The following is a 50,071-nucleotide window of genomic DNA, read 5'->3' as shown; positions in this document are numbered from 1 at the left end:
CTCAAGGAACGGTCGCTTCCTTTGTACTCACCCTCTCGGGCTTTCCTCCGGGCGCTTCCCTTCGGTCTTGCGTTTCCGACTCTATCAGATCTTTTCTCGATCCGATTTTCTCGGTGCTTTCCAGGTTCCCGCTTCCGCGTTTCCCTTTCCGGCGGTTCTGACTCTATCAGACCCTTTCGGCTCCGATTCCCTGTCAGCAGGGTTTGCCTTCGCGGCTGTTGGGCCGTTCCGACGAGTGAGACTTTAGCGGATTCCCTGGCTCCCGAGCCAATCGGGGGCCGCGTCCTTTCGGACGGGGATTCCTCATTCCGCAAATACGCATGCCAATGAAACGACAACAGAGCTACTGCGTCGAGTAGTGGTTGGTACCTGCGGAGTGGCTGTCCGGGGACCGACCGGAGTCGGCGCTCACGTCGGACAACTCGGAGAACACTACGGATCGGGTCTGGGCGTGTCAACTCAAGGGCGGACGGCACTCCGGGGGCGTAGTCTGAGGTGCATGACGACGCGTACGTGTACCCAGCTGTGGTGGGCCGCCTGACGGCGGCCGTCTTCACGTATGCACTCAACGGCCGCCGCTTCGGCGGCCGTTCTTGTTTCTCCCTCCAGACCACCGAGGGGCGGCCGCCGGGGCGATGGTCCCGGCCAGGAGGTGGAGGAGAGATGACACGGGTCTTCAGCGGGGTCAAGCCGACGGGACATCTGACGCTGGGGAACTACCTGGGAGCCATGCGGCGGTGGGCTGCCGTCGACCAGTACGAGGCCGACGCCTTGTTCTGCGTCGTCGATCTGCACGCGCTGACGGTGGACCACGATCCCGCGCGGGTGCGCAGGCTGAGCCGGCAGGCGGCGACCTTGTTGCTGGCGTCCGGGCTGGATCCGGAGCTCTGCACGCTGTTCGTGCAGAGTCATGTGGACGAGCACGCCCGGCTGTCGTACGTGCTGGAGTGCGTGGCCACCGACGGTGAGATGCGGCGGATGATCCAGTACAAGGAGAAGGCCGCGCGGGAGCAGCGTCGGGGCGGGAGCGTGCGGCTGTCGCTGTTGACGTATCCCGTGCTGATGGCGGCGGACATCCTGGCGTACGGGGCCGACGAGGTGCCGGTCGGGGACGACCAGGTGCAGCATGTGGAGCTCACGCGGGATCTGGCGGTGCGGTTCAACCAGCGGTACGGGCATACGTTCGTGGTGCCACGGGCCACGCGTCCCGGGGTCGCGGCGCGGGTGATGAACTTGCAGGATCCGACGTCGAAGATGGGCAAGAGCGACGACGTCGGGCCGGGGATCGTCTATCTGCTGGACGAGCCGGACGTGGTGCGGAAGAAGGTCATGCGGGCCGTGACCGACAGCGGGCGGGAGGTCGTGTACGACCGGGAGGCCCGGCCGGGGCTCGCGAATCTGCTGGAGATCCTCGCCGCGTGCTCGGGTGGGAGTCCTGAGGAGCTGAGCGGGGCGTATACGTCGTACGGGGCCTTGAAGAAGGACACCGCGGAGGCCGTGGTGGAGGTGCTCAGGCCGGTGCAGGAGCGGCACAAGGAGTTGTGTGCGGATCCCGGTCAGGTGGAGCGGGTGCTGCGTGACGGTGCGGAGCGGGCTCGGGGGATGGCTCGGCCGACCGTGGATGCCGCTTATCGTGCGATCGGGTTGCTGCCGGCCGTGCCGGAGGCGGCGGACGCGGGTGGGGCCGCGCTGAGGGTGTGAGGTGGTGCGGGCGTCGGGGGGGGCGCCCCCGACGCCCGCGGCGCTCAGCTGTTGTTGCCGGAGGCCAGGGCGCGGCTGCGGTCGCGGGCGGCTTCGAGGGCGGCGATGAGGGCGGCTCGTACGCCGTGGTTCTCGAGTTCGCGGATTGCGTTGATCGTCGTGCCGGCGGGGGACGTGACGTTCTCGCGGAGCTTGACGGGGTGTTCGCCACTGTCGCGGAGCATCGTCGCGGCGCCGATCGCGGACTGGACGATCAGGTCGTGGGCCTTGTCGCGGGGCAGGCCGAGGAGGATGCCGGCGTCGGTCATGGCTTCGACCAGGTAGAAGAAGTAGGCCGGGCCGGAGCCGGAGAGGGCCGTGCAGGCGTCCTGCTGGGACTCGGGGACGCGGAGCGTCTTGCCGACGGCGCCGAAGATCTCCTCGGTGTGGGCGAGGTGGTCGGCGGTGGCGTGGGTGCCGGCGGAGATGACGGACATCGCCTCGTCGACCAGGGCGGGGGTGTTCGTCATGACGCGGACGACCGGGGTGCCGGGGGCGAGGCGTTCCTCGAAGTACGCGGTGGGGATGCCGGCGGCGCCGCTGACGACCAGGCGGTCGGCGGGGACGTGGGGGGCGAGTTCGTCGAGGAGGGTGCCCATGTCCTGCGGTTTGACCGTGAGGATCAGGGTGTCGGCGATCTTCGCGGCTTCCGGGTTGGTGACCGGGGTGACGCCGTAGCGGGTGCGGAGTTCTTCGGCTCGTTCCTGGCGGCGGGCGGTGACCAGGAGGTCGGCCGGGGTCCAGCCGGCTCGGATCATTCCGCTGAGCAGGGCTTCGCCGATCTTGCCGGTGCCGAGGACTGCGACTTTCTGGGTCATGGCGCGGGGTGCCTCCGGGGGTGCGTCGTCCGGAGTACATCCTCGCACCGGGGAGGACTCGGGTGTTCGGGTGTCCGCTGGGCGGGATGTCGGGGGCCGTGACCGGCGGTTCCGGGGCTATGCCGTCCTGCGTCGCAGTGTCGCCGCGCCCAGGGCGAGGACCAGCAGGGCGCAGCCGGCGACGATCAGGGTGTCGCGTACGAACGTGGTGGTCATGTCCGTGTGGCGGAGGACCTCGTTCATGCCGTCCACCGCGTAGGACATGGGGAGGACGTCGGAGATGGTCTCCAGGACCGGGTGCATGTCGTCGCGGGGTGTGAACAGGCCGCAGAGGAGAAGCTGGGGGAAGATCACCGCCGGCATGAACTGGACCGCCTGGAATTCCGAGGCCGCGAAGGCCGAGACGAAGAGGCCGAGGGCCGTGCCGAGGAGCGCGTCGAGGAGGGCCACCAGGAGGAGGAGCCAGGGGCTGCCGGTGACGTCGAGGCCGAGGAACCAGACGGCGAGGCCCGTGGCCAGGGCGGACTGGATGATCGCGAGGGTGCCGAAGGCGAGGGCGTAGCCGGCGATGAGGTCGCCTTTGCCGAGGGGCATGGCGAGGAGGCGTTCGAGGGTGCCCGAGGTGCGTTCGCGCAGGGTGGCGATGGAGGTCACCAGGAACATCGTGATCAGCGGGAAGATCCCGAGCAGGGACGCGCCGATGCTGTCGAAGGTGCGCGGGCTGCCGTCGAAGACGTAGCGCAGCAGGAGCAGCATCACGCAGGGGATGAGGATCAGCAGCGCGATGGTGCGGGGGTCGTGGGCGAGCTGGCGCAGGACGCGGGTTGCTGTGGCGGTGGTTCGGGAGATGTTCAGGGCCTGCGGTGGGGTGGGGGTGGTCGTGGGCGTGGGGGTCATCGCGTCGTCTCCTTTGTGCGGGTTGCCGCCTTTGCCTCGTCCACCAGGTGCAGGAAGGCCTCCTCGACCGTCTCCGCGCCGGTGCGGGTGCGCAGGGCCTCCGGGGTGTCGTCGGCGAGGAGTTCGCCTTCGCGCATGAGGAGGAGGCGGTGGCAGCGTTCTGCCTCGTCCATGACGTGGGAGGAGACGAGGAGTGTCGCGCCGCGGCTCGCCGCGATGTCGTGGAAGAGGGTCCACAGGTCGCGGCGCAGGACCGGATCGAGGCCGACGGTCGGTTCGTCGAGGACCAGGAGTTCGGGGGTGCCGAGGAGGGCTACGGCCAGGGAGACGCGGCTGCGCTGGCCGCCGGAGAGGTTGCCGGCCAGGGAGTCGGCGTGGGTGGTGAGGTCGACGTCGGCTATCGCGCGGGTGACGTTGTCGTGGCGGCGTTCGGCGGCGGGTCGGCCGGGGTCGAGTATCGCGGCGAAGTAGTCGAGGTTCTGGCGGACCGTCAGGTCGTCGTAGACGGACGGGGCCTGGGTGACGTAGCCGATGCGGGTGCGGAGGGTGGGGTGGCCGGCGGGCCTGCCGAGGACGTCCAGGGTGCCGGTGGCCTTGGCCTGGGTGCCGACGATGGCGCGCATCAGGGTGGACTTGCCGCAGCCGGAGGGGCCCAGCAGGCCGGTGATCTGGCCGCGCGGGACCGTGAAGCGGAGGTTGCGCAGGACCGTGCGGGGGCCGCGGGCGACGGTGAGGTTCTCGGCGTGGATGGCTGTGGGCTGAGTGGTGTCGGGGCGTGGTGGGTCGGGAGCATTATTCATCATGTGATGAATAATGCTCCTGGGGGTGGGGTGCGTCAAGCGGGGGTCTTCGCGAGGAGGAGGACCACCTCGTAGACCTCCTCGACGATGCCGTCCGGGAAGGCCTTGCGGAGGTGCTCGCGTTCCTCGGCCAGGAAGGCCGCGGTGTGTTCCTCGCCGTGTACCAGGAAGACCGAGTGGCTGCCGATGTTGGCGAGGTGGGTGTCGACGGGGACGCGGCGGCTCCAGCGGACCGTGCGGCGGGTGAAGTCGAGGCAGCCGGTGGGGTCGGCGGCGCGGGCGTCGACGTTCCGCTTCTCGGCCGCGACGTCGATGCCGAAGTGGCGCTCTGTGCGGGCGGCGGCCGCGGCGATCCACGGCACGTCGAGGGCGTCGGTGTTCCACCAGAGGGCGAGGGCGCCGCCGGGGCGCAGGACGCGGAGGGCCTCCGGGACGGATCGGGCGGGCTCGGTCCAGTGCCAGGCCTGGGCGTAGGTGACGAGGTCGACGGAGGCGTCGGCGAGGGGGAGGTCGTCGCCGGTGCCGCGGATGATCGGGATGCCGGGGAGGGTGCTGCGGAACTGGGCCGCCATGCCGTCGCCGGGTTCCACGGCGATGACGTTCGCGCCTCTTGCGTGGAGGAGGGCGGTCGCTATGCCGGTGCCGGCGCCGATGTCTGCGACGCGGGAGCCGGGGAGGGGGTGGTCGGCCAGGGCTTCTATCGCGTCGAAGAGGGCTGGGGGGTAGGAGGGGCGGTTGGCCGCGTATTGGGCTGCGGCGGTGTTGAAGGAGTGGGCGCGGGCGGTGTGGGTGGGGGGTGTTGGGGTGGGCTGCGTTGGGGTGGGGGGTTCGGTGGTTGGGGATTCGGGGGTGGTTTCGGCTCCGGTGGGGTGGGGGGTGGAGGGGTGTGTGGTCATACGGCCATGGTGGCCGGGGGTGGGGGCGGGGGTGGTGAGATCTCGGTGAGAGGCCGGCGGGTTATGTGCGGCGGCGCTTTTTCGACGGGTTGCCGGAGCGGCGGGTCGTGCGCTGCTCGTGGTGCTTGCGGGCTGCCTCGTACTCCTCGCGGTGCAGCTTTTCGCCGGGGGCCTCGGTGAGGGAGCGGAAGAAGTACGCGAGGAGGGAGCCGACGAAACCGATGGTCAGGAGGCCGCGGAGGGATGCCTGGCGGTCGGGGTCGGGGCGGCGGGTGAAGCCGCCCCAGGTGTGGCGGAAGGCCATCGCGCTGCAGATCGCGAACATCACGACCATGAGGAGCGTGACGAAGCTGCCGATCGCGGCGATCTGGAGGCCCTGGTAGGCGAGGCGGAGGACGAGGCAGGAGACGACTGCGGTGGCGAGTGAGCCGATGGCGACGCCGATGCGGCGGGCTGTGTAGCCGTTGTCGTGGTTCAGCCAGGTCGTGCCGAAGAAGCGGATTGGCTCGGGGTGGGGGCCGAGGGGGCCGTTCTCTGCGCTCACCGGTCGATTATGGCTCGGGGGGTGGAGTGGTGGGGTGTGCCTGCGGCGGCCTGTGCGGGTGTGGTGGGGGTGCGCGCCTTCGACTGCGCTGTGGTGGTGAGTCGGGGCCGCGCCGGGGAGTGTCCGTCCTCGGAACGGCCGATGGGGTTGCGAACCGACTGACTGTCCGTTGACGCGCCAACCGCTGCGGGCAGTCGTGCCGCTGGGGCGGCACGGGTGGGCGATGGGGGTATCCCCTGCTCGAGCGAAGCCGAGAGCTTGGGGGAGGCACCCCGCCACGCCGGGCTGCGCACCCACCCCGCCCCAGCGGCAACTCCGAGCAACGGCGAGAAGCCCAGCCCGGCTACCGCAGGTCAGCCGCAGCGAGGGCGGATGTAGCCGTCGCTGCCCGTGTTCACGTAGGCGTCCGAGACGTACTGGCCGCTCGCGATGTTGTCCCAGATGTTCGTCGTGCCGTACGGGCCCGTGACCCAGGTGCCGGGTGTCTGGCAGTGGATCGGGACTCGGGAGCCCTCGGGCAGGATCTTGACGATCGGGTAGCCGGTGCCGGGACCGCTGCGGACGTTGAGGCGGACGCCTGGTGCGATCGAGAAGTACGTGGCCGCCGCGGCCAGTGTGGTGACCAGCGGCATGCCGGGCTTGTGGGTGCCGCGCTCGGTCTCTTCGACAGGCTCGACTGACATGAAAAACCTCCCCCGTTGCACCCCATGGTTTCCATGGGATCCCGTTGATTCCCCTGAATCACGCCATCAAACACCTGTGCGCAACTCGCCGGCGGAGGCTAGCAAGCCGCCTCTGCCTCGCACGAGTCATCGACTAGGCTCCGTGCGTCGCGCGCGCGGACGAACAGCACGGGGGTGGTCCCATGGCGCCACAGCGAAACGTCGGAGCGGGCCCGGAAGCGGAACTTCCTGAGTACGCCGGTCACTACCGGCTGGAGTCCTGTCTGGGCTCGGGCGGCATGGGGGTCGTTCATCTGGCCCGGAGCACTTCCGGGATGAAGCTCGCCGTGAAGGTCGTGCACGCGGAGTTCGCCGAGGACCCCGAGTTCAGGGGGCGTTTCCGGCAGGAGGTCGGGGCCGCGCGGCGGGTCAGCGGGGCCTTCACCGCGCCCGTCGTGGATGCCGATCCCGAGGCCGGACGGCCCTGGATGGCCACGCTGTTCATTCCGGGCCCGACGCTGGCCCAGGAGGTGAAGCGGAACGGGCCCTTGGCCCCGGCGCAGTTGCGTCGGTTGATGGCCGGGCTCGCGGAGGCGCTGCGTGACATCCACCGGGTCGGGGTGGTGCACCGAGACCTGAAACCGAGCAATGTCCTGCTCGCCGAGGACGGACCGAAGGTCATCGACTTCGGCATTTCCCGGCCAAAGGACAGCGAACTGCGGACCGAGACCGGGAAGCTGATCGGTACGCCGCCGTTCATGGCGCCCGAGCAGTTCCGGCGGCCCAGGGAAGTGGGGCCCGCCGCCGATGTGTTCGCCCTCGGGTCCGTGATGGTGCATGCGGCGACCGGGCGCGGGCCGTTCGACTCCGACAGTCCGTACGTCGTCGCCTATCAGGTCGTGCACGACGAGCCCGAGCTGGCCGGTGTACCCCAAGAGCTGGCGCCGCTCGTGCTGCGGTGTCTCGCCAAGGAGCCCGAGGACCGGCCCTCCCCCGACGAGTTGATGCGGGAACTGCGGTCGGTGGCGGCCTCGTACGACACGCAGGCGTTCATACCGGCGCAGCGGGTGGACGAGGCTCCGGCGGAGGAAGAGGAAGAAGCACCGGCCGCGGAGCAGGAGGGCGGGGGGCCTGCGCCCGGTGTGTCCGAGGGCGAGAAGCCGTCGCGCCGGTCCAGGGTGCGGCTCGGTAAGCGGGCGGCTCTCGGTGCGGGGGCCATCGGGCTGACCGTCGTCGGTGCGCTGGTGTCGGTCGGCTTGCTGGGGGGTGGTGGGCCGGCGCCCGAGGTCGCTCCGCGGACCACGTCGGCCGCGTTCACCGGGTGGGAGGCGCCGCCGTTGTCCGGGAAGGGCACGCCTCAGTGTTCGTACGCGGCGGGGAAGCTGCTGTGTGCGCAGACCGGGCTGGTGTTCGCTCTCGATCCTGTCGACGGGCGGCTGCTGTGGCGGCATCCTCTGGACGGGGTCGCCGCGAGCGGGCCGCCGAGTGGGGCTCCGGTCGTGTCGGGTGGGCTGGTGCCAGCCGGGCTGGGCCAGGGGCCGCGGGTGACGATGCTCGACCCCGGCTCGGGTGACGTTGAGCGGCGGCAGAAGCTGCCCGGGTACGGAGGGCTGCGGGCCGTCGGCGGGATGCTGCTGCTCACCGCGGCCGACGGCACGGTCACCGGCGTGGAAAGCGCCTCGGGTGACGTGAAGTGGCGTCATCGGATTCCGGGACAGGACGCGCCGTACTTCGTCTCGTTCCCCGGTGATCCGCTGGCGTACGCGGCGAGCGTGTCGGGCGACGGGTCGGGCACGAAGGTCACGGCGGTGGATCCGGGCACGGGCGACGTGCGCTGGGACGCGCGGCTGGAGGGGGCGTTGCAGCCTCTCGGGGCTGTGGACGGGGCCGTCGTGTTCGTGGCGGTCGACGCCGTGCGCGGGGAGGCGCGGGCCGTGGTCCGCTACGACCCGGAGAGTCGGGCGAGTGTGCGGGTGCCGTTGCGTATTCCGTTGCAGCAGGTGGAGGGGAGTGTGCGCGGGGGCGTCGTTCATCTGATGGCGACGGGTGGGTCGCTGGTCGCCGTCGATCTGGAGGCGCGGAGGCAGCGGTGGAGTCTGGAGACGGGTGTCGTGCGGGGGTCGACGCCGGTCGCGGGCGACCGGTACGTGTACGTGACCGTGCCGGACGGGCGGCTGCTCGCCGTCGACGCGCGGCGCGGGACGCTCGTCGGCGAGACGTCTGTGCGACTGGGCGACAGGTCGGACCGGGTTCCGGCCGCGCTCCCCGAGCCCCTGCTCGTGGACGACCGCGTCTACGCCGGTGCGCCGGACGGGACCGTCTTCGCCGTGAACGGGCGTGATCCGTCCGGCTGGTAGGGCGTGGGAAGCGCACGCGGCAGGGCCGCCTCCGGGAGACCGGGGGCGGCCCTGCCGCGTGGAGCGCTCAGCCCAGCATCGTCACGTCGCGCACGGCGCCCTTGTCCGCGCTGGTCGCCATCGCCGCGTAGGCCCGCAGCGCCGCCGAGACCTTGCGGTCGCGGTTCTTCGGGGCGTACACGCCGTTCAGCGCCTGCTCGCGGCGGGCCAGCTCGGCGTCGCCGACGAGGAGCTCGATGGAGCGGTTCGGGATGTCGATGCGGATGCGGTCGCCGTCCTCGACGAGGGCGATGGTGCCGCCGCCGGCCGCCTCGGGCGAGGCGTGCCCGATGGAGAGGCCGGACGTGCCGCCGGAGAAGCGGCCGTCGGTGATCAGGGCGCAGGTCTTGCCGAGGCCGCGGCCCTTCAGGTACGAGGTCGGGTAGAGCATCTCCTGCATGCCGGGGCCGCCCTTGGGGCCCTCGTAGCGGATGACGACGACGTCGCCCTCCTTGATCTGCTTCAGCAGGATCTTCTCGACGGCCTCCTCCTGCGACTCGCAGACGACCGCCGGGCCCTCGAAGGTCCAGATCGACTCGTCGACGCCGGCCGTCTTCACCACGCAGCCGTCGACCGCGAGGTTGCCCTTGAGGACCGCGAGGCCGCCGTCCTTGGAGTACGCGTGCTCGACGGAGCGGATGCAGCCGCCCTCGGCGTCCTCGTCGAGGGCCTCCCAGCGCTCGGACTGGGAGAAGGCCTCGGCGGAGCGGACGCAGCCGGGGGCCGCGTGCCACAGCTCGATCGCCTCGGGGGAGGGGGAGCCGCCGCGCACGTCCCAGGTCTTCAGCCAGTCGTCCAGGGACGGGCTGTGGACCGAATGCACGTCCTCGTTGAGCAGGCCCCCGCGGTGCAGCTCGCCGAGGAGGGCGGGGATGCCGCCGGCGCGGTGCACGTCCTCCATGTAGTACGTGCGGTCCTTGGCGACGTTCGGCGCCACCTTGGCCAGGCAGGGGACCCGGCGGGAGACCGCGTCGATCTCCTCCAGGCCGAAGGGGACGCCGGCCTCCTGGGCCGCTGCCAGCAGGTGCAGGATCGTGTTGGTCGAGCCGCCCATCGCGATGTCGAGGGCCATCGCGTTCTCGAAGGCCGCGAAGGTGGCGATGTTGCGCGGCAGGACCGTCTCGTCGTCCTGCTCGTAGTAGCGGCGGGTGATGTCCATGACCGTGTTGGCCGCGTCGACGTACAGCTGTTTGCGGGCCGTGTGGGTGGCCAGCACCGAGCCGTTGCCGGGGAGGGAGAGGCCGATGGCCTCGGTGAGGCAGTTCATCGAGTTGGCGGTGAACATGCCGGAACACGAGCCGCAGGTCGGACAGGCGTTCTCCTCGATACGGAGGATGTCCTCGTCCGAGATCTTGTCGTTCACGGCGTCGGAGATCGCGTCGACCAGGTCGAGCGTGCGGACCGTGCCGTCGACCAGGGTGGCCCGGCCGGACTCCATCGGGCCGCCGGAGACGAAGACCGTCGGGATGTTCAGGCGCAGGGCCGCGTTGAGCATGCCCGGGGTGATCTTGTCGCAGTTGGAGATGCAGATCAGGGCGTCGGCGCAGTGGGCCTCGACCATGTACTCCACGCTGTCCGCGATCAGGTCGCGGGAGGGGAGGCTGTAGAGCATGCCGCCGTGGCCCATGGCGATGCCGTCGTCGACGGCGATCGTGTTGAACTCGCGCGGGATGCCGCCGGCCTCGACGATCGCCTCGCTGACGATCCGGCCGACCGGCTGGAGGTGGGTGTGGCCGGGCACGAACTCCGTGAAGCTGTTGGCGACCGCGATGATCGGCTTGCGGCCGATGTCCGCACCCGGTACACCGGAGGCGCGCATAAGGGCGCGGGCGCCCGCCATGTTGCGGCCGTGAGTGACTGTGCGGGACCTCAGCTCGGGCATCGTCGCTCGCTCCTTCAGAGACTGCGTCAGATGATTCGGAGATTTCTGACTGCTACCGAGCGTACGCCGGTCATCCAGAGGGCGGGACGGAGTGTCCGGAATGCGGGATGCCCATCTCGGCCGACGGCGGTTCAGGGCCCGGTGAGGTGGCCCTGTACGACCGGTGCCAGCCGCGCGATGATCTGCTCGGGATCCGCCGAGGCCAGCGGCTCGACCTTGATGACGTACCGCAGCATCGCGGTGCCCACGAGCTGGGCGGCGGCGAGCTCGGCCCGCAGTTCGGCGTCCGGCAGGTCCAGTCGTACGGCGATGCGGCGCAGGACCTGGGTCGCGATGATGCGGCGGAAGACGGCCGCCGCGGTCTCGTTGGTGACGGCGGAGCGGACGACGGCGAGCAGGGGCGTGCGGGTGGCCGGGTTCTCCCAGATGCCGAAGAAGAAGCGCGCCAGGCGCTCCCCCACGCCGTCGAGCGGGCCCTCCTCGATGGCCTTCGGTGCCTGCAGGGCGGGTCCGAAGGACTGGGTGATCGCCGCCTCGAAGACCTGCTCCTTCTTCCCGAAGTAGTGGTGCACGAGCGCCGAGTCGACCCCGGCCGCCTTGGCGATGCCGCGCACGGACGTCTTCTCGTAGCCGCGTTCGGAGAACTCGTCGCGGGCGGCGGTCAGGATGCGGTCACGGGTGTCGGCCGACTCCGTGCGCGGGGGGCGGCCACGGCGACGGGCGGTGATCCCCGTGCCGGCCGGGGGCCCGCCCGGGGGCAGGTCGCTCATCGTCTCGCCGTTTCGGTCGTCGGCTCGGCGCCCTCGTTCATCGCCTCGGCACCTTCACCGCCGAGGCCAGGTGCAGGCGCGTGAAGGCCAGCGCCTCCGCCAGGTCGGCCTCGCGCTCCGCGCTCGACATGGCGCGGCGGGTGTTGACCTCGATCACGACGTGCCCGTCGAAGCCGGTCAGGGCGAGCCGCTCCAGCACCTCGGCGCAGGGCTGGGTGCCGCGCCCGGGCACGAGGTGCTCGTCCTTGGCCGAGCCCCTGCCGTCGGCGAGGTGGACGTGGCCCAGGCGGTCGCCCATCCGGTCGACCATGTCCAGCGCGTCGGCGCGGGCCGTCGCGGTGTGGCTGAGGTCGATCGTGAAGTGGCGGTAGTCGTCCTTCGTCACGTCCCAGTCGGGGGCGTACGCGAGCATCTCGCGGTCGCGGTAGCGCCAGGGGTACATGTTCTCGACGGCGAACCGTACGTCCGTCTCGTTCGCCATGCGCCAGATGCCCGCGACGAAGTCCCTGGCGTACTGGCGCTGCCAGCGGAAGGGCGGGTGGACGACGACGGTGCTCGCGTCGAGCTTCTCGGCCGCCGCGCGGGCCCGCTGGAGCTTGGTCCAGGGGTCCGTGGACCAGACGCGCTGCGTGATGAGCAGGCAGGGGGCGTGCACGGCCAGGACCGGGATCTGGTGGTAGTCGCTGAGTCTGCGCAGGGCCTCGATGTCCTGGCTGACGGGGTCGGTCCAGACCATGACCTCGACTCCGTCGTAGCCGAGGCGCGCGGCGATCTCGAAGGCCGTGGCCGTCGACTCCGGGTAGACCGAGGCCGTCGACAGGGCGACCTTCGCGTCCGGGATCTTTACGGCTGGCTCTGCCATGCAGGACAGATTACGGGGTGTGGTCGGGGTGGAGCGGGGTGCCTGTTCGCCGTTGTGGTGTTTGCCACGGGCGGGCATGGTGCAAGGACCCCTAAACGGACTCCATGTGATCCAGGCGACGCAGGATCACGCCCTCCCTGAGCGCCCACGGGCAGATTTCCAGGCGCTCCACGCCGAAGAGGTCCATCGCGGCCTCGGCCACCAGCGCCCCCGCCAGCAGCTGGCCCGCCCTGCCCTCCGAGACGCCCGGGAGCTCGGCTCGTTCCGCCTCCGTCATGCCGGCCAGCCTCGGGACCCAGCCCTCCAGGGACTCCCGCTTGAGTTCGCGCTGGACGTAGAGGCCCTCGGCGGAGCGGGCGGCTCCGGCGATGCGGGCGAGCTGCTTGAAGGTCTTGGACGTGGCGACGACGTGGTCGCGCCCGCCGAAGCGGCTGAACTCGCCGACCGTGCGGGCGATCTCGGTCCGGACGTGCCGGCGCAGGGCCCGGACGTCGTCGGGGGCGGGCGGGTCGCCGGGCAGCCAGCCGGCGGTGAGGCGGCCGGCGCCCAGCGGCAGGGAGGCGGCCGCGTCGGGTTCCTCGTCGATGCCGTAGGCGATCTCCAGGGAGCCGCCGCCGATGTCCAGGACCAGTAGTTTCCCTGCCGACCAGCCGAACCAGCGGCGGGCGGCGAGGAAGGTGAGGCGGGCCTCCTCCTCGCCGGTGAGGACCTGGAGCTCGACGCCGGTCTCGGTGCGCACGCGCGCGAGGACGTCGTCGGCGTTGCGGGCCTCGCGCACGGCGGAGGTGGCGAACGTCAGGAGGTCCTCGACGCCCTTGTCCTCGGCGGCCTGGAGCGACTCCTGGACGACCGAGATCAGCCGGTCGACGCCCTGGGGGCCGATCGCGCCGTCGTCGTCGAGGAGCTGGGCGAGGCGTAGTTCCGCCTTGTGCGAGTGCGCGGGCAACGGGCACGCGCCGGGGTGCGCATCCACCACGAGCAGATGCACCGTGTTCGATCCCACGTCGAGGACACCGAGTCTCATGTACGGAACGCTACTGCCAGCCGTGCCGTCCTCCGTCCTCGGTGCGGGCACAAGGCCCGTACTCTGGACCCGTGCCAAAGACGAAAAAGGCGAAGCGCGACAAATCACCGAGCGTCCCGCGGTCCGACGAGAAGGGCCTCGACTTCGCCCGTGCCTGGGTGGAGTTTCCTGATCCGGCGGACGACGAGCAGGTCTTCCGCTGCGATCTGACATGGCTGACCTCTCGCTGGAACTGCATCTTCGGCAGCGGCTGCCAGGGCATCCAGGCCGGCCGCGCGGACGACGGGTGCTGCACGTTGGGTGCCCACTTCTCCGACGAGGACGACGAGAAGCGGGTCGCCGAGCATGTGGCGAGGCTCACGCCGGACATCTGGCAGCACCACGCCGAGGGCACGCGGGGCGGCTGGATCTCCGAGGACGAGGACGGCGACCGGCAGACACGTCCCTTCCAGGGCTCGTGCATCTTCCAGAACCGGCCCGGCTTCGCGGGCGGCGCGGGCTGCTCGCTGCACATCCTCGCCCTGAAGGAGGGCCGCGAGCCGCTGGAGACCAAGCCGGACGTGTGCTGGCAGCTGCCGGTGCGGCGGACCTACGAGTGGATCGACCGGCCCGACGACACGCGTGTGCTCCAGGTGTCGATCGGTGAGTACGACCGCCGCGGCTGGGGGCCGGGCGGCCACGACCTGCACTGGTGGTGCACCTCGGCGACCTCGGCGCACGGCGCGGGCGAGCCGGTGTACGTCTCCTACCGGCCGGAGCTGATCGAGCTGATGGGCAAGGCCGGCTACGACCGGCTGGTGGAGCTGTGCGAGGAGCGGCTGGCCTCGCAGCTGCCGTTGCTGGCGCCGCATCCGGCGGATCCGGTCGACTGAGGTCCGCGACCACTTCGGATTTCAGGACTTTCGGGGCTGCTAGGGCCGTCTAGGACGTGGACGGGCTCGGGTCGCCGCCGTCCGAGGGCGGGGGCGTCGAGCCCGTCGGTTCCGTCGGGTCCGGGTCCGGGTCCGGGTCCGTTGGTGTGGGTGTGGGGTCCGGGTCGGGTGACGGGGGCGGGGTGGTCGGCGCCGGGTCCGGTGGGGCCGAGGTCGTGGGCGTCGGGTCGGGCTGGGTCTCAGGCGGGTCGCCCGGGCCGCCGGGGCGGGGGTCCGGACGCGGGCCGGGGTCGGAGGGGCTGGGCGCGGTGCCGAAGCCCTCGATGTGGACGACGGCGCCCACCGGTGCGACCGCCACCTGCGCGTGCCAGGGGCCGGAGGGCTCCCGCAGCTGGTCGACGTACACCTTGATCGTCAACGACTCGCCGGGCCGGAGCGTTCCCGACGACTGGCTCAGGTAGAGCCAGTCCGCTCCCGTGGACGCGGACCAGCGGACCGGGGCCGGGCCCGTGACGCTCAGGGTGACGAGGGTGGTGTCGCCGCTGTTGCCGGCCGTGACCTCCAGGCCGGCCGCGCTCTTGCCGGCGCCGGCGACGCCGATGACCTCCACGGAGACGTCGGCCTTGCCGTTCTTGCCGAAGCGGGGACCGGGGCTGGTGCTCGCGTTGCCGGTGTTCTCGTAGCCGCCGCCGGCCATCTCGCCGTCCAGGCCGAACGGGTCGTCCGCCTCGCGTGCGGAGGCGGAGCGGACGTCGTGGCCCTCGCCGACGGGGGTGCCCCGGTAGGTGGTCCACAGGGCGAGCACGGGGGCGGCCACGACGGTGGCGACGACGGTCGTGGTGACGGCACGCGCGCGCAGGCGGTCCCTTCGGGCGGCACGGTCCTTGGGATCCATCGGGAAGCCGCGCCGGTCGAAGCGGGGTCCGGCGCCACGCGCGCGTGGGTGGTGGGCCATGGCGACGTGCAGGGCCGCGCGCGGGGCCGGCAGGACGGGCAGTTCGGCGGGTGTGACGCTCGTGCCGGGCCAGCGGCCGGGGATGGCGCGCTCGGCGGTGCGGCGGCAGCGCGGGCAGTCGTCGACGTGCCGGACGAGTTCGCGGCGCAGGGCCGTGCCGAGCACGGGCCGGTCGTCGCCGACGAGGTGCGCGACGCTCGGACACGCCCCGGTCTCGACCACGGCCAGGGCCGCACGCGTGCGTTCCACCTCGCAGGCAGCGGAGGCGAGCAGGTCGCGGGCGGCGGCCGGGTCCATGCCCAGGACGGCGGCGACCTCCTGGGCGGCGAGGTGGTGGCGCACGGCCAGTTCGAGCGCCTCGCGCTGCTCCGGGGTGGTGCCGGCGGCCTCCGGCCAGGCCAGCAGGGCCAGTTCGCGCCGCCGCCGCTCCCGGACCTCCTCGGAGACGGCCGGGCCGGCCGGCCGGTCGGCGCGCTGCGGGCGGCCCACCGCGTGGCTGCTCTGACGTTTCTGCTTGGCCTCGGCCAGCTTGCGCAGGCACGCCCAGCGGGCCAGCGCGTACAGCCACGCCCTGCGGTCGGCGGGGGCGTCGGGTACGTGCTTGCCGCGGCGTTCGGCGAGGGCGAGGGCGTCGCCCAGGGCGGCGGTGGCGGCGTCGTGGTCGCAGAGCACGGACAGGCAGTACGTGAACAGGCCGTCCAGGTAGGGCTCGTAGCGCGCGGGCGGCCGCTGCGCCAGCGTGCGCGCCGCCCCGCGGTCACGCGCTTCCCGGTGCGCCCGGTGCGGGCCGGCCGTGCGGGTCGAGCGGGTCGAGATCTCCGGAGTACTGCTCATCATTCGGCGACCGTAGGGGGCCGGGAGTGACACCTTCCGGCGGCTTGAGCACATTTAATCCGTACGGGTGAAACGATCCCTCAAATGGGGACATGAACCAGTGGTTCCGCCGCTGGCGCGGGGTGGCGGAGCCCTGGCGCGCAGGTGGCCGACCCGGTCGGTCCCCGCGTTGTCAGCGCCTGCGGCTACGGTTTCGTCCATGGCTGCCCGTACGAAGACCACCAAGGACCGCCCGTCCTACCGCTGCACGGAGTGCGGCTGGCAGACGGCGAAGTGGCTCGGCCGCTGCCCCGAGTGCCAGGCCTGGGGGACGGTCGAGGAGTACGGCACGCCCGCGGTCCGTACGACGACACCGGGGCGGGTCACCACCTCCGCCGTGCCCATCGGCCAGGTGGACGGCCGCCAGGCCACCGCCCGCTCCACCGGCGTGCCCGAGCTGGACCGCGTGCTCGGTGGCGGACTGGTGCCCGGCGCGGTGGTGCTGGTCGCGGGCGAGCCCGGCGTCGGCAAGTCGACGCTCCTGCTCGACGTGGCGGCCAAGTCGGCGAGCGACGAGCACCGCACGCTGTATGTCACGGGCGAGGAGTCGGCGAGCCAGGTCCGGCTGCGCGCCGACCGCATCGGCGCCATCGACGACCACCTCTACCTGGCCGCCGAGACGGATCTGGCGGCGGTGCTGGGCCACTTGGACGCGGTGAAACCGTCGCTGCTGATCATGGACTCGGTGCAGACGGTGGCCTCCCCGGAGATCGACGGCGCACCCGGCGGCATGGCCCAGGTGCGGGAGGTCGCCGGGGCCCTGATCCGGGCCTCCAAGGAGCGCGGCATGTCCACGCTGCTCGTGGGCCATGTCACCAAGGACGGCGCCATCGCGGGCCCGCGCCTGCTGGAACACCTGGTGGACGTCGTCCTGCACTTCGAGGGCGACCGGCACGCCCGCCTCCGGCTCGTCCGGGGCGTCAAGAACCGCTACGGCACCACCGACGAGGTCGGCTGCTTCGAGCTGCACGACGAGGGCATCACGGGCCTGACCGACCCGAGCGGACTCTTCCTGACCCGTCGGGCCGAACCGGTCCCGGGCACCTGCCTGACCGTCACTCTGGAGGGCCGCCGCCCGCTGGTCGCCGAGGTCCAGGCGCTCACGGTCGACTCGCAGATCCCCTCCCCGCGCCGCACCACCTCGGGCCTGGAGACCTCCCGGGTCTCGATGATGCTGGCGGTGCTGGAACAGCGTGGACGGATCAGCGCCTTGGGCAAAAGGGACATCTACTCCGCGACGGTCGGTGGTGTGAAGCTCTCGGAACCGGCCGCGGACCTGGCCGTCGCCCTCGCGCTGGCCAGCGCTGCGAGTGACACACCTCTCCCCAAGAACCTCGTCGCGATCGGGGAAGTCGGCCTCGCGGGCGAGGTGAGAAGGGTCACGGGCGTGCAGCGCAGACTGGCCGAAGCCCACCGTCTGGGCTTCACACACGCCCTCGTACCAGGCGACCCGGGCAAGATCCCCTCGGGTATGAAGGTTCTGGAAGTCGCGGACATAGGGGACGCCCTGCGGGTCCTCCCCCGGTCCCGTCGCAGAGAGGCCCCACGGGACGAGGAGGGTCGCCGGTAGACTTTGCCCTGGTCTCGCCCGTCCGTGCGAACCAGGTGTGCGACACGGGGGCGCCCCAGAACCTGCGACCGGAGGAGTGCAGTGGCAGCCAACGACCGGGCATCAGCTCCCGGAAAGTCCGGCGGGAGTGCCGGTACCGATGGCCTGATGCGCGCCTCGCTGAGCGCCGTGGCGCCCGGAACCGCCCTGCGTGACGGCCTGGAGCGCGTGCTCCGCGGCAACACCGGCGGACTCATCGTCCTCGGCTCCGACAAGACGGTCGAGGCGCTGTGCACCGGCGGTTTCGTGCTGGACGTCGAGTTCACCGCGACCCGTCTGCGCGAGCTGTGCAAGCTGGACGGCGGCATCGTGCTGTCCTCGGACCTGTCGAAGATCCTGCGCGCGGGCGTGCAGCTGGTCCCCGACCCGACGATCCCCACGGAGGAGACGGGCACCCGGCACCGCACGGCGGACCGCGTCAGCAAGCAGGTCGGCTTCCCGGTCGTCTCGGTCTCCCAGTCGATGCGGCTGATCGCGCTGTACGTGGACGGCCAGCGCCGCGTCCTGGAGGACTCGGCGGCGATCCTGTCCCGCGCCAACCAGGCCCTGGCCACCCTGGAGCGCTACAAGCTCCGCCTCGACGAGGTCGCGGGCACGCTGTCGGCGCTGGAGATCGAGGACCTGGTGACCGTCCGGGACGTCTCGGCGGTCGCCCAGCGGCTGGAGATGGTGCGCCGCATCGCCACGGAGATCGCCGAGTACGTGGTGGAGCTGGGCACGGACGGCCGACTGCTGGCCCTCCAGCTCGACGAGCTGATCGCCGGTGTGGAGCCCGAGCGCGAGCTGGTCGTCCGGGACTACGTCCCCGAGCCCACCGCCAAGCGCTCCCGCACGGTCGACGAGGCGCTGGCCGAGCTGGACGCCCTCACCCACGCCGAGCTTCTCGAACTGCCCACGGTGGCACGGGCGTTGGGCTACACCGGTTCGCCCGAGACGCTGGACTCGGCGGTGTCGCCGCGCGGCTTCCGCCTGCTCGCCAAGGTGCCCCGGCTCCCCGGCGCGATCATCGACCGCCTGGTCGAGCACTTCGGCGGTCTGCAGAAGCTGCTCGCCGCGAGCGTCGACGACCTCCAGACGGTGGACGGCGTCGGCGAGGCCCGGGCGCGCAGCGTCCGGGAGGGGCTGTCGCGACTGGCGGAGTCGTCGATCCTGGAGCGGTACGTCTAGCCGCACGTTTTGAGACACACGGCTGTCACGCCTGAGGGCGGTACCCGGCAAGGGGTACCGCCCTCGGGTGTCTGAGCCACCGGGTTCTAGTCGGCCGACAGCACGAACGACGTCTGTACCTTCGCAAAGCCCGGAGCCTTCGCTTCCACCAGGTACGTGCCCGTCCCGGCCGAGCCCGCCGGAGGCGTGGCGCACTCGGGGACGCTCGGCTTGCGGTCCCAGCTCACGGTGTAGGTGATGCCGCTGCCCGCGGGCACCCGGTACAGCTGGTGCGCGGCGGCCTTGGGGCAGTCCTTGGAGGACCAGTAGGCGTCGTCGGAGCTCGCCGGGGTGATCGTGAACACCGCGTTCTTCGGCCCGAGATCGATCTTGCAGTCGCTGCCGGAGATGTTCCGCGCGGTCAGCAGGAACGTGGGCGTCTGCTCGGGGTCGTAGGTGTTGTGCCGGCTGCGCAGGCTGAACTTGACCACGCTGGCGGTGCAGTTGGGCAGCGTGGAACCGGCCGGCAGCGTGTCGCCCACGCCGACGCCGCCCACCGTGGTACCACCGCCGGAACCACCGGCGCCGCCCGATCCGCCGGCCCCACCGGATCCGCCCGAGCCGGAACCGCCGCCGGAACCCGTGCCGGAACCGCCCTCGGAGCCGTCGCCGGAACCGTCCCCCGACCCGGACGACGAACCGCCGGAGCCCGTGCCGCCCGACTCGTCGCGTCCGCCGGGCGCTTGGCTGATGGCCGGACCCGAACTCGACGGGCCGGGCGTGATGGAGGACGCGGGATTCTTGCCGTTGGCCTCGTTGTCGCGGTCCTTGCCGCCCCCGCCGCCCATGGTCACGATCCAGGTGGTCAGCAGCGCCAACAGGGCGACCACAGACACCAGTACGACCCTCCGACGCCAGTAGATGGAGGAGGGAAGCGGCCCGACCGGATTGCGCAGAGATCCCACGGCGCAAACCTTACGAGAGATCGGCGCGTTCGCTTGTCCCACCCGCCGCTCGGGACCACAACTTTTCCGGATCATCATCCCGGAAACCACCGCCCCACCCCTGTCTTTCGACAGGTACGGCACGCGACGATCGCTGGGTGTGACGGTATCGACCCGCCGCCTACCGTCCGTGACCATGAACTTCGAGGACAGCGCGCTCTACCGCGACATCACCGACTTCGCCCACGGCACCCCGATGTGGGTACAGCACGGGGCCGGTATATGGACGGAGGCCGGACTGCTGGTCTTCGTCGCGTTGTTCGCCACCGCCTGGTGGCGTGCCCGCCGCGACACTGCCCACGCGTTCGCGATCGCGGCCCTCGCACCTCTGGCCACGGCCGTGGCGTACGTGTGCAGTGAGGTGCTCAAGTCCGTGGTCGCACAGGAGCGTCCGTGCCGGGCGGTCGCCGGTGCGGCCGCGTCCCTCGCCGAATGCCCACCGCACGGCGACTGGTCCTTCCCGTCCAACCACGCCACGATCGCGGGCGCAGCGGCGGTCGCCCTCGCCCTGGTCCGGCGCGCGCTCCTGTGGCTGACGGCCCCGCTCGCCCTGCTCATGGCCTTGTCCCGGGTCTTCGTCGGCGTGCACTATCCGCACGACGTCGTCGCGGGGCTGGGGCTGGGCACGCTCGTCGTTCTCGTCGCCGTACGGCTGGGCACGGGCCCGGCTACGCGGCTGGCCGAGGCGATGCGCACCTCGTCGGCGCCGGCCGTGCGGTGGTTCACCGGGCCGGGCGCGGCGCCCGTCGCGTCGTACGGCTCGCACGCGCGGCGCTGAGCCGACCGGTGTGCGCATCACCGAGCCGGGACGCGCCCCCACCGCTGCGCCGCCCGGGCCGTCACGACTCCACCAGCCCCGACTCGTACGCCACGATCGCCGCCTGCACCCGGTTGCGCACGCCCAGCCGGTCCAGCACCGCGCTCACGTACGCCTTCACCGTGCCCTCGACGAGGTGCAGCCGGGCGGCGATCTCCGGGTTGGACAGGCCGGCGCCGACCAGGCCGAGCACCTCGCGTTCGCGGGGGCTCAGCACGGCCACGCGTGCGCGTGCCTGTGCCTCACGGGTGAGCCGGCCGCCACCGAGGCCCTCGTCGATGACGTACCGGGCCACCTTGGGCGAGAGGAACGCGGCGCCGGCGGCCACCGCCCGTACGCCGGCTATGAGTTCGTACGGGTCCCCGGACTTCAGCAGGAAGCCGGTGGCGCCGCCGCCGAGGGCACGGGTCACGTAGGCGCCCTCGGAGAAGGTGGTGAGCATCGCGACGGCCGTGCCGGGCACGGTTCGTACGATCTCCTCCGCCGCGGTGAGGCCGTCCAGGCGGGGCATGCGGATGTCGAGCAGGGCCACGTCCGGGCGGTGGGCACGGGCCAGCTCGACCGCCTCGCGGCCGTCGCCCGCCTCGGCGACGACCTCCGTGGCGCCGCTGCTGCCCAGGATGGCGCGTACTCCGGCCCGGACCATGGCCTCGTCGTCGGCCAGCAGCACGCGAATCGCCGTGCTTACCTCGCTCATCGTGCGAACTCCTAGTGTTCTTCCCGGCCTTCGCCGGACCGGCTGATGGCCGGCACCACGTCCTTGGCGACCAGCCGCCCGGCGTCGAAGCACAGTCTGAAGTGGTCGACGGAGACGAAGAGTTCGCCGCTCGCGCGGTAGTAGCGGCAGTCGGCTCCCTCGGGTGGGGCGGGAGCCCGGTCGTCGGGCGGGTCGTTCACGTCACGCTCGGGCAGCACGCGCTCGACGTCGGCCGCCGGGGCGCCGAGGCGCAGTTTCGCGTACGCGGCGGGTTCGAGCACCGAGTGCGTCTCAGCGTACGCGTACCAGCCGAAGGCGGCACCGACGAGGACGACACCCACACCGGCCGCGGTGCCGAGGCCGACGGCGAAACGACGCCGGGCGTGCGTGAACGGCGCGCGGGCGGGGCCTGCCGGTCTGACCGCGGTCCGCTGCTCGAGGACGTACGCCCGGACCCGGAAGCCCTCCTTGTACGGGCCCGCCTCGAAGGTGCCGCCGACGGCGGTCACGGCGGCCCGCAGCCCGAGCAGGCCCGTGCCGCCCCGGGAGGGCCGGGAGCAGTCCTGGGTGGCCCGGCCGTTGGTGATGGTGACGGACGCCCCCGCGGCCCGCCCCGTCACCGCCACGGTCACGGGAGCGCCCGGTGCGTGCCGTGCCGCGTTGGTCAGTGCCTCCCGGACCACGCGGTGCAGCAGCCGTTCGGCGACCCCGCCGGGCGCCGCGGCCGGGCCCTGCCCGGCGGGCTCCCAGCGCACCGGGAGGCCCGATTCCGCGGCCCGGGCGACGAGTTGCTCCAGGGTCTCGCCCGCCGGGGCCAGCGGTACGGGCTCGTCGTCGTCCTCGCGCAGGACGCCGATGATGCGGTGCAGCCGGTCCGTGGCGTCGGCGGCCGCCGCGCGCAGGTCGGCCGCCGCGGCCCGGTGCTCGCCGACGAGTCCGGGGGCGACCTGGAGGGCGCCCGCGCGCAGGGCGATCAGGCTCAGCTCGTGGCCGAGGGAGTCGTGCATGTCCTGGGCGATCCGGGCCCGTTCGCGCAGCCGGGCGCGTTCCTCGGCGAGGCGGGCCTCGTCCTCCAGCCGGGCGGCGCGCAGCCACCCCGCCTCGGCCAGCTCGCGGCTCTGCCGCCAGTAGCGCCCGCCGAGCCAGGGGAAGACGCAGCCGAAGAGCAGCGTGCCCGTCATGACGAGCCACTCGGGGACCGGGTCTACGCCGACGAGCACGATCCGGGCGGTGCCGACGCAGCCGACGGCCGCGAAGCACAGCGCCGCGGGGCGTGCCCGGCCCGCCCGCAGCCCGAGCAGCAGCGCGAACACGCCGAGGGCCGGGCCGTAGGAGACGGTGAACAGGGACGGGGTGGCGGCGAGGCTCAGGGCCGCCGCCAGCCCGAAGGCCGCGAGCGGCAGCCGCCGGGACAGGCCGGCCGCGACCGCCAGGACCGTCACACCGGCCAGTTGCTGCCAGAGGGGACGCGGCTCGTTCAGCCCGATCCGGTCCGCCGTGAGCGCGGGCAGGGCGAGGGCCGCCCAGAGCAGGGCGCAGCCGCCGAGCCGGGCGGGACGAGGACGTTCCATTCGCCCGACGCTATAGGCGGACGGCGGGGCGGCACCGCTGCCGATCGTCAGGTACGCCTGTCCCTCCTGGGTGGTGGTGTGCCCGGATCGCGGCCCCCGCGTGGCAGGATCGAATGGCCATGACTGCTCCCACGAAGCCCCCGCACACCAGCCCCACCGACCCCGCGCCCGGCCCGCCCCCCGGCGGGAGCCTGCACTCCCCCGTCATCGACTGGTTCGACGAGAACGCCCGTGACCTGCCGTGGCGGCGCCCCGAGGCCGGGGCGTGGGGTGTGATGGTCAGTGAGTTCATGCTCCAGCAGACGCCGGTGAACCGCGTCCTGCCCGTCTACGAGCAGTGGCTGGCCCGCTGGCCGCGCCCCGCCGACCTGGCCAAGGAGGCGCCGGGCGAGGCGGTCCGCGCCTGGGGCCGGCTCGGCTACCCGCGCCGCGCCCTCCGGTTGCACGGCACCGCCGTCGCGATAACGGAACGGCACGGCGGTGACGTACCGGCCGACCACGCCCAGCTGCTGGCGCTGCCCGGCATCGGCGAGTACACGGCCGCCGCCGTCGCCTCCTTCGCCTACGGGCAGCGCCATCCGGTGCTGGACACCAATGTGCGCCGGGTCTTCGCCCGCGCGGTCACCGGCGTGCAGTACCCGCCGAACGCCACCACCGCCGCCGAGCGCAAGCTCGCCCGCGCGCTGCTGCCCGAGGACGAGCCGACCGCCGCGCGCTGGGCCGCCGCCTCCATGGAGCTGGGCGCCCTGGTGTGCACGGCCAAGAGCGAGTCGTGCCACCGCTGCCCGATCGCCGCGCAGTGCGCGTGGCGGCTGGCGGGCAAGCCGGAGCACGACGGGCCGCCGCGTCGCGGCCAGACGTACGCGGGCACCGACCGGCAGGTCCGCGGGCGGCTGCTCGCCGTGCTGCGGGAGGCGCACGGTCCGGTTCCGCAGTCGGCCCTGGACCGCGTGTGGCACGAGCCGGTGCAGCGGGCCCGCGCCCTGGACGGCCTCGTCGCCGACGGTCTGGTGGAGCCGCTCGAGGACGGGCTGTACCGGCTGCCGCTGACCTGACGTACAGGCAGGTCACAGGCGCGGGTCGTCGCCCGTCACAGTGATCGGGGTGGACAGATCACCCTTAATCCACCCCAACACGCCCACCGCTCTACCCCGTTCCGACGTCCGTTACACAACCGACGGACAGCCGAGTGCTAGCCGAAGGCTGCTTCGGACAGTGCCGTGACAACGCCTCCGTACCTTCAATTCCGTTCCCGGAAGACACGGGACAAGCACGGAACACAGGCAGTACACGGGCGGCGCGGAGCCGGCCCGTAACGGGGAAGCGGGAGGCGGTTCACCATGGCGCAGGGCGAGGTGCTCGAGTTCGAGGAGTACGTCCGCACGCGGCAGGACGCGCTGCTGCGCAGTGCCCGCCGTCTGGTCCCGGACCCGACGGACGCGCAGGACCTGCTGCAGACCGCGCTGGTACGGACGTACGGCCGCTGGGAGACCATAGAGGACAAGCGGCTGGCGGACGCCTACCTGCGCCGGGTGATGATCAACACGCGGACGGAGTGGTGGCGGGCCCGCAAGCTGGAGGAGGTGCCGACCGAGCAGCTCCCGGACGCCTCGGTCGACGACTCCACCGAGCAGCACGCGGACCGCGCCCTGCTGATGGACGTCATGAAGGTGCTCGCCCCGAAGCAGCGCAGTGTCGTCGTACTGCGACACTGGGAGCAGATGTCCACAGAAGAGACGGCCGCCGCCCTCGGCATGTCGGCCGGAACGGTCAAGAGCACGCTGCACCGGGCGCTCGCCCGGCTCCGCGAGGAGCTGGAGTCCCGCGATCTGGACGCACGCGCGCTGGAGCGTGAGGAGCGGGAGCGGTGCGCGGCCTGACCGGCGAGGGGTCTGCACGGACCCGGGGCAGCATCCAGGCGGTGAGTACGGCCCTGGCCGTGCTCACCGCCCTCGCCCTTTTCGTGTCCGCATGCGGCGCGGGCGGCACCGGCGCCCGAGACGAGGGCCCGGCGCACTCCGACTCGGTGGCGGGCGCCGCCGTCACACCGTCCGCCGCGCCGTCGAAGACGCCCGACACGGTCGACGCGGTCCGGCTCGTCAAGGACGACCCGAAGGTCTCCCCCGAGGTGAAGCGCGAGCTGAAGCCGTGCGTCGCCGACGAGTACCCCGTCGACGTGTCCTACGGCGACCTGACCGGCGGGGCGGCCGACGACGTCGTCGTCAACGTGCTGACCTGCGGTGACGCTGTGGGTGTCGGCAGTTACGTGTATCGCGAGCAGGACGGCTCGTACGAGAATGTGTTCAAGGCCGAGGAAACCCCGGTCTACGCGGAGATCGACCGCGGCGACCTGGTCGTGACCAAGCAGGTGTACGAGAAGGGCGACCCGGTGTCGAGTCCCTCCGGGGAGAACGTGATCACGTACAGATGGGTCTCCGGCCGGTTCGACGAGAAGTACCGCACGCACAACGACTACGGGAAGGTCGTCGGCGACACCCCCACGCCGGAGCCCGCGAGCTGACGCGGGCCGAGGGCGCGTGAACCGATCGGGCCGCTCGGAGCGATCCACCGGTGAACGCATCACACGGACCGTGCGTCCCCCAGAGGGAACGCGACAGAACGCACCCACGAACCACACGAGGACTGAGAGCACCGGGATGGCAGACCAGACCCACGTCCTGTTCGTCGAGGACGACGACGTCATCCGTGAGGCCACGCAGCTCGCCCTGGAACGGGACGGCTTCGTGGTCACCGCCAGGCCCGACGGGCTGTCGGGCCTGGAGGCGTTCCGGGCGGACCGCCCCGACATCGCGCTGCTGGACGTCATGGTTCCCGGCCTCGACGGGGTCAGCCTGTGCCGCCGTATCCGGGACGATTCGACCGTGCCGGTCATCATGCTGTCGGCGCGGGCCGACTCTATCGACGTCGTGCTGGGCCTGGAGGCGGGTGCCGACGACTATGTGACCAAGCCGTTCGACGGCGCCGTCCTGGTCGCCCGGATCCGCGCGGTGCTGCGCCGGTTCGGGCACGCGGGCGGCGGCCGGACCGAGGAGCCGGCCTCCCCGGCGAACGGTGGCGTGCTGACCTTCGGGGACCTGGAGGTCGACACCGAGGGCATGGAGGTCCGCAGGGCCGGGCAGCCGGTGGCGCTGACGCCGACCGAGATGCGGCTGCTGCTGGAGTTCTCCACGGCGCCGGGCACGGTGCTCTCCCGCGACAAGCTGCTGGAGCGGGTGTGGGACTACGGCTGGGGCGGGGACACCCGCGTCGTCGACGTGCACGTGCAGCGGCTGCGGCAGAAGATCGGCCAGGACCGGATCGAGACGGTCCGCGGCTTCGGCTACAAGTTGAAGGCCTGAGCAGGGGTTATGAGGGGGCACTTCCGGCGCCTGGTCGCCACGGGCTTTGAGCGCGCGGGCATTCGCACGGGCCTCAGATGGAAGCTGAGCGCGGCCATCGCGCTGGTCGGGGCGCTGGTGGCAATCGCGCTGAGCCTGGTCGTGCACAACGCCGCCCGGGTGTCGATGCTGGACAACGCGCGTGACCTCGCCGACGAGCGCATCCTGATCGCCCAGCGCAACTTCGAGCTGTCCGGGCGGATGAACTTCCCCAACGCCAAGATCGACGACCCGGACCTGCCGTCGGCGCTGCGGGACCGGGTGGAGGCGGGCCAGCGGGCGACGTACGTGGCGGACCGGCCCGGTGGCGTGCCGGACATATGGGCCGCCGTGCCGCTGAAGAACGGGCAGGTGATGTCCCTGCACTCGGGCTTCACCGACCGCAGCTCGGACATCCTCCAGGACCTCGACCAGGCCCTGATCATCGGCTCCATCGCGGTCGTCCTCGGCGGCAGCGCGCTCGGTGTGCTCATCGGCGGGCATCTCTCGCGGCGGCTGCGCAAGGCGGCCGTCGCGGCCAGCCAGCTGGCGGGCGGCGAGACGGACGTGCGCGTACGGGACGCCATGGGCGGGGTCGTCCGGGACGAGACCGACGACCTGGCGAGCGCGGTGGACGCCATGGCGGACACGCTGCGGCAGCGGATCGAGGCCGAGCGGCGGGTCACCGCCGACATCGCGCACGAGCTGCGCACACCGGTGACCGGGCTGCTGACCGCCGCCGAACTGCTGCCGCCCGGCCGCCCGACCGAGCTGGTGCTGGACCGGGCGAAGGCCATGCGCACGCTCGTGGAGGACGTGCTGGAGGTGGCCCGGCTGGACGGGGCCTCGGAGCGGGCGGAGCTCCAGGACATCATGCTGGGCGAGTTCGTCGCCCGGCGGGTGGCGGCCAAGGACCCGGACGCCGAGGTGCGGATCGTGCACGAGTCGGAGGTCACCACCGACCCGCGGCGCCTGGAGCGGGTGCTGTTCAACCTGCTCGCCAACGCGGCCCGGCACGGCAAGCCGCCCATCGAGGTCATCGTCGAGGGCCGGGTCATCCGGGTCCGCGACCACGGGCCCGGCTTCCCCGAGGACCTGCTCGCCGAGGGGCCGAGCCGCTTCCGCACCGGCAGCACGGACCGGGCCGGGCACGGCCACGGCCTCGGCCTGACCATCGCGGCCGGTCAGGCCCGGGTGCTGGGCGCCCGGCTGACCTTCCGGAACGTGCGCACGCCCGGGACACCGGAGGAGCTGCCCGCCGAGGGCGCGGTCGCCGTGCTGTGGCTGCCGGAGCACGCGCCGACGAACACGGGCAGTTATCCGATGCTGCCGGGGTCGGGGACGTAGTCCCTCGGGGTGGTCAGCAGGTCCAGTCCTGGTCCAGGTCGAGTCCGCCTTCGCGGGGCTGGGTGAACGAGAACCAGTTGCCGGAGTCGTCACGGAACAGCGCCTCCGTGCCGTACGGGCGCTCCTGCGGCTCCTGGAGGAACTCCACGCCCCGGTCCTTGAGCTTCTCGTAGTCGCCGTGGATGTCGTCGGTGGTCAGCACGCCGGCGCCGAGCGCGCCCTTCGTCACCAGCTTCCGGAGCATCTCGGCGGACTCGGGGTCCATCGCGGGACCGCCGGGCACCATCAGCGTGAGCTCGACGTCGGGCTGGTTCGGCGAGCCGACGGTGAGCCAGCGCATGCCACCCTCGCCCATGGTCATGTCCCTACGGACCTCCAGGCCCAGTTTCTCGGTGTAGAACTCCTTGGCCCGGTCCTGGTCGAGGACCCAGACGGTCGAGATGGCGAGACCCTTGATCATGGCGTGCTCCTGCTGCTCGGCGGCCGGTCGATGCTTGCCCTGCCACCGTAGGCAGCGGGGGTGTCAGCCCGCTTCTCCGGAATTGCGCTGCTTGCCGGAGCCGGGGCCCGTGCCGGAGCCAGGTGGCGGTCGGAAGCCGCCGGCCCACAGCATGGCGTAGCAGCCCGGTATGAGGGCCGCTCCGCGCCCCACGTGCTTCGTCCGGTACTCGCTGGGCGTCAGGCCGGTCCACGCCTTGAAGCGGGTCGAGAACGTGCCGACGCTGCTGAAGCCGACCAGGTGGCAGATCTCCGTCACCGACAGGTTCGCGGTGCGCAGCAGGTCCTCGGCGCGTTCTATGCGGCGGTGCGTGAGGTACTGCCCGGGGGTCTCGCCGTACGCCTCCTTGAAGGCGCGGATGAAGTGATACCGCGAGTACCCGGCGTGCGCGGCGACGGCGCCCAGGTCGAGATCCGGATCGGCCCAGTCCCGGTCCATGGCGTCCTTGGCGAGGCGCACCTGGCGCATCTTGTCCATGCGATCGATGGTGGCACGGGGGTCTGACAATGGGACGTGTGCGGCCGGGCATGACAAAACCCCCGGGGCTGACACACCCCGGGGGCCTCGTACGGTCCTGTCAGACGGCCTCCACCACGGGCGGCTGCGCCGCCGGAGTGTCCGGCTCGTCCTTCGCCTTCGGCCCCGCACCCTTGAGCGGGACCTCCTTGACGAACACGGCCGCTGCCAGGGCGACCACCGCCACCACGGCTCCCAGCAGGAACGCCGAGTGCGTGCCGGCGGAGACCGCGTGCTGGTAGGCCTCGCGGACCGCCTCCGGCAGCTTGGCCAGGCTCGCCTGGTCGAGCTGGGCGGACTGCTCGGTCACCTTGGAGCCCAGCGCCCCGGCCCGCTCGGCCATGACGTCCTGGACGCGGTTGTTGAACAGCGCGCCCATGATCGCGACGCCGAAGGAGGAGCCGAGGGTGCGGAAGAGGGTGGTGGACGAGGACGCGACACCCATGTCCTTCATCTCCACGCTGTTCTGCGCGACCAGCATGGTGATCTGCATCAGGCAGCCCATGCCGAGGCCGACCACGGCCATGGAGACGCCGGACGTGAACCGCGAGGTCCCCGTGTCCATCGTGGACAGCAGGTACAGGCCGACGATCATCAGCGCGCTGCCGAGAACCGGGAAGACCTTGTACCTGCCGGTGTTCGTGGTCACCCGCCCGGCGACCATCGACGTGACGAGCATCGCGCCGAGCATCGGCAGGAGCAGCAGCCCGGAGTTGGTCGCGGAGGCGCCCTGCACGGCCTGCTGGTAGAAGGGCAGGAACAGCGTGGCGCCGAACATCACGAAGCCCGTGATGAAGCCGATGACCGACATCAGCGTGAAGTTCCGGCTGCGGAAGATGTGCAGCGGCAGGACCGGCTCCGCGGCCCGCGTCTGCCAGAACACGAACCCGACGAGTGCGGCGACCCCGATGCCGATCAGCTCCATGATCCGTGCGGAGCTCCAGGCGTACTCCGTGCCGCCCCAGGTGGTCACGAGCACGATCGCGGTGATGCCGACGGTCAGCAGGGCGGCGCCCAGGTAGTCGATCCGTGCCTCGGACCGCTTCTTCGGCAGGTGCAGCACCGCACTGACGGCGACCAGCGCGACCACGCCGAGCGGCAGGTTGATGTAGAACGCCCAGCGCCAGCCCCAGTTGTCGGTGATCGTGCCGCCGACCAGCGGGCCGCCGATCATCGCCAGCGCCATGACGCCGGCCATCATGCCCTGGTACTTGCCGCGCTCCCGGGGCGGGATCAGGTCACCGATGATCGCCATGACGCCGACCATCAGACCGCCGGCACCGAGCCCCTGGACGGCCCGGAAGCCGATCAGCTCGCCCATGTTCTGGGCCATGCCGCTGAGCGCCGAGCCGATCAGGAAGAGGACGATGGACGACATGAACGTGCCCTTGCGGCCGTACATGTCGCCGAGCTTGCCCCACAACGGGGTGGAGGCCGCGGTCGCGAGCGTGTAGGCGGTGACCACCCACGCGAGGTGTTCGAGGCCGCCCAGTTCACCGACGATCGTCGGCATCGCCGTACCGATGATCATGTTGTCGAGCATCGCGAGCATCATCGCGATCATTAGCGCGAGCAGCACGACCCGCACGCTCTTCGGCTGTTTCCCCCCGGTGTCGGCGCCGACCGCCGGTGTCTCCGTCGTGTCCGCCATCGCTTTCCCACTCCCCAGCTACCGCTACTTACTTGCCGACCGGCTAGTGACTACACTCGGAAGCTAGCCGCGGAACTAGCCGGGCGTCAAGTAAGTTTTATGGAAAGGGAGCGGCGTAGGAGGATGGGCGGCACCATGGACGGCACCAGGCAGCGACGCCGCGGAGACACCCGCCGGCGCATCCAGGACGTGGCCCTCGAACTCTTCGCGGAGCAGGGCTACGAGAAGACCTCCCTGCGCGAGATCGCCGAGCACCTGGACGTCACCAAGGCGGCGCTCTACTACCACTTCAAGACGAAGGAAGAGATCCTCGTCAGCATCTTCGAGGACCTCACGCAGCCGATCGAGGACCTGATCGACTGGGGCCGGCAGCAGCCGCCCACCCTCGCCACCAAGCAGGAGATCGTCCGCCGGTACGCCGACACGCTCACCCAGGCGGCACCGCTGTTCCGCTTCATGCACGAGAACCAGGCGACGGTGCGGGACCTGCGGATCGGCGATTCCTTCAAGGCGCGCATCCACAATCTGCGCGACATCATCGTCGACCCGGAAGCGGACCTGGTCGACCAGGTCCGCTGCGCCAGCGCGATCTTCACGCTGCACGCCGGCATGTTCCTGCTCCAGGACATGGGAGACGACCCCGAGGAGAAGAACAAAGCCGTCCTCGAGGTCGCCACGGACCTGGTGGCCCAGGCCCACCGGGGAGCGCAGGGCTCCTAGCGGGCTCGGGGGCCGTCCGGAATCCGTCCGGATCGTCAGACCTTGACGCCCTTGGCGCGCAGGAACTTCACCGGGTCGACCGCCGAGCCGTAGTTCGGGGTCGTACGGATCTCGAAGTGCAGGTGCGGACCGCTCGAGTTGCCGGTGTTGCCGGACCGGGCGATCTCCTGGCCGGTCTTGACGACCTGGCCGATCCTCACCTTGACCTTCGACAGGTGGGCGTACTGCGAGTACGTGCCGTTGCCGTGCTTGATCACGACGGCGTTGCCGTACGCGGGGCCGTCACCGGCGCCGTTGCCGCCGGCCTTGACGACGGTGCCGCCGTGGGCGGCGACGACCTGGGTGCCGCTCGGCACGGCGAAGTCCTGCCCGCTGTGGGTGGACTGCCACATGCCGCCGTTCTGGGCGAAGCTCGCGGAGAGCTTGTACTTCTTCACCGGGTCGACCCAGGACGGCTTGGCCTTCTTGGCGGCCTTCTGCACGGCGGCCTTCTTGGCGGCAGCCGCCTTCTTCGCGGCGGCGGCCTTGGCGGCCTTCTCAACCTTCGCGGCCTCGGCCTGGGCGGCCTTGGCCTGGACGGCGGCCTGCGCCTGGACGGCACTGGCGGCACCGGACGCGGCCGTGGTGTCGGCGGCGGACGCGACCCCGGCTCCCAGTGCGACCGAGACACCGAGGCCGGCGGCCAGCACGGTCGCACGGGTGCGGAGCTGGGACGTACGGGAAGAACGGGGCGTGACGCGCTGGGACATCGAAACCTCATGGGGAAGGGGACGGAGAAAACCACCCGACGCACAGTCGCTCGCCGAATGGCCATCCCTTGGTAACCCGAAGTCCGACAAACCCCCAAAAGCGTGATCTACGACAGAAGTTAGTAATTTGGTTCAGTGTTCTACGTCTCTTGACATGGCACTCATTAGGGGCGAATCAGGGCACTGCACCGCACTTCAGCCCGCTCCACAGGGCAAGAGCCCCTTTCCTTCCGACCCGTTCAGCACTATTCCGCCTAGTAACGGACATATCGCCTGTGCGGCATGTCACCGGAGGCCCTCTTCGGCCATTCCGGAAATGTGGCGCACGCCTCTATGCGCCTACCGTTCGGTAACCCTACGGTTCCCCTCGCGCCACCCTCGCCCACGAACATGCACACGACATGTTGGAAGCGTCACGGACGTGAGAGGAACCCCCACGACATGCAGACCCGACGCCCCTGGTTGCGCCGCGCATCAGTGACCGCCGTCTCGGCGGCCGCCCTCGTGGCGATGGCCGCACCGGCCGACGCCGCGGCCCCCGCAGGTGCCGCCGCGGTCACCCCGGCCGCCGCCGCAGACGTCGACTACGCGACCTGGCAGAAGGACTGCCAGGCGGTGATGGACCAGGCGCTGCCCTATCTGAAGCAGCGGATCGCGGCCGCCAAGCCGGGCGAGAAGCAGGCGATCGTCTTCGACATCGACAACACCACGCTGGAGACCGACTTCGGCTTCAGCTACCCGCAGCCGGCCAACAAGCCGGTCCTGGAGGCCGCCAGATACGCCCAGGAGCGCGGCGTCGCCCTGTTCTTCGTGACCGCCCGCCCGGACATCATCCACTCGTTCACCGAGTACAACCTCAAGCAGGCCGGCTACCAGGTCTCCGGCCTCTACGTCCGGAACTTCATCGACCTCTTCAAGAACGTCGCCGAGTACAAGACGGCCCAGCGCGTCGACGTCGAGAAGAAGGGCTACACGATCATCGCGAACATCGGCAACAGCGCCACCGACCTCTCCGGCGGCCATGCCGAGAAGACGTACAAGCTGCCGGACTACGACGGGCAGCTGTCCTAACGCCGCAGGGCATGCGCGCCCGGGGCGTCCGCCTCAGGGCCCGTCCTCAGGGCATGGATGAGGGGCCGGTGCTTTTCAGCACCGGCCCCTCTCACTCGGTCGTGACGCTTACACGTCCTTGCTCAGGTTCGGTCCCGTGCCACCGGCCGCCTGCTCGATCGGCGGGACGTCCGGCAGGGCCGACTTCTCCTCACCCCGGAAGGTGAAGGTCTTCGTCTCGCCCTCGCCCTCGGTGTCCACGACCACGATGTGACCGGGGCGCAGCTCGCCGAAGAGGATCTTCTCCGACAGGCTGTCCTCGATCTCGCGCTGGATCGTCCGGCGCAGCGGCCGGGCGCCCATGACGGGGTCGTAGCCCTTCTTGGCGAGCAGTTCCTTGGCGGACTGGGCGAGCTCGATGCCCATGTCCCGGTCCTTCAGGCGCTCGTCCACCTTGCTGATCATCAGGTCGACGATCCGCAGGATGTCGTCCTGGGTCAGCTGCGGGAAGACGACCACGTCGTCGACGCGGTTGAGGAACTCGGGCCGGAAGTGCTGCTTGAGCTCGTCCGAGACCTTGTTCTTCATGCGCTCGTAGTTGGTCTTCGTGTCACCCGAGGCCGCGAAGCCCAGGTTGAAGCCCTTGGAGATGTCCCGGGTGCCGAGGTTGGTCGTCATGATGATGACCGTGTTCTTGAAGTCCACGACCCGGCCCTGGGAGTCGGTCAGGCGACCGTCCTCCAGGATCTGCAGCAGCGAGTTGAAGATGTCCGGGTGGGCCTTCTCGACCTCGTCGAAGAGGACGACCGAGAACGGCTTGCGGCGGACCTTCTCCGTCAGCTGGCCGCCCTCCTCGTAGCCCACGTAACCGGGGGGCGAACCGAAGAGACGCGACACCGTGTGCTTCTCGCTGAACTCCGACATGTCGAGGGAGATCAGCGCGTCCTCGTCACCGAAGAGGAACTCGGCGAGCGCCTTGGACAGCTCGGTCTTACCGACACCGGACGGGCCGGCGAAGATGAACGAACCACCGGGACGCTTCGGGTCCTTCAGACCGGCACGCGTACGACGGATCGCCTTCGACAGCGCCTTGACGGCGTCGTTCTGGCCGATGACCCGCTTGTGGAGCTCGTCCTCCATGCGCAGCAGGCGGGAGGACTCCTCCTCGGTCAGCTTGAAGACCGGGATGCCCGTGGCCGTGGCGAGGACCTCGGCGATCAGCTCGCCGTCGACCTCGGCGACGACGTCCATGTCGCCGGCCTTCCACTCCTTCTCCCGCTTGGCCTTGGCGGCCAGGAGCTGCTTCTCCTTGTCGCGCAGAGAGGCGGCCTTCTCGAAGTCCTGCGAGTCGATCGCGGACTCCTTGTCGCGGCGGACACCGGCGATCTTCTCGTCGAACTCGCGCAGGTCCGGCGGCGCGGTCATCCGGCGGATGCGCATCCGGGAGCCGGCCTCGTCGATCAGGTCGATCGCCTTGTCCGGCAGGAAGCGGTCCGAGATGTACCGGTCGGCCAGGGTGGCGGCCTGGACCAGCGCCTCGTCCGTGATGGAGACGCGGTGGTGCGCCTCGTACCGGTCGCGCAGACCCTTGAGGATCTCGATGGTGTGCGGCAGGGACGGCTCCGCGACCTGGATGGGCTGGAAGCGGCGCTCGAGGGCCGCGTCCTTCTCCAGGTGCTTGCGGTACTCGTCCAGCGTCGTCGCACCGATGGTCTGCAGCTCACCGCGGGCCAGCATCGGCTTCAGGATGGAAGCCGCGTCGATGGCGCCCTCGGCGGCACCCGCACCGACCAGCGTGTGCAGCTCGTCGATGAACAGGATGATGTCGCCGCGGGTGCGGATCTCCTTGAGCACCTTCTTCAGGCGCTCCTCGAAGTCACCGCGGTAGCGGGAGCCGGCGACCAGCGCGCCGAGGTCCAGGGTGTAGAGGTGCTTGTCCTTGAGGGTCTCGGGCACCTCGCCCTTGACGATGGCCTGGGCGAGGCCCTCCACGACGGCGGTCTTGCCGACGCCGGGCTCACCGATCAGGACCGGGTTGTTCTTCGTACGGCGGGACAGCACCTGCATGACCCGCTCGATCTCCTTCTCGCGCCCGATGACCGGGTCGAGCTTGGACTCACGAGCGGCCTGGGTGAGGTTCCGGCCGAACTGGTCGAGGACCAGGGACGTGGAGGGCGTGCCCTCGGCAGGACCGCCGGCCGTGGCGGTCTCCTTGCCCTGGTAACCGGAGAGCAGCTGGATCACCTGCTGCCGCACGCGGTTCAGATCTGCGCCCAGCTTGACCAGGACCTGGGCGGCGACGCCCTCGCCCTCGCGGATCAGGCCGAGCAGGATGTGCTCCGTGCCGATGTAGTTGTGGCCCAGCTGAAGGGCCTCGCGGAGCGACAGCTCCAGGACCTTCTTGGCACGGGGGGTGAAGGGGATGTGACCCGACGGGGCCTGCTGGCCCTGGCCGATGATCTCCTCCACCTGCTGGCGGACCGCCTCGAGCGAAATCCCGAGGCTCTCAAGGGCCTTGGCGGCGACACCTTCACCCTCGTGGATCAGGCCCAGGAGGATGTGCTCAGTGCCGATGTAGTTGTGGTTGAGCATCCGGGCTTCTTCCTGAGCCAGGACGACAACCCGCCGCGCGCGGTCGGTGAACCTCTCGAACATCGTTAATCGCTCCTCAGAGCGGTCAGGCAGTGGGGGGAACTTCCCCTCCCTGTCCTTCCGCAGCTTAGTCCCGCAAGCGGGGACCGCTCATTCCAACTGCCGACACCGTCCTTGGCCTCCTGACCCCGAACGCCGACATCTGCTCCAACCCGATGGTGCGAGACGATGTTCCCGCAGGCCAGGCAGTTACCCCCTTCGCCAGTACGCCCATGGCGAACGTGAGACTGCCGTTTCTGCGTGTCGCCCCCTCCCACTAGGGATGTCTTACCCGTACGGACCGGAAGTCCATGCCGAGCACCCCTCTTCCCTCCGCTACGGGCGAACAACCTTGCGCCTCCCCGCACCCCTCACGCGCCCCCATTTCGACACTCTGTGCGCTCGCCGCGAAACCCAGCGTAACCCGCATGCCCTTCCGGCTGTTGCACTTGGCATGTTCGGCGCCCCTCGACCCGTCCCGCTGCCCCGCCGGCCGCTCGACGCGAGCTGTCCGGTCCGTCGGTGGTACGAGAACGAACTGGGCTGGCCGACGGTGCCCGGCGATCCTCTGCGGCTGATGGTAGGGGTGCGCTACGACGTCCTGGACGTGCCGGCCGAGGCAGGACACGCGGCCCTGCTGCGCCTGGCACCGGGCTCTCCGGTCGCGGTACTCGGCGACCGCATGCGGCTCCTGGTGGCCCCGGGCACCGCGGAGGAACTGCCCGGCCTGCTGGAGTGGCTGGAGTGGGGGACGCTGCCGCTCGACCTGACGGCGATCGGGGCGGGGGGTGCGATGGAGCCGCCCCGGCCGCCCGGGATGGATGTGCCGTCGGCACGCGGGAGGAGTGGGCTGCTGCGCTGCGAGGCGGACGGGCTGATGCTCCGCGAGGCGGGCGGCTCGGTGTCGCGCGAGAGGGGCGGGCAGCTGCCCTGCGAGACGAACTCGCCGCTGTTCCGCGAGACGGACGGCCTGATGCCGCGCCGGAGGGGTGGGCTGCTGCGCTGCGAGGCAGAGGGCTCGGTGCCGCTGATCCGCGAGGCAGAGGGCTCGGTGCCGCGCGAGAGGTATGGGCTGCTGTCCTGCGAGACGGACAGGTCGCTGCCCTGCGAGGCCAGCGCGTCGATCTTGCGCGAGGCGGAGGGCTCGGTATCGGGTGAGAGCGGCGGGTCGCTGCCCTGCGTGGGGTTCGCGCCGTCGGCCGCCGAGTGGGGCGGGCTGCTGTCTCGCCAGGCGGTCGCGCAGTCGGTCCGCGAGACGGACGGTGAATCATCCCCCGCGCCCGGCTCATCCCCTGGCCGGCCGCTTCCCCTGGTCCGGTTCGGTTCCCAGGGGGCCGCTGTGTGGTTGCGGCCCCCCGAGCCGGGATGCGAGGTCGAGGCCTCGCTGCCGACGTTGTCGGCCTTGGGGGGCGGTGGAGACGCCCCCGATCTCGTGCGGCTGGTGAACACGGTGGCCACGCAGTGCCACCGGCTCCGGCTGCGGCGCGCGAGCGCACAGCCGCCGGCCTTGCGTGCGCAGGGTCGGTAGTGCCGCTGTTCAGCCGTTGGCCTTCTCGTAGGCCTCGCGGATGGTCGCGGGAACACGGCCGCGGTCGTTGACCTCGTAGCCGTTCTCCTTCGCCCAGGCGCGGATGGCCGCGGTGTCCTGGCTGCCGCTCGAAGCCGCGCGCGCCTTTCCGCGCCCGCCCGAAGCACGGCCTCCGGTACGACGACCGCCCTTCACGTAAGGCTCGAGAAGGCCGCGGAGCTTGTCCGCATTGGCGGTGGTGAGATCGATCTCGTACGTCTTGCCGTCCAGCGCGAACGTCACGGTCTCGTCCGCCTCGCCGCCGTCGAGGTCGTCGACAAGAAGGACCTGAACCTTCTGTGCCACCGGATTTCCTTTCATCGATATCTTCAGGGCCGGGGTGTGCCGGCGTCCGCCGTATCGCCGTCCCCTGTTATATGCAGTACTGCAGTACCTCGGAAAGCAAACCGCTTTTGCCGGAAAAACACAAACCCTCGGCAGAGACCGACAGCCCCGCCTCCGTCCGGAAACATGCGCGTTTCGGACATAGGGCACCTGGGCAGGGCGGCGGAGCGGAATAAGTCTTGACGAACCGGCCGGGCGGTCTTGCGACCGGCTTGCAACTGGCTTGTGTGTCCGCCCGGCGATCACAGATGCAGAAGCATCCGGCTGTTGCCCAAGGTGTTCGGTTTCACTCGTTCGAGACCGAGGAACTCCGCGACACCCTCGTCATAGGAACGCAGCAGCTCCGCGTAGACATCCGTGTCGACAGGCGTCTCGCCGATCTCCACGAAGCCGTGCTTGCTGAAGAAGTCCACTTCGAAGGTCAGGCAGAAAACGCGGCGAACGCCGAGCCAGCGGGCGGTGTGCAGCAACTTCTCCAGCAACTGGTGTCCGACGCCCGCGCCCTTCAGGCCGGGCTTCACGGCGAGAGTGCGCACTTCCGCGAGGTCTTCCCACATCACGTGCAGGGCGCCGCAGCCGACGACCTCGGCGTTGTCGTCCCGTTCCGCGACCCAGAACTCCTGGATGTCCTCGTAAAGCGTCACCGTTGCTTTGTCGAGCAGGATGCCGCTGCGGACGTAGGCGTCAAGGAGGCGGCGCACGGCCGGGACATCGCTGGTACGGGCCCGTCGGACGGTGATGGCTTTTGCGGGGGCTTCGGGGCGCTTCGCGGACATGCCGGGACGCTATCGTCCGCCGGGGTCCTGAGCAGAGGCGGGGTTCTCCGGTGGTTCAGCCGGTTCGGTTCGTTCCGCCGGTTCGGTTCGTTCCCCAGGTTCGGTTCGTTCCGGCGGTTCCGTTCGTTCCGGCGGGCCGGTCAGTTCCGACGGCTCGGTCGGTTTCTGGGTTTCCGGGACCTGGACGATGCGTACGGCATCGCGGAGAGCCTCTCGCTGTTCCTCGCTCATCATGCCGAAGAAGGCGACGAGAGCCGCGGCGGGGTTGTCGCTCTGCGACCAGGCCTCGTTCATCAGGGCGGCGGCGTAGGCGGCGCGTGTGGAGACCGCCTCATATCGATAGGCGCGACCTTCCGCCTCACGGCGCACCCAGCCCTTCTGATGGAGATTGTCCAAAACGGTCATCACGGTGGTGTACGCGATGGACCGCTCCTTCTGAAGATCTTCCAGGACTTCTCGAACGGTCACCGGGCGGTTCCACTTCCACACCCGCGACATGACCGCGTCTTCGAGTTCTCCCAATGGGCGAGGCACAGCTCAGAACAATAGTGGGAGATCTCGGTAATCGCGTGCCGGACGTGCACTTCACCGGCGAACGGGAACAAAAAGGGCGTACGACTCGAAAGTGCGAGCCTCGCCGGGGCGGGCCACACGGAGTCGTACGCCGTCGGAGCGCTGCGCCGGGAGGGCAGAGCGGTCGGGTCAGGCTTCGGCCTTCGGGGGCGTCACGGAGGACTGGCGGGCACCCTCCGCGCGCGCGAGGGCGGCGTCGACGGCCGCGTCCTCCTTGGCCTTGTTGGCGCCGCCCTGTGTCTTCACGATCACCCGGATCACGCCGATGAAGAAGATGGCCATGACGACCGGGGGCAGGAGCGCGGAGACGTAGTCCATGGATCCAGAGTAGCCACGTCAGCCCGCGGCGAGCTGCTGGGGGTTCGCCGGGGGCGGCGGGGTGGGTTTGCGGCGCGGGAAGACCTCGCCCGGGGTGGGGATCGGGCGGGTGGGTTTCGGGGTGCCCGGGGCGGGGGCCGGCGTGGGCTTGGGGGCGGGCTTCGGGGCCGCCGGCTTTCGTGCGGGCTTTTTCTCGGGCCGCTTCTCCGGCGTGTTCTCGGCGGTGCCGGAGAGGCCTCCGGGGAGGGGCAGGAGACGGAGGCCGGTGCGGATGCGGGAGGCGGGGACGGTGGGGGTGTCGACTGCGGCCGCCTGAGCGGCCGGGGTGAGCGGGTCGCAGAGGTCCAGGAGGGCGGCGGCGGTGGGGTTGCCGCGCAGGGCACGGAGGGCGGAGAGGTCGTCGGGGTGCGGGTGGTATCCGGCGCCCAGTGCCTCTTCCAGGAGCGTGAGGTAACCGGCGGCGGTGCCGGGGAGGGCGGCGCGGTACCGGCCGAGGTCGGCCACGAGGAAGGCACGCAGCCTGGCTCCCTCCCGCATCGCCTCGTCGAGCGACTCTGCGAGGCGGAGACAGTCCTGGACGTCGTCGGCCGAGGCGGAGGTGGGGTGGAGGGCGAGGGCGAGAGCGCGGCGGAGCACACGCAGCTCCTCCACGCCGAACGCCATGCCGCCGCGGGATCCGTATGGCGTGGGCATGCGGCGACGATACGCGCTAATCAGACAAATCCCGCATAGCGGATGGGTGTGGCGCGGGGGACCACCCAGGTGGGCGGGGGTCCGGGACGCTTGCGCCTGTGCGGTGGTGGTGGGTCGGGGACGTGTCGGGGGGCGCGGGCCCGCTCAGCTGCGGGCAGTCGTGCCGCTTGGGGCGCTGGGGGTACCTCCTGCTCGAACGAAGCCGAGAGCTTGGGGGAGGGTGGGCGCAGCGGCACCCCGCCACGCCGGGCTGCGCACCCACCCCGCCCCGGCGACAACGCCGAGCAACGGCTCACATACGCGACACGTTCCGCTCGTACACCAGTCGCAACCCGACCAGCGTCAGCCACGGCTCGTGTTCGTCGATGACCGACGACTCGCCCAGGACCATCGGTGCGAGACCCCCCGTCGCGATGACCGTGACATCGTCCGGATCGTCGGACAGCTCGCGGGCCACGCGGTTGACGACCCCGTCGACCTGGCCGGCGAAGCCGTAGATGATGCCCGACTGCATCGCCTCGACCGTGTTCTTGCCGATGACGCTGCGGGGCCGGGCCACCTCGATCTTGCGGAGCTGGGCGCCGCGGACGCCGAGGGCCTCGACGGAGATCTCGATGCCGGGGGCGATGACGCCGCCGACGTACTCGCCGCGCGCGCTGACCGCGTCGAACGTCGTCGCCGTGCCGAAGTCGACGACGATCGCGGGGCCGCCGTAGAGCTCGACCGCCGCGACCGCGTTGATGATGCGGTCCGCGCCGACCTCCTTGGGGTTGTCCATGAGGATCGGGACGCCCGTCTTGACGCCCGGTTCGACCAGGACCGCCGGGACGTCGCCGTAGTAGCGGCGCGTCACCTCGCGGAGCTCGTGCAGGACCGAGGGGACGGTGGCGCAGATGGCGATGCCGTCGATGCCGTCGCCCAGTTCGTCGCCGAGGAGCGGGTGCATGCCCATCAGGCCCTGGAGGAGGACCGCCAGCTCGTCGGCGGTGCGGCGCGCGTCCGTGGAGATGCGCCAGTGTTCGACGATGTCCTCGCCGTCGAACAGGCCGAGGACGGTGTGGGTGTTGCCTACGTCGATCGTCAGCAGCATGGCCCGTACCCGCTCCCTACTCCGCCGGCCGCAGGTCCAGGCCGATGTCCTGGATCGGCGAGGAGTGGGTGAGGGCTCCGACGGCCAGGTAGTCGACGCCGGTGTCGGCGTACGCCTTGGCGTTGTCGAGGGTCAGGCGGCCCGAGGCCTCCAGGGCGGCGCGGCCCTGGACGATGGCTACCGCCTCCGCGCACTCGGCCGGCGTGAAGTTGTCCAGGAGGATCAGGTCGGCGCCGGCGTCCAGGACCTCGCGGAGCTGGTGCAGGGTGTCGACCTCGACCTCGATGGGGACGTCGGGGAAGCGTTCGCGTACGGCTGTGAAGGCCTGGGCGACGCCGCCCGCGGCGACCACGTGGTTGTCCTTGACCAGGGCCGCGTCCGAGAGGGACATGCGGTGGTTGACGCCGCCGCCGCAGCGGACCGCGTACTTCTCGAGGGAACGCAGGCCGGGTGTCGTCTTGCGGGTGTCGCGGACCTTGGCCTTCGTGCCGTCCAGGACGTCCGCCCACGCGCGCGTGGCCGTCGCGATGCCCGACAGGCGGCACAGGATGTTCAGCGCGCTGCGCTCGGCCGTGAGGAGGTCGCGGGTGCGGGTGGTGACGGAGAGGAGCTTCTGGCCCGCCTCGACGCGGTCGCCGTCCTCCGCGTGGCGTTCGATCGCGAGTTCCTCCTCGCAGACGACGGAGATCACCGCTTCGGCGATCCGCAGGCCCGCCACCACGCCCGCCTCGCGGGCCGTGAAGTCGGCGGTGGACACCGCGTCCTCGGGGATCGTCGCCACCGTCGTCACGTCCACGCCGTGGGCCAGGTCCTCCTGGAGGGCCACGTTGGCGATGTCCTCGACCTCGACGGGGTCGAGGCCCGCGTCGGCCAGGAGCTGGGCGAGTGCGGGGTCCAGGCCGCACTCCAGGTACGCCTCGCCGTCCGCGCCGCAGGCGCAGCCGTCGCCGCAGCCTCCGGACGAGGCGAGGGGAAGGTCGGGGGTGCTCACGTCGGTCACTGCTCCTGGGGGGCCTGAGGCGGGAGGGTCGTGGGGAAGTGTGTGGTGTCGGTGGTGTGCACGGCCAGCGTGCGGTCGGGGTTCAGGCGTACGACGATGTGGCGGCGCCAGGTGGTGTCGTCGCGCTCGGGGCGGTCCTCGCGCCAGTGGCAGCCCCGGGTCTCCGCGCGCATCCGGGCCGCGGTGACCAGGACGCGGGCCACGCACAGCAGGTTGGTGGCCTCCCAGGTGTCGACGCCGGCCTCGGCGGTCTTGCCGTTCTCGGCGAGGGCGTCGCGGGCGTCGGTGTGCAGTTGCTGGAGCTGGTCGGCGGCCTTGGCGAGGGACTCCGCCGAGCGCAGGACACCGGCTCCGTTGGTCATGATCCGCTGGATCGTGAAGCGGGCCTCCGGCGTCTGCAGGGGGTGCTCGGGGGTCTCCGGGTGCGCAAGCGGCTGCGGCACGCGCGCGTCGAGGCCGTTCGCCGCGATGTCGGCCGCGATGCGCTCGGCGTAGACCAGGCCTTCGAGGAGGGAGTTGGAGGCCAGGCGGTTGGCGCCGTGCACGCCGGTGCAGGCGACCTCGCCGCACGCGTACAGGCCGGGGACGGTCGTACGGCCCCGGGAGTCGGTGCGGACGCCGCCGGAGGCGTAGTGGGCGGCCGGGGCGATCGGGATGGGCTCGGTGACCGGGTCGATGCCGTGGGCGCGGCAGGCGGCGAGGATCGTCGGGAAGCGGTGTTCCCACATGTCGGCGCCGAAGTGCCGGGCGTCGAGGAACATGTGCTCGGCGTCCTGCTCCTGCATGCGGCGCATGATGCCCTTGGCGACGATGTCCCGGGGCGCGAGCTCGGCCAGTTCGTGCTGCCCCTGCATGAAGCGCACGCCGTCGGCGTCGACCAGGTGGGCGCCCTCCCCGCGGACCGCCTCGGAGACCAGGGGCTGCTGGCCCTCCGCGTCGGAGCCCAGGAAGAGGACCGTCGGGTGGAACTGGACGAACTCCAGGTCGCTCACCTCGGCGCCCGCGCGCAGCGCCAGGGCCACGCCGTCGCCCGTGGAGACGGAGGGGTTGGTCGTCGCCGAGAAGACCTGGCCCATGCCGCCGGTCGCCAGGACCACCGCCGGGGCGTGGACCGCGCCCACGCCGTCGTGCTGGCCCTCCCCCATGACGTGCAGGGTGACGCCTGCCGTGCGGCCCTCGGCGTCCGTGAGGAGGTCCAGGACGAGCGCGTTCTCGACCGTGCGCAGTCCCGCCCGTCGCCCACCACCACCCTTGCCCGAGAGCGCTTCGCGCTCGCCCCTCCTGACCGCGCGTACCGCCTCGACCAGGGCCCTGGAGATCTCGGCACCGGTGGCGTCGCCGCCGGCGTGGGCGATGCGGCGGCGGTGGTGGCCGCCCTCGCGGGTGAGTTCCAGGCCGCCCCCGGAGGACTCGTCGAACTGGGCGCCGGTCTCGATGAGGCGGCGTACGGCGTCGGGGCCCTCGGTGACGAGGATGCGGACCGCTTCCTCGTCGCACAAACCCGCGCCCGCGACCAGAGTGTCGTCCAGGTGCTGTTCGGGGGTGTCGCCCTCGCCGAGGGCCGCGGCGATGCCGCCCTGGGCCCAGCGGGTGGAACCGTCGTCCAGGCGGGCCTTGGTGACGACGACGGTGGTGAGGCCGGCCGCCTCGCAGCGCAGGGCGGCGGTGAGGCCGGCGACGCCGGAGCCGACGACGACCACGTCCGCGGAGATGGACCATCCGGGTGCGGGCGCGTGCAGTCGTATGCCTGTGGTGGTCACGAGGCGGCTCCGAGGGTTCCGAAGGTGAGCGGGACATTGTCGATCAGCCGGGTCGTCCCGACCCGGGCGGCGACGGCGAGGACCGCCTCGCCGGTGAAGTCGTCCCCGATCTCGGTGAAGTCGGACGGGTCGACCAGGGCGAGGTAGTCCAGCGCGAGCGGCGGATCCAGGCGGGCGGCCTCGTCGAGGACCTGGCGGGCGGCGGCGCGGACGGCGGCCGGGCCGCCCGGTACGGCCGTCGCGACGGCGTGCGCGTCCGCCGCCGCGCGGGACTCCCCTATGGCGCTGAGGGCCTCGGCACGCGCGCGTGTGGCGGGCACTTCCCGGGCCCGGGCGCGCAGCGCCTCCTGCGCGGCGTGCCGGTCCTGGCCCGCAAACAGGGCACCGGACAGCGCGAGGGCGGTGCGCCGCTCGGCGGGCGAGAGGTAGCGGTTGCGGCTGGACAGGGCCAGGCCGTCCTCCTCGCGGACGGTGGGGACGCCGACGATCTCCACGCCGAAGTTCAGGTCCCGCACCATGCGGCGGATCAGGGCGAGCTGCTGGGCGTCCTTCTGGCCGTACAGGGCGACGTCGGGGCGGGTGAGGTGCAGCAGCTTGGCGACGACCGTGAGCATGCCGTCGAAGTGGCCCGGGCGGGAGGCGCCCTCCAGCCGCTCGCCCATGAGGCCCGCGGTGATGCGGACCTGGGGCTCGCCGCCGGGGTAGACCTCGTCGGCTGCCGGGGCGAACACGACGTCCGCGCCCGACTTCCCGGCCAGCTTCACGTCGGCGTCCAGGGTGCGCGGGTAGCGGTCGAGGTCCTCGCCCTCGCCGAACTGGAGGGGGTTGACGAAGACGGTGACGACGACCTCGCCGTCGGGCCCGGCGATGGCGCGCGCGGTGCGGATCAGTGTGGCGTGGCCCTCGTGCAACGCGCCCATGGTCATCACCACGGCACGACGGCCCCCACGCGCGCGTGCGTGCAGTTCACCGGCGGTGCTGAGCAGGGTGGTGGTCATCAGGCCTCCCCTTCGGTGCCGTCGGTCCCGTGGGCGAGTACCCCGAGGAGGTCCTCGGCGAGCTCCGGCTTCAGCAGGCCGTGGGCCAGGGCCCGGTCGGCGGTCGCGCGGGCCATCGCCAGGTAGCCGGCGACGGTCTGCGGGGCGTGCCGGCGCAGCTCGGCGACGTGCGCGGCGACCGTGCCCGCGTCCCCGCGCGCGACCGGGCCCGTGAGGGCCGCGTCACCGGAGCGCAGGGCGTTGTCCAGGGCCGCGCCGAGCAGCGGGCCGAGCATCCGGTCGGGGGCCGCGACCCCGGCCGTGCGCAGCAGCTCCAGGGACTGGGCGACGAGGGTGACCAGGTGGTTGGCGCCGAGCGCGAGGGCCGCGTGGTAGAGCGGCCGGCTCTCCTCGGCGATCCACTCCGGCTCGCCGCCCATCTCGATGACCAGGGCCTCGGCGGCCAGCCGCAGTTCCTCGGGCGCGGTGACGCCGAAGGAGCAGCCGGCCAGCCGCTGGACGTCCACGGGCGTGCCGGTGAAGGTCATCGCGGGGTGCAGGGCGAGCGGCAGGGCGCCCGCGCGCAGGGCCGGGTCGAGCACCCGCGCGCCGTACCGCCCGGAGGTGTGCACGAGCAGCTGCCCCGGCCGTACGGACCCGGTGTCGGCGAGGCCCGTGACCAGCTCGGGCAGGGCGTCGTCCGGAACCGTCAGCAGGACCAGCTCGGCCCGCTGGAGCACCTCGGCGGGCGGCATCACCGGCACGTCGGGCAGCAGTTGCGCGGCGCGACGCCGGGAGACGTCGGAGACCGCGGAGACGGCGACCGGGCGGTGCCCGGCGAGCTCGAGGGCCGCGGCCAGTGCGGGTCCCACGCGACCGGCGCCGACGACGCCGACGGTGAGCCGCGCGGGGCGGTCCCTGGGATCTGGCTGTGGGGTTGTGTTCACTCGACGGCGGCCTTCCCGTTCCAGTCCGCTCCGGGTACCGGACGATTTCTCGTCATGTTAACGCGATCGGTTCGAGGGGCGTTCGGTTGTCCACAGGGTGTGCATTCCCGCATGGAAAACCGGGTGCCCGTCCGCACACGCGCGCGGGATGATCCGGGCCATGAGCGACACGGCGGAACAGGACGAGCAGGCGACCGGGCAACTGTCGGACGAGGACCGCAGGTCACGGCTCCGTGAGCGGCGTCTGGCCGCCCACCGGGGCGCACGGCGGGTGTTCGCGCGCTTCGGCTTCCACAAGACGCTCCGGGAGCGGCTGGCGGAGCTGGACGGGGCGGAGGGCCTGTACGACCTGGACGAGCTGTCCGACGTGTACGGCGACGGCGTCGTCGAGGCGCTGGAGACGAAGGTCGCCGCACTGCTCGGCACCGAGGCCGCCGCGTTCTTCCCGACGGGCACGATGGCCCAGCAGGTGGCGCTGCGCTGCTGGGCGGGCCGCACCGGCAACCCGACCGTCGCCCTGCACGCGCTCAGCCATCCCGAGGTACACGAGCGGAACGCGTTCAGCGAGGTGAGCGGACTGCGGCCGGTGCGTGTGACGGGCGAGCCGCGGCTGCCCACGGCCGCCGAGGTGCGCGACTTCGAGGAGCCCTTCGGGGCGCTGATGCTGGAACTGCCCCTGCGCGACGCCGGTTTCGTGCTGCCCTCCTGGGAGGAACTCACCGAGGTGGTGGCGGCCGCCCGGGAGCGGGACGCGGTGGTGCACTTCGACGGGGCCCGGCTGTGGGAGTCCACGGTCCACTTCGGCCGGTCCCTGGAGGAGATCGCGGGTCTGGCCGACAGCGTCTACGTGTCGTTCTACAAGTCCCTGGAGGCGTTCGGCGGCGCGGCGCTCGCCGGGCCCAGTGAGCTGGTGGAGGAGGCGAAGGCCTGGCGGCACCGGTACGGCGGCCTGGTCTTCCAGCAGTTCCCGACGGCCCTGTCGGCGCTGGTCGGGCTGGAGCGGCAACTGCCCCGGCTGCCGGAGTACGTCGCCCACGCGCGCGTGGTGGCCGCCGCCCTGCGCGAGGGGTTCGCGGCGGCCGGGGTGCCGTGGGCGCGCGTGCACCCGGAGGTGCCGCACACCCACGACTTCCAGGTGTGGCTGCCGTACGACGCGGACGTCCTGGCGGAGGCGGCTGTCCGGGCGGCCGAGGAGACGGGCTCCGTCCTGTTCGGCTCCGCCTGGCACCCGGGCGGTCCGGGTCTGGCGGTCACGGAGGTGCATGTGCGGTCCGCCGGGCTGGAGTGGACCGCCGAGGACGTCAAGAGCGCGGTGGCGGAGTTCGTGGCCCGGCTGCCGGAGGAGGTCAGGTAGGGCGCCGCCGCCACCGGTTCAGGGCGTCCCGGAACCGCTGGCGGGCCGGGCGGCCCGCCAGGACCGCCCGGAACTGCCGTTCGTCGCGCCATTCCCGCACGACCTGCCAGTCGTGCGTGCCGGGGGCGGGCGGGGCGGGCTCGCCGATCTGCCGGGCGCGGTAGGTGTCGAGAAGGTGCTGCTGCGTGATGCTCATGGTCAATCGCTTCTGCGGGACGGGGTGATGGAGGTCCGAAGGCTCCGCGGCTGCCCCGGTGGTCCCACAGTGCGCCCGTGCCGGAGGCGGAGTCGCGTCGATTGACGAGGCCCGTCAATCGACGGGGGCGTTGTCAGTGGCGGGGTGCACCATGAGGTCATGAGCGTGCACATCGACATCGCGGGGCTGCGGCCGATGGGGGCGCCCCCTGCTCGAGCGGAGCCGAGAGCTTGGGGGAAGGTCGCCGTCGTGCCCTCGCCCCTGGCCGAGCTGGGCATGGCGCTGCACGCGCTGTCCGAGCCGGGACACCACCCGGGCCTCCAGGGCTGGGTGACGGGCGTGACCGCCCGGCTCGACCCGCATCTGGCCGACCGGATGTGCGAGGCCGACTTCCTGTGGCGGACGACGTTCTCGGACCTGTTCCTGCCGTACGCCGGCCTCCCGGGCCCGGGCACACTGCCGTGCGCCACCCTCGCCGAGGAACTGGACCTGCTGGACAAGCTGACGGACGAACAGTTCGTGGACGCGGCGCTGGAGTTCACCTGTGCCGTCTGGTATGGCTCGTGCGAGCCCACGGCGCTGTCCGACCCCGAGGTGCGCCGCCGGTCGCTGGACCTGGCCGCCGCGCGCGGGCCTCGGCAGCTGCGGTTCAGCGAGCGGCTGCTGGCCGACCCGCCCCGGATCCGGGCCTGGCTGCGGCAGTTCCTCCAGGATTGCGACGAGGCGTTCTTCGCGGAGGCGTGGTCCCGGCTGCGTCATCAGCTCGCGGCGGACGCCCGCCACAAGACGGACCTCCTCAGACACCGGGGCCTGGCCGAGGCGCTCGCCGCGGTGTCCCCGGCGGTGACGCTCGACGAGGCCGCCGCCCGCATCACGGTCGACAAGCTGGGCGACGGCCGTACGGCCACAGGCGACCACGGCCTGCTGCTCGTCCCGACGAGCCTGGGCTGGCCGCATCTGATGGTCCTGCACCGGTACGGCTGGCAGCCGGTGCTGCACTACCCGGTCGGCTCCCCCGAGCTCGCCGCCCCGCCCACACTGGAGCAGCTGGCCCTGCGCATGACGGCGCTGTCCCACCCCGTGCGGATGCGCCTGTGCCGCAATCTGGCCCGCAGCGCGTACACCACCGGCGAGCTGGCGCAGGCGCACGGCATGACGGCCCCGGAGATATCCCGGCATCTGGCCGTGCTGAAGAAGGCGGGCCTGGTCACCACCCGTCGCCGCGGGCGCTACGTCCTGCACCAGCTGGACGTGACGGTGGTGGCCCGGCTCGGCAGCGAGTTCCTGGAAGGGATCCTCAGATAGCCGGCCCTCCTGCGCCGCTCAGCCGAGCCCGCCGGCCCGCACCAGCCCCGTCTCGTAGGCCAGCACCACCACCTGCACCCGGTCCCTGAGCCCCAGCTTGGTCAGGATGCGGCCGACGTGCGTCTTGACGGTCGCCTCGGACAGCACGAGCCGGGCCGCGATCTCGCCGTTGGACAGGCCCTGCGCGACCAGCACCATGACCTCGCGCTCGCGCCCGGTGAGCCGCTCCAGCTCCTGGTGCTGGGGCTGCTTCGCGCCCGGCAGCATCGGCGCGAAGCGGTCCAGGAGCCGCCGGGTGGTGGAGGGGGCGACGACCGCGTCACCGCTGTGCACGGCGCGGATCGCGGCGAGGAGTTCCCCGGGCGGCACGTCCTTGAGCATGAAGCCGGAGGCGCCCGCCTTCAGCCCGGAGAAGGCGTACTCGTCGAGGTCGAAGGTGGTCAGGATGAGCACCTTCGGCGGGTCGGCGTCCGCGCAGATCCGGCGGGTCGCCTCCACACCGTCGAGCTTCGGCATGCGGACGTCCATCAGCACCACGTCGACCTCGGTCGAGCGCAGCGCCTGGAGGGCCTCGACCCCGTCGCCCGCCTCCGCCACGACCTCCATGTCCGGCTGGGCGGCGAGCACCATCCGGAACCCGGTGCGCAGCAGCACCTGGTCGTCGACGAGCATCACGCGGATCGTCATCGGGGCCTCTTCCATGTCTGTCGTTACAGGTGTCAGCGAGGGGCGTGTGCCGAGGTCAGTGAGCGGGTTTGAGCGGCAGGAGGGCACTGATGCGGAATCCTCCGCCCGGGCGCGGGCCGGCGTCCAGAGTGCCGCCGACCATGCCGACCCGTTCCCGCATGCCGATCAGGCCGTGGCCCTGGCCGTCGAGCCCGCCCTCCTCGTACAGCTCGTGCGGGGCGCCCTTGCCGTCGTCCTCGACGAGCAGGCCGAGGCCGTCGTCGAAGTACACCAGGCGCACGCTCGCGCCCGCGCCCGGCCCGCCGTGCTTGCGGGTGTTGGTGAGCGCCTCCTGCACGATGCGGTAGGCGGTGAGCTCGACGCCGCTGGGCAGCGGGCGGGGGGTGCCCTCGACCTTGAAGTCGACGGGCAGTCCGTGCCCGCGGCACTGCTCGACGAGGTCCTCGATCTGCTGGACGTCGGGCTGCGGCACGTACTCGCCGGCCTCCTCGTGCTCCCCGGTGCGCAGCACGCCGAGCAGGCGGCGCATCTCGGCGAGGGCCTGGCGGCCGGTGGAGGAGATGGTCTCCAGGGCCTTCTTCGCCTGGTCGGGCGCGGCGTCGAGGACGTAGGCGGCGCCGTCGGCCTGCACCACCATCACCGAGACGTTGTGCGCGACGACGTCGTGCAACTCGCGGGCGATCCGAGCGCGTTCCGCGGCGACGGCGACCTTGGACTGTGCCTCACGCTCCCTCTCCAGACGGGCGGCCCGCTCCTCCAGCTGCGCGAAGTAGGCACGGCGGGTGCGGATGGAGTCGCCGAGCACCCAGGCGAGGGCGAAGGGCACGGTCATGAAGACCGCCAGGACGATGTCGCCGAAGACGCCCGTCTGGTCGTTCGGCCAGCGCAGCTGTGCCACGGGGGCCGCGCACAGGCCGGCGGCCAGCGCGAAGCGGGAGGCCCAGCGGGCGCCCTCCGCCGCGACCGTGTAGACGATCACCAGCATGGCGAAGTCGTGGGGGCCCATCTCGACATCGGTGATCAGCTGGGCCACACCGACCGCGGTCGCGAGCAGCAGCATCTTCTCCGGCATGCGGCGGCGCAGCGCCACCACCAGGCACAGCAGCAG

The 50,071-nt window shown here is 71.5% G+C and carries 48 protein-coding genes (1 of these 48 running past the window's edge); 16 read left to right on the top strand and 32 right to left on the bottom strand.

Translation table 11 applies throughout. The features are described from left to right. Positions 1-663 precede the first annotated feature (663 nt). Positions 664-1,701 (top strand): tryptophan--tRNA ligase, encoded by a 1,038-nt coding sequence (gene trpS / locus ACIBNA_RS24795; RefSeq protein WP_399167314.1) that lies wholly within the window; start codon positions 664-666, stop codon positions 1,699-1,701. Between the two features lie 44 nt (positions 1,702-1,745). Here trpS and proC read toward each other — a convergent pair whose 3' ends face one another. From proC to ACIBNA_RS24765, 6 genes are all read right to left on the bottom strand, one after another. After that, positions 1,746-2,558 carry a pyrroline-5-carboxylate reductase gene (gene proC, locus ACIBNA_RS24790; RefSeq protein ID WP_399167313.1) on the bottom strand — a complete coding sequence of 271 codons (813 nt, stop codon included), beginning with the start codon at positions 2,556-2,558 and terminating at the stop codon, positions 1,746-1,748. 117 nt (positions 2,559-2,675) lie between these two features. Beyond that, positions 2,676-3,455 (bottom strand): ABC transporter permease, encoded by a 780-nt coding sequence (locus ACIBNA_RS24785; protein ID WP_399167312.1) that lies wholly within the window; start codon positions 3,453-3,455, stop codon positions 2,676-2,678. Continuing rightward, complete coding sequence (locus ACIBNA_RS24780) at positions 3,452-4,258, bottom strand: ABC transporter ATP-binding protein (RefSeq protein WP_399167311.1); 807 nt, start codon at positions 4,256-4,258, stop codon at positions 3,452-3,454. Before ACIBNA_RS24780 ends, ACIBNA_RS24785 begins: the two co-directional genes overlap by 4 nt. A gap of 32 nt (positions 4,259-4,290) precedes the next feature. Then, positions 4,291-5,151, bottom strand: a complete 861-nt coding sequence (locus ACIBNA_RS24775; protein WP_399167310.1) for a class I SAM-dependent methyltransferase — start codon at positions 5,149-5,151, stop codon at positions 4,291-4,293. A gap of 61 nt (positions 5,152-5,212) precedes the next feature. Further along, a complete protein-coding gene (locus ACIBNA_RS24770; RefSeq protein WP_399167309.1) occupies positions 5,213-5,695 on the bottom strand; it encodes an EamA/RhaT family transporter in 483 nt (160 codons plus the stop codon). Positions 5,696-6,048: 353 nt separating this feature from the next. Continuing rightward, positions 6,049-6,378, bottom strand: coding sequence for an SH3 domain-containing protein (locus tag ACIBNA_RS24765; RefSeq protein ID WP_399167308.1), 330 nt, complete (start codon positions 6,376-6,378; stop codon positions 6,049-6,051). Positions 6,379-6,560: 182 nt separating this feature from the next. Here ACIBNA_RS24765 and ACIBNA_RS24760 point away from each other — a divergent pair, with 182 nt between their 5' ends. After that, the gene (locus ACIBNA_RS24760; RefSeq protein WP_399167307.1) at positions 6,561-8,714 is read left to right on the top strand and encodes a serine/threonine-protein kinase; all 2,154 of its coding nucleotides are present in this window, start codon (positions 6,561-6,563) and stop codon (positions 8,712-8,714) included. Between the two features lie 67 nt (positions 8,715-8,781). Here the strand turns inward: ACIBNA_RS24760 and ilvD are convergent, their stop codons facing one another. The 4 genes from ilvD to ACIBNA_RS24740 all read right to left on the bottom strand — a co-directional run bounded on the left by ilvD (position 8,782) and on the right by ACIBNA_RS24740 (position 13,291). After that, entirely contained in the window at positions 8,782-10,635 is a 1,854-nt protein-coding gene (gene ilvD / locus ACIBNA_RS24755) for a dihydroxy-acid dehydratase (RefSeq protein WP_399167306.1), read from the bottom strand. Positions 10,636-10,766: 131 nt separating this feature from the next. Further along, positions 10,767-11,405, bottom strand: a complete 639-nt coding sequence (locus tag ACIBNA_RS24750) for a TetR family transcriptional regulator (protein WP_399167305.1) — start codon at positions 11,403-11,405, stop codon at positions 10,767-10,769. Positions 11,406-11,442: 37 nt separating this feature from the next. Next, complete coding sequence (locus ACIBNA_RS24745) at positions 11,443-12,267, bottom strand: sugar phosphate isomerase/epimerase (RefSeq protein ID WP_189725897.1); 825 nt, start codon at positions 12,265-12,267, stop codon at positions 11,443-11,445. Positions 12,268-12,358: 91 nt separating this feature from the next. Beyond that, complete coding sequence (locus tag ACIBNA_RS24740; RefSeq protein WP_274818159.1) at positions 12,359-13,291, bottom strand: Ppx/GppA phosphatase family protein; 933 nt, start codon at positions 13,289-13,291, stop codon at positions 12,359-12,361. A 71-nt stretch (positions 13,292-13,362) separates the two neighbouring features. Between ACIBNA_RS24740 and ACIBNA_RS24735 the strand changes: the two genes are divergently transcribed. Then, entirely contained in the window at positions 13,363-14,163 is an 801-nt protein-coding gene (locus ACIBNA_RS24735; RefSeq protein ID WP_399167304.1) for a hypothetical protein, read from the top strand. Between the two features lie 49 nt (positions 14,164-14,212). Here ACIBNA_RS24735 and ACIBNA_RS24730 read toward each other — a convergent pair whose 3' ends face one another. Further along, the gene (locus ACIBNA_RS24730) at positions 14,213-15,955 is read right to left on the bottom strand and encodes a hypothetical protein (RefSeq protein ID WP_399167303.1); all 1,743 of its coding nucleotides are present in this window, start codon (positions 15,953-15,955) and stop codon (positions 14,213-14,215) included. A 196-nt stretch (positions 15,956-16,151) separates the two neighbouring features. Between ACIBNA_RS24730 and radA the strand changes: the two genes are divergently transcribed. Further along, positions 16,152-17,561 (top strand): DNA repair protein RadA, encoded by a 1,410-nt coding sequence (gene radA / locus ACIBNA_RS24725; protein ID WP_274818156.1) that lies wholly within the window; start codon positions 16,152-16,154, stop codon positions 17,559-17,561. Positions 17,562-17,642: 81 nt separating this feature from the next. Then, positions 17,643-18,767: a DNA integrity scanning diadenylate cyclase DisA gene (gene disA, locus ACIBNA_RS24720; protein ID WP_029181796.1), complete on the top strand. Its 1,125-nt coding sequence runs from the start codon at positions 17,643-17,645 to the stop codon at positions 18,765-18,767. A gap of 86 nt (positions 18,768-18,853) precedes the next feature. Here disA and ACIBNA_RS24715 read toward each other — a convergent pair whose 3' ends face one another. Next, positions 18,854-19,711 carry a hypothetical protein gene (locus tag ACIBNA_RS24715; RefSeq protein ID WP_399167302.1) on the bottom strand — a complete coding sequence of 286 codons (858 nt, stop codon included), beginning with the start codon at positions 19,709-19,711 and terminating at the stop codon, positions 18,854-18,856. Between the two features lie 175 nt (positions 19,712-19,886). On the opposite strand from ACIBNA_RS24715, the gene ACIBNA_RS24710 reads away from it, so the two are divergent. Next, positions 19,887-20,528: a phosphatase PAP2 family protein gene (locus ACIBNA_RS24710; RefSeq protein ID WP_399167301.1), complete on the top strand. Its 642-nt coding sequence runs from the start codon at positions 19,887-19,889 to the stop codon at positions 20,526-20,528. A 61-nt stretch (positions 20,529-20,589) separates the two neighbouring features. Here the strand turns inward: ACIBNA_RS24710 and ACIBNA_RS24705 are convergent, their stop codons facing one another. Both ACIBNA_RS24705 and ACIBNA_RS24700 read right to left on the bottom strand, forming a co-directional pair. Then, positions 20,590-21,264: a response regulator gene (locus ACIBNA_RS24705; RefSeq protein ID WP_399167300.1), complete on the bottom strand. Its 675-nt coding sequence runs from the start codon at positions 21,262-21,264 to the stop codon at positions 20,590-20,592. 11 nt (positions 21,265-21,275) lie between these two features. Then, a complete protein-coding gene (locus tag ACIBNA_RS24700) occupies positions 21,276-22,835 on the bottom strand; it encodes a sensor histidine kinase (protein ID WP_399167299.1) in 1,560 nt (519 codons plus the stop codon). 119 nt (positions 22,836-22,954) lie between these two features. Here ACIBNA_RS24700 and ACIBNA_RS24695 point away from each other — a divergent pair, with 119 nt between their 5' ends. The 5 genes from ACIBNA_RS24695 (at position 22,955) to cseC (ending at position 27,559) form a co-directional block, all read left to right on the top strand. Continuing rightward, positions 22,955-23,890, top strand: coding sequence for an A/G-specific adenine glycosylase (locus tag ACIBNA_RS24695; RefSeq protein ID WP_399167298.1), 936 nt, complete (start codon positions 22,955-22,957; stop codon positions 23,888-23,890). A gap of 285 nt (positions 23,891-24,175) precedes the next feature. Further along, positions 24,176-24,715 carry a SigE family RNA polymerase sigma factor gene (locus tag ACIBNA_RS24690; RefSeq protein WP_274818149.1) on the top strand — a complete coding sequence of 180 codons (540 nt, stop codon included), beginning with the start codon at positions 24,176-24,178 and terminating at the stop codon, positions 24,713-24,715. Beyond that, positions 24,703-25,356 carry a hypothetical protein gene (locus ACIBNA_RS24685; protein WP_399167297.1) on the top strand — a complete coding sequence of 218 codons (654 nt, stop codon included), beginning with the start codon at positions 24,703-24,705 and terminating at the stop codon, positions 25,354-25,356. The genes ACIBNA_RS24690 and ACIBNA_RS24685 overlap by 13 nt, the downstream gene beginning before the upstream one ends. Before the next feature lie 136 nt (positions 25,357-25,492). Continuing rightward, the gene (gene cseB, locus ACIBNA_RS24680) at positions 25,493-26,194 is read left to right on the top strand and encodes a two-component system response regulator CseB (protein WP_399167296.1); all 702 of its coding nucleotides are present in this window, start codon (positions 25,493-25,495) and stop codon (positions 26,192-26,194) included. Between the two features lie 9 nt (positions 26,195-26,203). Next, positions 26,204-27,559: a two-component system sensor histidine kinase CseC gene (gene cseC / locus ACIBNA_RS24675; RefSeq protein ID WP_399167295.1), complete on the top strand. Its 1,356-nt coding sequence runs from the start codon at positions 26,204-26,206 to the stop codon at positions 27,557-27,559. Positions 27,560-27,572: 13 nt separating this feature from the next. Here the strand turns inward: cseC and ACIBNA_RS24670 are convergent, their stop codons facing one another. From ACIBNA_RS24670 to ACIBNA_RS24660, 3 genes are all read right to left on the bottom strand, one after another. Then, positions 27,573-28,019 (bottom strand): VOC family protein, encoded by a 447-nt coding sequence (locus ACIBNA_RS24670; RefSeq protein ID WP_399167294.1) that lies wholly within the window; start codon positions 28,017-28,019, stop codon positions 27,573-27,575. 63 nt (positions 28,020-28,082) lie between these two features. After that, positions 28,083-28,526, bottom strand: a complete 444-nt coding sequence (locus ACIBNA_RS24665) for a helix-turn-helix transcriptional regulator (protein WP_399167319.1) — start codon at positions 28,524-28,526, stop codon at positions 28,083-28,085. 109 nt (positions 28,527-28,635) lie between these two features. Then, the gene (locus ACIBNA_RS24660) at positions 28,636-30,225 is read right to left on the bottom strand and encodes an MDR family MFS transporter (RefSeq protein ID WP_399167293.1); all 1,590 of its coding nucleotides are present in this window, start codon (positions 30,223-30,225) and stop codon (positions 28,636-28,638) included. A 123-nt stretch (positions 30,226-30,348) separates the two neighbouring features. Between ACIBNA_RS24660 and ACIBNA_RS24655 the strand changes: the two genes are divergently transcribed. Beyond that, on the top strand, positions 30,349-30,945 hold the full coding sequence (locus ACIBNA_RS24655; RefSeq protein ID WP_274818143.1) for a TetR/AcrR family transcriptional regulator: 597 nt from the start codon (positions 30,349-30,351) through the stop codon (positions 30,943-30,945). Positions 30,946-30,980: 35 nt separating this feature from the next. Here ACIBNA_RS24655 and ACIBNA_RS24650 read toward each other — a convergent pair whose 3' ends face one another. Further along, complete coding sequence (locus ACIBNA_RS24650; RefSeq protein ID WP_399167292.1) at positions 30,981-31,694, bottom strand: M23 family metallopeptidase; 714 nt, start codon at positions 31,692-31,694, stop codon at positions 30,981-30,983. 441 nt (positions 31,695-32,135) lie between these two features. On the opposite strand from ACIBNA_RS24650, the gene ACIBNA_RS24645 reads away from it, so the two are divergent. Next, positions 32,136-32,765, top strand: coding sequence for an HAD family acid phosphatase (locus ACIBNA_RS24645; protein WP_399167291.1), 630 nt, complete (start codon positions 32,136-32,138; stop codon positions 32,763-32,765). Between the two features lie 108 nt (positions 32,766-32,873). On the opposite strand, the gene ACIBNA_RS24640 is transcribed toward ACIBNA_RS24645, so the two are convergent. Next, positions 32,874-35,399: an ATP-dependent Clp protease ATP-binding subunit gene (locus ACIBNA_RS24640; RefSeq protein ID WP_010048831.1), complete on the bottom strand. Its 2,526-nt coding sequence runs from the start codon at positions 35,397-35,399 to the stop codon at positions 32,874-32,876. A 430-nt stretch (positions 35,400-35,829) separates the two neighbouring features. Between ACIBNA_RS24640 and ACIBNA_RS24635 the strand changes: the two genes are divergently transcribed. After that, complete coding sequence (locus ACIBNA_RS24635) at positions 35,830-36,903, top strand: SCO3374 family protein (RefSeq protein ID WP_399167290.1); 1,074 nt, start codon at positions 35,830-35,832, stop codon at positions 36,901-36,903. Positions 36,904-36,912: 9 nt separating this feature from the next. Here the strand turns inward: ACIBNA_RS24635 and ACIBNA_RS24630 are convergent, their stop codons facing one another. From ACIBNA_RS24630 to ACIBNA_RS24585, 10 genes are all read right to left on the bottom strand, one after another. Next, positions 36,913-37,248, bottom strand: a complete 336-nt coding sequence (locus ACIBNA_RS24630) for an Lsr2 family protein (RefSeq protein ID WP_010048839.1) — start codon at positions 37,246-37,248, stop codon at positions 36,913-36,915. 281 nt (positions 37,249-37,529) lie between these two features. Continuing rightward, the gene (locus tag ACIBNA_RS24625) at positions 37,530-38,063 is read right to left on the bottom strand and encodes an amino-acid N-acetyltransferase (RefSeq protein ID WP_399167289.1); all 534 of its coding nucleotides are present in this window, start codon (positions 38,061-38,063) and stop codon (positions 37,530-37,532) included. 9 nt (positions 38,064-38,072) lie between these two features. Next, positions 38,073-38,561 carry a BlaI/MecI/CopY family transcriptional regulator gene (locus ACIBNA_RS24620; RefSeq protein WP_399167318.1) on the bottom strand — a complete coding sequence of 163 codons (489 nt, stop codon included), beginning with the start codon at positions 38,559-38,561 and terminating at the stop codon, positions 38,073-38,075. A gap of 204 nt (positions 38,562-38,765) precedes the next feature. Beyond that, entirely contained in the window at positions 38,766-38,954 is a 189-nt protein-coding gene (locus ACIBNA_RS24615) for a hypothetical protein (protein ID WP_274818137.1), read from the bottom strand. An 18-nt stretch (positions 38,955-38,972) separates the two neighbouring features. Then, positions 38,973-39,617: a hypothetical protein gene (locus ACIBNA_RS24610; protein WP_399167317.1), complete on the bottom strand. Its 645-nt coding sequence runs from the start codon at positions 39,615-39,617 to the stop codon at positions 38,973-38,975. 322 nt (positions 39,618-39,939) lie between these two features. Continuing rightward, positions 39,940-40,737 (bottom strand): type III pantothenate kinase, encoded by a 798-nt coding sequence (locus ACIBNA_RS24605; RefSeq protein WP_399167288.1) that lies wholly within the window; start codon positions 40,735-40,737, stop codon positions 39,940-39,942. Between the two features lie 16 nt (positions 40,738-40,753). Beyond that, positions 40,754-41,728, bottom strand: coding sequence for a carboxylating nicotinate-nucleotide diphosphorylase (nadC, locus tag ACIBNA_RS24600; RefSeq protein WP_399167287.1), 975 nt, complete (start codon positions 41,726-41,728; stop codon positions 40,754-40,756). A gap of 5 nt (positions 41,729-41,733) precedes the next feature. Next, the gene (locus ACIBNA_RS24595) at positions 41,734-43,497 is read right to left on the bottom strand and encodes an L-aspartate oxidase (protein WP_399167286.1); all 1,764 of its coding nucleotides are present in this window, start codon (positions 43,495-43,497) and stop codon (positions 41,734-41,736) included. Then, the gene (gene panC / locus ACIBNA_RS24590) at positions 43,494-44,495 is read right to left on the bottom strand and encodes a pantoate--beta-alanine ligase (protein ID WP_399167285.1); all 1,002 of its coding nucleotides are present in this window, start codon (positions 44,493-44,495) and stop codon (positions 43,494-43,496) included. The genes ACIBNA_RS24595 and panC overlap by 4 nt, the downstream gene beginning before the upstream one ends. Beyond that, a complete protein-coding gene (locus ACIBNA_RS24585) occupies positions 44,495-45,421 on the bottom strand; it encodes a Rossmann-like and DUF2520 domain-containing protein (protein ID WP_399167284.1) in 927 nt (308 codons plus the stop codon). Before ACIBNA_RS24585 ends, panC begins: the two co-directional genes overlap by 1 nt. Before the next feature lie 160 nt (positions 45,422-45,581). On the opposite strand from ACIBNA_RS24585, the gene ACIBNA_RS24580 reads away from it, so the two are divergent. After that, positions 45,582-46,775: a threonine aldolase family protein gene (locus tag ACIBNA_RS24580; protein ID WP_399167283.1), complete on the top strand. Its 1,194-nt coding sequence runs from the start codon at positions 45,582-45,584 to the stop codon at positions 46,773-46,775. Here the strand turns inward: ACIBNA_RS24580 and ACIBNA_RS24575 are convergent. After that, the gene (locus ACIBNA_RS24575) at positions 46,768-46,971 is read right to left on the bottom strand and encodes a hypothetical protein (RefSeq protein ID WP_399167282.1); all 204 of its coding nucleotides are present in this window, start codon (positions 46,969-46,971) and stop codon (positions 46,768-46,770) included. The two genes, ACIBNA_RS24580 and ACIBNA_RS24575, sit on opposite strands and share 8 nt — an antisense overlap. Before the next feature lie 159 nt (positions 46,972-47,130). Between ACIBNA_RS24575 and ACIBNA_RS24570 the strand changes: the two genes are divergently transcribed. Beyond that, positions 47,131-48,276, top strand: a complete 1,146-nt coding sequence (locus tag ACIBNA_RS24570) for a DUF5937 family protein (RefSeq protein ID WP_399167281.1) — start codon at positions 47,131-47,133, stop codon at positions 48,274-48,276. An 18-nt stretch (positions 48,277-48,294) separates the two neighbouring features. Here ACIBNA_RS24570 and ACIBNA_RS24565 read toward each other — a convergent pair whose 3' ends face one another. Both ACIBNA_RS24565 and ACIBNA_RS24560 read right to left on the bottom strand, forming a co-directional pair. Then, a complete protein-coding gene (locus ACIBNA_RS24565; protein ID WP_274818124.1) occupies positions 48,295-48,963 on the bottom strand; it encodes a response regulator transcription factor in 669 nt (222 codons plus the stop codon). A gap of 55 nt (positions 48,964-49,018) precedes the next feature. Then, on the bottom strand, positions 49,019-50,071 hold the 3' portion of the coding sequence (locus ACIBNA_RS24560) for a sensor histidine kinase (protein ID WP_399167280.1). Its footprint extends 138 nt past the window's final position; only the last 1,053 of its 1,191 coding nucleotides appear in the window; its start codon lies off the right edge, out of view — the gene reads right to left on this strand; the stop codon is at positions 49,019-49,021.

This window comes from Streptomyces sp. NPDC050164 (assembly GCF_044459945.1).
GTDB lineage: Bacteria > Actinomycetota > Actinomycetes > Streptomycetales > Streptomycetaceae > Streptomyces > Streptomyces coeruleorubidus_A.
Note: the sequence above shows the minus strand (reverse complement) of the source record. Positions and strands in the feature narration are given on the sequence as shown.

What these genes read in the sequence shown, in the direction of transcription:
- trpS (WP_399167314.1), top strand. Translation starts at nt 664, where the DNA reads ATGACACGGGTCTTCAGCGGGGTCAAGCCGACGGGACATCTGACGCTG.
- proC (WP_399167313.1), bottom strand. Translation starts at nt 2,558, where the DNA reads ATGACCCAGAAAGTCGCAGTCCTCGGCACCGGCAAGATCGGCGAAGCC.
- ACIBNA_RS24785 (WP_399167312.1), bottom strand. Translation starts at nt 3,455, where the DNA reads ATGACCCCCACGCCCACGACCACCCCCACCCCACCGCAGGCCCTGAAC.
- ACIBNA_RS24780 (WP_399167311.1), bottom strand. Translation starts at nt 4,258, where the DNA reads ATGATGAATAATGCTCCCGACCCACCACGCCCCGACACCACTCAGCCC.
- ACIBNA_RS24775 (WP_399167310.1), bottom strand. Translation starts at nt 5,151, where the DNA reads ATGACCACACACCCCTCCACCCCCCACCCCACCGGAGCCGAAACCACC.
- ACIBNA_RS24765 (WP_399167308.1), bottom strand. Translation starts at nt 6,378, where the DNA reads ATGTCAGTCGAGCCTGTCGAAGAGACCGAGCGCGGCACCCACAAGCCC.
- ACIBNA_RS24760 (WP_399167307.1), top strand. Translation starts at nt 6,561, where the DNA reads ATGGCGCCACAGCGAAACGTCGGAGCGGGCCCGGAAGCGGAACTTCCT.
- ilvD (WP_399167306.1), bottom strand. Translation starts at nt 10,635, where the DNA reads ATGCCCGAGCTGAGGTCCCGCACAGTCACTCACGGCCGCAACATGGCG.
- ACIBNA_RS24750 (WP_399167305.1), bottom strand. Translation starts at nt 11,405, where the DNA reads ATGAGCGACCTGCCCCCGGGCGGGCCCCCGGCCGGCACGGGGATCACC.
- ACIBNA_RS24745 (WP_189725897.1), bottom strand. Translation starts at nt 12,267, where the DNA reads ATGGCAGAGCCAGCCGTAAAGATCCCGGACGCGAAGGTCGCCCTGTCG.
- ACIBNA_RS24740 (WP_274818159.1), bottom strand. Translation starts at nt 13,291, where the DNA reads ATGAGACTCGGTGTCCTCGACGTGGGATCGAACACGGTGCATCTGCTC.
- ACIBNA_RS24730 (WP_399167303.1), bottom strand. Translation starts at nt 15,955, where the DNA reads ATGATGAGCAGTACTCCGGAGATCTCGACCCGCTCGACCCGCACGGCC.
- radA (WP_274818156.1), top strand. Translation starts at nt 16,152, where the DNA reads ATGGCTGCCCGTACGAAGACCACCAAGGACCGCCCGTCCTACCGCTGC.
- ACIBNA_RS24710 (WP_399167301.1), top strand. Translation starts at nt 19,887, where the DNA reads ATGAACTTCGAGGACAGCGCGCTCTACCGCGACATCACCGACTTCGCC.
- ACIBNA_RS24705 (WP_399167300.1), bottom strand. Translation starts at nt 21,264, where the DNA reads ATGAGCGAGGTAAGCACGGCGATTCGCGTGCTGCTGGCCGACGACGAG.
- ACIBNA_RS24700 (WP_399167299.1), bottom strand. Translation starts at nt 22,835, where the DNA reads ATGGAACGTCCTCGTCCCGCCCGGCTCGGCGGCTGCGCCCTGCTCTGG.
- ACIBNA_RS24695 (WP_399167298.1), top strand. Translation starts at nt 22,955, where the DNA reads ATGACTGCTCCCACGAAGCCCCCGCACACCAGCCCCACCGACCCCGCG.
- ACIBNA_RS24690 (WP_274818149.1), top strand. Translation starts at nt 24,176, where the DNA reads ATGGCGCAGGGCGAGGTGCTCGAGTTCGAGGAGTACGTCCGCACGCGG.
- cseB (WP_399167296.1), top strand. Translation starts at nt 25,493, where the DNA reads ATGGCAGACCAGACCCACGTCCTGTTCGTCGAGGACGACGACGTCATC.
- cseC (WP_399167295.1), top strand. Translation starts at nt 26,204, where the DNA reads ATGAGGGGGCACTTCCGGCGCCTGGTCGCCACGGGCTTTGAGCGCGCG.
- ACIBNA_RS24670 (WP_399167294.1), bottom strand. Translation starts at nt 28,019, where the DNA reads ATGATCAAGGGTCTCGCCATCTCGACCGTCTGGGTCCTCGACCAGGAC.
- ACIBNA_RS24665 (WP_399167319.1), bottom strand. Translation starts at nt 28,526, where the DNA reads ATGCGCCAGGTGCGCCTCGCCAAGGACGCCATGGACCGGGACTGGGCC.
- ACIBNA_RS24660 (WP_399167293.1), bottom strand. Translation starts at nt 30,225, where the DNA reads ATGGCGGACACGACGGAGACACCGGCGGTCGGCGCCGACACCGGGGGG.
- ACIBNA_RS24655 (WP_274818143.1), top strand. Translation starts at nt 30,349, where the DNA reads ATGGGCGGCACCATGGACGGCACCAGGCAGCGACGCCGCGGAGACACC.
- ACIBNA_RS24650 (WP_399167292.1), bottom strand. Translation starts at nt 31,694, where the DNA reads ATGTCCCAGCGCGTCACGCCCCGTTCTTCCCGTACGTCCCAGCTCCGC.
- ACIBNA_RS24645 (WP_399167291.1), top strand. Translation starts at nt 32,136, where the DNA reads ATGCAGACCCGACGCCCCTGGTTGCGCCGCGCATCAGTGACCGCCGTC.
- ACIBNA_RS24640 (WP_010048831.1), bottom strand. Translation starts at nt 35,399, where the DNA reads ATGTTCGAGAGGTTCACCGACCGCGCGCGGCGGGTTGTCGTCCTGGCT.
- ACIBNA_RS24635 (WP_399167290.1), top strand. Translation starts at nt 35,830, where the DNA reads ATGTTCGGCGCCCCTCGACCCGTCCCGCTGCCCCGCCGGCCGCTCGAC.
- ACIBNA_RS24625 (WP_399167289.1), bottom strand. Translation starts at nt 38,063, where the DNA reads ATGTCCGCGAAGCGCCCCGAAGCCCCCGCAAAAGCCATCACCGTCCGA.
- ACIBNA_RS24620 (WP_399167318.1), bottom strand. Translation starts at nt 38,561, where the DNA reads ATGTCGCGGGTGTGGAAGTGGAACCGCCCGGTGACCGTTCGAGAAGTC.
- ACIBNA_RS24615 (WP_274818137.1), bottom strand. Translation starts at nt 38,954, where the DNA reads ATGGACTACGTCTCCGCGCTCCTGCCCCCGGTCGTCATGGCCATCTTC.
- ACIBNA_RS24610 (WP_399167317.1), bottom strand. Translation starts at nt 39,617, where the DNA reads ATGGCGTTCGGCGTGGAGGAGCTGCGTGTGCTCCGCCGCGCTCTCGCC.
- ACIBNA_RS24605 (WP_399167288.1), bottom strand. Translation starts at nt 40,737, where the DNA reads ATGCTGCTGACGATCGACGTAGGCAACACCCACACCGTCCTCGGCCTG.
- panC (WP_399167285.1), bottom strand. Translation starts at nt 44,495, where the DNA reads ATGACCACCACCCTGCTCAGCACCGCCGGTGAACTGCACGCACGCGCG.
- ACIBNA_RS24580 (WP_399167283.1), top strand. Translation starts at nt 45,582, where the DNA reads ATGAGCGACACGGCGGAACAGGACGAGCAGGCGACCGGGCAACTGTCG.
- ACIBNA_RS24575 (WP_399167282.1), bottom strand. Translation starts at nt 46,971, where the DNA reads ATGAGCATCACGCAGCAGCACCTTCTCGACACCTACCGCGCCCGGCAG.
- ACIBNA_RS24570 (WP_399167281.1), top strand. Translation starts at nt 47,131, where the DNA reads ATGAGCGTGCACATCGACATCGCGGGGCTGCGGCCGATGGGGGCGCCC.
- ACIBNA_RS24565 (WP_274818124.1), bottom strand. Translation starts at nt 48,963, where the DNA reads ATGACGATCCGCGTGATGCTCGTCGACGACCAGGTGCTGCTGCGCACC.